Below are 57,671 nucleotides of genomic sequence, written 5' to 3'. Positions count from 1 at the left end.
CTAAGCAGTGACTGCCTTATACCTCAATTAAGAATAACTGCTATAAACTAATTTCAGAATAGCAAATGGTTCTACTGAAGTTCGTTTCAAGTTTGAAGTTCATTTATGCAGCCTGAATTGAAAGCGAGTTTCTTTCAATTCAGGAAATTTCACAACGGAGATAATCGTGGAATCATGGCACGGATTAATTGCCATAGCCGTTGTCGGATTCACAGCGGTATCGACAATGATAATGTTACAAATACTGCATGAAAAACGTCATATCAAAGGTGGAATTCTACCGCAAGGATTGCATAATGCGCATGAAGACATTGAACGCTTTGTGCATTCCGGCCATAAAAGATTAGCCATTAAACGCTATCGATAAATTTATGAAGTCAGATTGAAAGAAGCACTCACCCCGCCCGCCAGGTCAAATGGTCAAATCGCACAGAACTTTAATCAATAACGCGCTAAAATCCACGGTGCTTTTATGGATACTGTCGGTCATCAGACCAATCTTAAGGGGATATCATGCCTACCGGGAACAGAAGCATCAGAAATGTGATTTTTTCATTCGCTATTTTGTTCAGTACCAGCGCCTTCTCTGTTGTTACGGAATACACCTTGCCCGACGCACACACCGTCCCGACCGCCACTTTTATAACGGGCTCAACCGGACATATCCGAGTTCCGGTTTCAGTGCTTAGTGATGCAAAAGTTGCCAGCGCAGATGGTTTGGTATTTCGCTTCGCCGATGGATCAAACTTTTCAGTCCAGACACTAACGGACCGCAGCACCGGACACGCCGGGGTGAATATGCATACCTGGCCGGAATATCTGCTCGGATTAAAAACCAAAGGCCCCGAACCCGAAAGCTACGTGAAAGATCTAAAGTTATCCGGCGAACACATCATTAAAGATTCCATTGCCCCCACTGAAATCCGGCGCTTCTCTACTAAAAACGGCACCGGTTACTGGGCTGTCGGAAAGGAGAAATCCGCAATCGTTTTGACGAATACCGATATTACCGATCAGATTACGGTGATTTACACCAAGGATATGTCTGAATCTAAAATTCTGAACACGATTCTTAACGGAGTAAGCCTGTAATGTCATTATCAGCCGAAGAAAAAGACGATCTTATGGAAGTAATTGAAATCATTTATGGCTACGACTCCGAAATACAGAACTACAAAAACAGCTTTAACGATCAGACTGTTGATGCCGTGGAAGATGCATTTGCCGCATTGATTGAATGCAATAACAATATGAAGTCTCTGGTGGTAGATTTATTGGGTGGTGCCCGTTATCTGGTGAAGGGCTGGCTGAAGAAGATACTTGGTCAGGTCCGCAAAAGACTAGAGAATGAAAAGATTAAATTTAACGGATTAGCCTGCCGCAACGTAGTGTCGGGAAGCTGGAAATCAGCAATTATAATATCGACCTATTAAACAGAGCCGGAAACACCGACCCGCTGCAGCGCTTTCTTCTGTTCTTTCGCCCGCACCCTTTTACTCTTGGTACGCTTCAGATAAATCCAGATGCCGCTGTAAACAAAAAATACCGGCATCAGCGAAATCAACAACCACAGCCAGCGCACCAAAAGCCCGGCAAAGTTACCAATATGCAGCTGATAGCTGATCCCCAAAAACGATTCTGCGGCAGTGAGATCTTCCACACGCCTTACTTTTAATACTTCGGCAGTGACAGGATCAAGAGTAACAATTTCAGCGTTAAAGGCATCCTCAGGTTGGATGCGCACATTCACTGGCTGGCTATTCGATTTGGGCGCGTTTACTGATAGCAGCTTGCCGCCGCCCACCTCCTCTAACGCTACCTTAACGGCCTGATCAATATTGCGGATGCCTTCGTGCCCAGCTGCTTCAAGCGGTTCATGCTCACCTACTTCACTGAACGTAACAAAGCCGACAATACCCTTCACCGTGTTTTTCCAGTTGAAGCCAATGCCGGTAAACGCAATCAGGATCAGCACACCGGCTGCAGCCATAGCGGTGATGGAATGAAGACGTGACATAATTTTACGGTTACTGTCACGAAAAGAAATTTTAAGGCGGTCGATACGGCGTGGCGGGGTCATCCACATCCAGAACCCCATCAACGATTGCAGAATAAAAACAGATGCAAGCACCGACATCACATTGCGCGCCCAGGATCTGGCGTCTCCCTCCGGCACCAGCAACCACCGGTGTAGCTGCAAAACATAGCCGTATAAGGTCGTATTGTGTTGATAGTGTTTCAGCACTGTACCGCTAACGGGATCGACATTTGCCACCCCCTCTCCGTTGCCAAGCCAGATTTTCCAGGCATGTCCTTGCGCCTGATCCACAGCAATCACATTGACCGGAACCCCGGGCAACTGCTCTTCGAAATGATCCAACAAAGTTTCAAACGGTAATGGCACACCTGTCGTATCTGCGTACCACTCATCGGGCGCAACTTCTGCCTGAAGCTCTTCACCAAAAACAAGCAAGGCTCCGGTAATGCAGACCAAAACCAAAGGGACGGCCAAAGCCATCCCTATCCAGAGGTGAATTCTCAATAATTTACGAAACATTAAACTGGCCTAGATTACATGCTGTTTTTGTTTAGTTTAAAGAGAAAAGTCAACGCCCACCCAAAATACACGTCCAAGTTTACCTTCAGTATCGATAGCAGCACCTTCCAGAGTCGAGCTAAAGTCTTTCTCATCGGTAATGTTTTCTACCCGAATTCTGGCTGCGACATTATCCGACACCCACAATGCAGCCCCCAGATCGAAGCGATCGTAAGACTCGCGACGGGTTTCGGTAACACCACCTTCGTTGATCCGCTCAAATGGTTCGCCGTGAATGCCCGCTCCCCATACAGAGAATACGTCGGTCCAACGGTAGTCAAAGCGCAATGTAAGCTGATGATGTGCTACGTTCACGCCATTACTACCAAAAAAGATGTTGCCGTTCGCATCTGTGCCGTCTTCGCGGGTCGCTTTCACATCAAATACATGGTTGTATCCGGCGGATAAAGTTAATTTTTTGGTCAGCTTAGAAAGTGCTTCCAGTTCAACACCGGACTGCTCCACTTCTACGTTCATGATCGCACCATTTTCTCGTCTTGGTACATTCTCCTGAGTAATCGTATAGAGCGCAAGATCGACAAACCCCTTTGATAACCCTTGATTAACGCCAATTTCGTAACTGACTGATTCTACGATTTCGTCACCGGCACCCACCGGATTCAGAGCATCACTACCAAAATTACCGTATTTCTCATAGAACCGGTTATAACCGGTTGCAGCACTGGCACGCAATCGTGTTGACTCAGCTACAGAATAGGCTCCGCCCAGCTCCCAACTGAATACGCTATCATCCTGCAGGGTATCTTCCTGAGTTACGTCATTCAGAACGATGTCATTGTTAAACCAGGTGTTCCGTAATCCCAGGGTAACGATGGCATTCTCATTGAACGTCAGCGAGTTAGTGAACTTCAGCGCCGGATCGTTGAACGTATTGTCCCATTGTTTGTCGCGCAAAGTGTTTGTGATTTTATATTCGATCCCTGCGCTGCCGGAGTAACGAACTCCGCTGCTCAATTCGGTTACCATAAAATAATCGGCAAACAGCGTGTCGATTTTAGTACTACGGTCGCGGCCTCGGGCTTCCCACACGGTTCCGGTATCGGAATGCAGGTAACCGGCGCGAACGCTGGTGGTATCCGAGAGTGCATGATCCATGTTCACCGAGGCATAAGCCGTATCAGAATCGATATTATTTACGTCGCCGTTCCGATACATATCGGTATCGGATTTACTGAAGATTCCCAACACCTCGATACGGGTCGCATCCGAGGGATTAAATCCGACTTTACCCACGAAGCTGCCAATGGTTTGCTTATCCAGATTGGCCGGCTCGTCAGTCCCGTCGAAGTCACCGTAAAGCCCACTGCCTGCAACATAGTAATCGGATTTTTCCGTTCCGTTGGCCGCTTCCAGCTGTAATATCGATTCCCCTGCGGTGCTGAAATCCAGCGTACCGCCAAAGTGGTTTTTGAACCCGCGGCCTGACTTGATATTGGTCTGGAATACACCACCATCGGAACCGTTACCAAACTGAACGCCGCGGCCACCTTTGTGTACATCGATCTGATCAATGGCAATGGTCGGAATCCGGCTGCTTGAATAGCCGCCGCCTTCTTCGTCTGCAAATTTCACAGCCGGTAAGCCGTCAATGGAGGTGGAAGCCCCCCAATCGCCAAAAGTACGAATGCTGAGCGGCCCGCCAAAACGATCACTGCCGGGCGTGTTAATTAAGCCGGTGGTAGTAAAGCGCAGCGCATCCGCGGTATTCACTTCGTTCAGGTTTTGCAACAACCCACCGGAGGTGGCTGAAGACGAACGTGGATCAGTAAAGGCCTGTTCTGCATGGTGTCGGTTTTTTTGTGACGGGTGGATAGCATCCCCCTGAACGACAACGGGCTCTAGCTCGAATACTTCGGCGTGCGCGTAAGAACCCGTAAGAGAAAGCAAAACACACGAGGCCAGACGGGCACTGCTGATACTCAGCGTTGATGTTGATTTCAACCCAATAGGCGCAAGCGCACCCAACCGATTCCGGTTTTGCATAATAATCCCCGCGTAATTTGGTCTTTGAAATAAGTAGAATGGAGGTCAAATTACGCTCAAACAGTCGTTAATGCAAAATGTTATCGTTTAGATAGAGATTTATGTCTCAAAAAAGTCGTTTAGCCAGTCTTGATCATTCAACCCCGCAGCAGGAATGGATACAAATCAGTGCCGGAAAGGTTGTATTTTGCGTGCAGACTAAGGGGCTCAGACACGAAAAAGGCAAGAAATCACTCCGGCGCAGGTAAAATGATTTTCAATAACGCCACCAAATCCGCCCTCGCTCTTTCTCGCTTACCGGAACTGGCGGAATCAAATTGGCTCAGGCAGGAAAGGATTTTCTTCTGTTGTTCAACTTCAATCTGTTGCAACGCACCCTGGGGTTTGTCTTCCGAGTTTTCCGTAATGCGGTTGCCGTGGGCGTGGCTCGACACCTCCCGGAAAAACAGGATCGCCCGATCCAGTAACACCAGCGGAAACTGCGGATTACGATTAGGACCGACAATGACCCGGGTTCCACCGAGCGGCAAACGTTTCACCCGTACCCGCGCAAGTTCACTGCCTTTCAAAAACACACTCCCTCCCGCCATTAACGCACCCATTGCGGTAAAAAAACCATGGGACAGGCCGACGGTGGCAAGATCCAGGGTCGCACCTAGCCCTGCGCCCATTCCGGTGGCCGCGATGGTCAGTTGTTGTTTGCTCAGCCCCAACAGCTCCCAGGTTTTATCGGCAAACAGATCCTCCCGCAGAATATCCTGCTCAGCAAATTTCAGATCGTACACGTTATGCCGGTATCGTTTGCGTATATCCTCGAACAAGTCACGCTCGCGCCCGGAAATTTTGCGGTGGTATTCCTCCAATGCCTTTTCCTGGGCAATGTCTGCGTCGGCTTCGTCCTGATAGGATTGCGCCACTTTAAGCTGAGTGGCAAATTCAAGATAGTTGGTGATGTATTCCGCGACAATGGCCAGACGGTAATTCCAGTCTTTCTGAAACGCATCAATCGCAATATCAATCGGCTGCTCCCAATCCTGGTGAATGGCTTTGAGGGTTTGCAGCAAAGCCAGCCGCTCCTGAAAACGCGCCTGGTGGGCATTGAATTCACGAATCACATTAAAATGGCGGCGGAATGCTTGTTTCCATTCGGCAATATAGCTTTTATCATCCTCTTTAAAATTAATCACCGCCATCCGCGGTTTGTTGATCAGGCGCAGGATTTCCATTTCCGCTTGATCCACTTCCAATAAGGGCCTGGAGCAATCAACCACATAAATTAAAGCGGCACCCTGCAACAACGGCTGCATCAGTTCGCAATCATGATGGAACGCTTCCTGAGCAGAGAATTCCTGCAAAAATGCCTGCAATAAAACGTCATCGGTCACCCTGGCCGACTGCATCCATTGCAGAATTCTGACCGGATTTTGGAAACCGGGCGTATCCACCAACTCCAGTACAACTTCGCCGTTAATGGTGACCGGAAAATATTGACACTCCACGGTTTCACCGGGGTAGTCGTTAACCACCACCGAGTCGTCCTCGGTCAAAGTCGATAACACCGACGATTTGCCTTCATTGGGATGGCCGACAATGGCAATGAGTGGATGAGATCTCATGTACCCGTTCTGCCCACGTCGACGGCATCCGTGTGAACATACAGACTGGTTTCGGTCTGCTCGAGTTTTTTGCGCCAGACTTCGGTCAGACGATCGGTCATGGGGGCACTCCCAGTGGGTGTCGGCTTGCCTAACAATAGTAGATGTAAGCGCTGTTTGTTTTGCTGTAGCAGGTCCGCGCAATCCGTCAATGCCGCCAGTTTTTCCTCGATCGGGGGTTGCCAGCCTTCAATGACAAGAAACACATCCGCTTCACCCTGTGTGGCAGTAGCGCACGCACGCACGTCGGCAACGGTTTTGAAATGCCCTTGGAAACCACTGATTTGCTTCAGCCATTTATCCAGGTATTCATCCTGATAGCGGCTTTGGGATTCACGTAATACAAACACCTCTTGCGGTGTCCCGTTGGGCGCAGGGGTTTCTCTTAACGGTTTGTTGCTCTCCGGGCTATGCAGGCTAGGCCGTCCGGCACTGCGCAACTCGATCGATAACATCCGCCGCCACAACGACTGATAATGGTAGCCACTAAAATCCAACGACCCCAGCAACCTGGACTCCAGGATCACGGAAACCAACCAGGCTATTAACCGCGGCACTAACCCGTAGAGCACCACTGAAAGCGCCAGAAAGGGCCACCAGGACAACAGGTCGTAACTGTGTAGCGCCTCACCGGATTCACGCAACACGATACGCGAGCCGATGATCTGTTGCAGATCCGGATAGCCCACACCTTCCCCAAAAAGCCCGCTCCAGGGCAACGCTAGCGCGGAAACAATCGTGTGGATGGTTGCTGCAGAATCCGTCAGTGAACTCTGCCATCCGAACGCGCGATCGGTAAAGGCCAGCAGCGCGCCAAGACACAACAACGCGCCCACATTAAAAGCCATTCCTGCGTGTTGGAATAAGCGGAACACTCGGTTGCCGAAAAGCCCCCGGTGATGCTCCACCGCCTCCGCCAGCGCCCGTTTGCTGCTTTGCAAATCGTCTTTGTTTTCTGTAGCTAGCGCAATGTGGTGGCCAAATTTCCCCCATAGCGCTTGTAACAGCCAGGTTCCGAGGCGAATCGGAACCGCATACCAACCGGCAAACACGGCTGAGCCGGCAAAGGCAAGCAACAACGTGAGCAGTAAAAAAAACAGCATGACCAATTGCGGTAACACCACTACGCCCAGAAACAACGCCACATTGACCGGTACAGAGCCATCGTAATAGAGAGCAGCATAGGTAATCGACGCTCCACTGATCAGCCCGGTGAGCAGCATAATAAACACCGCCACCCCATACGACGCCGAGAACAGCTTCCCAGGATCCGGTTCGATGGGGTCTTGCGTCAGGCGCTGCTCAACCCAATAGGCGTAGGCCTCCCGGGGGCCGGATGGCCGTAAAGGTGCTTTCTGATAGAGAGTACGGTCACGCTCTTCGAGTGCGGTTTCCGGCTGCCCTTGATCACGCAGGCGGTAACCTTCGAATTGCATTATTTTGCTGAAAGTCCAGCGCAGGTCGGGATTATTTTTCACTTAAAAGCATCAATTCAGGAATCGTAAAAACTCAGATTAAGGGTTAGGCAAGAGTATACGGCAGAAGTATCCGGTGCAAGCCGCCCGCACGCAGGACACCGGCATAGTCAGAATGATATAGACTTTTCTTCAGTGCTCGACTAATTTGGTTCCGGTTATTTACCGGCAGGAGTCAGAGAAGATGACCTACACACGAGCGTCCAATAGCGTGCCACAGAAAACCCAACTAACTTGCCGCAGCCTGATACTCGGCGCTATGGCAATAACGATGCTGGGCTGTGCCAGTACGCCTACCATTCACACCCAAAGCGCCCCCGGTGTGGATATCTCCCGCTACAAAACCTTTGCTTATATTTCACCGTTGGGCACCGATAGCTCCGAATACGGTTCGCTGCTGTCCAATAAACTGAAAGCAGGCACCCGCGCCGCACTCACCGCAAAAGGGTTTACCTATGACGAAAAAAATCCGGATATGCTGGTGAATTTCACTGCTACGGTGAAGCAAAAGACCGATGTGGAATCCATACCCGGAGGCATGGGTTTCCGTGGCGGTATGTATGCGCCCTGGGGCGGGTACAACGACGTTTATGTGCGCCACTATGATGACGGTACATTATTGGTGGATCTGATCGACGCCAAGCAAAAACAAATGGTATGGCAAGGTACCGCCAAAGCCATCGTGCACAGCGACCCGAAAGACAACGAGATAAAAATCCAGCAAGCCATTACCGGAATGTTTGAAGAATTGCCCCCACAATCGGAATAATAACAACAGCAACGGCACCGAACTCGGGGGTTGTGTCGAGGCCTGAATGAAGATCCCTGTGTGACATTCAGTTGTGATCAACCCGGTCAATCACGTCGCCGGTTTTCTCTTCACAATCAAGACACAGCTGCAACGGGTCTGAAGCATCAATATCAAGCGGACCGCTAAAACGCAGGGTCTGCCCCACCGCGGGCACCGGCATGACTCGATACTCCCGGGTACCCCAGTCATATCGTTGCCAAATCATCTGCTCCACAGCGGCGTCATTATCAAAGCGGATTTTTATTGCGACCACCCGCCCCCCGTCGACCGCGCTGATTTCAACGTTCATATTACCGGCAGAAAAAGTTTGGCCCGGCCGGAAGTGCGCATCCGGAGCAACAAATAAACCTTGCAATGTCTGACTGGTATAAACCAGCGACATTGCCGGTTGCTTGCCTTTCAAATCCGCCAGCGCTTGCTTTGCAGTTATCGGCAGACCGACCGGACTGGTAATTTCAAATTCCTGTGCCGACACCCGTTTCAGATCAAACGTAATGAAACCCGGCGCCAGCATATTCAGGGCAGCGGGCGACACGCCACCCTCCAACTGCCACTCAAATGGCAAATAGAACAGTGTATTGGGTGTCGGAGGATTGACCACCACCAAAGATTTCTCACCCTGACTCTCTCGCAAACGCCCGGCAACGCTATCAAAATGCTGGTCATCAACGTACACAACGGGCACCAGACCGGAGGTGTATAGAACGTCCACCACCATGGGCACAAACAAATGCAGCCCCAGCACCAACGCTGCCAGACTCTTCACAAACACCGAAGAATAACCACGCAGTAACTGGAACACCCAAACCGCCAGCACCCAGAAAAATCCCACAGCAATAAACAAACCGGAGCGCGGTCCGACCGTCGTCAGGGCGGCGGCAGGAACCGCCGCCAATACCGAACCCAGCAACATAAACCGCACCTTAGGACTGCAACGGCACAGCGGTAAAATAGCCACCAGACAACACAGAACCAGCACCAGGCTACCCAGGGAAACCCAAACCTGCAGCAGAGGGGACAGGGTTGCAACCGCACTGTCCAACGTCAGTATCACCGATGCGTATCGTAGGGGCAGTGTCTGCAGCAATGACACCAAAAAATCGAACGGTGTACGCCCGGGATCAATGTATAAACTTATACCGCTGGCACCATAATCCAGAGAGCTATAAACACCCCGCCACAACAACACTAACGCGGCATAGGGCAGCATCCCGGTTACTACGGATCTAACACCGTTGCGCTCCACAATCACCAAATACGCCAGCACGTAACCACCGACAGCCACACTGCTCTCTGCACTGAGTAGCCCCAGAGCGAACAGCACCAACGACGCCGGCAAAGCCATCGGCCTGTGCTGCGTGCGCCACACAATAAATTGTTCCAGTGTGGCACAACCAAGCGCACCGGCAACGAACACATTGCGGGCGGAGATCCAGTTAAAATTCATCAGGTGACTGAAGTCGACCACCAACATCAAAGTCGCCAACACGGCTATGGAAGACTGGTTCGACAAACGCCAGAACAGGCGATAACCGCAATAGGCGAACAATAAAACGTATAACAGGGTATGGAAAATTTGGAACTGGGCGGATTCGGGCGCAATCTGGTAATCAACCCAATGGGTCAGGGCCGATACCGGTCGCCAGGGGTTCATCTGCGCTTCATCACCGGACCACCAGGGTAGATTGCCATACTGTTTGTATTCGTGCAGAGTGCCGGCGGCAGGAGAATAGAAATGAAAAGCGTCCATCACCCCCTGCCACACCGATTTATCCGGATCAACCTTGCTGAACCCCTTCTCATACAGCGCCGCATCACCGGTCACCATACTACGGATCATGTAATCGTCAGTGGAAAATACACCGGAGGAAAACGGCAAATGGGTAATCAGTGCGACCAATAAAACCACGGCCAGTCCCGCTCGATAGGACAGCGTAAGTCGTCTCAAGAATCCGGAAGTAATCCTGATACTTCCCTCACCGGAATGCATGGCGTTTCCTCTTTTTTCACAACCGCTTCCCACTTGAGTCGGGATGCCGGGAAACTGTGTTGAACACAGAATCGGTTTGTCTTTTTGAATAGATTACGCCACAAAAATGGCACATTCGTCCAATTTAAATTGGTCAGAAGAGTCACATGACAGACAACTAAAGGCGGGTAACGTTTTCAAGGCAAGCACATTAATAAGGTCATTAGAGTATGACGAATGCAAGATTCTGATTTCATTAATTAAATAGTCTAAAGCAGATTATGCGGATCTTCCGGCCATGCCGCATCACTGAGTAGGCCACTCGACTAAATCGGTATCAACATCAATCCCAATCCCCTCGACTTCTGGATATCATCAGCCATCCTAAAGATGCAGTGAACGAATCTGCATACGCAGCGTTCGTCCTGTCGCAAGACCCGACAACAACAAAAACAATAAAGGCCGCAACCATGAACGCAATCCAGAATACCACCCGCAATCCGTCCGCAGGTTATCAACGCCGACAGCTCGGCATTATCCAATCAGAAAATAAAACAAAAGGGGCTCGACGCTAGGAGCAGGCTATGGGAGCCCGCAGCGACCGTAGTGCAATGCGCCGGTGTTTTCTTACGAAATTTTTGACTTAGTCTTGGGTTGCCATCACCCATATCACCCAGGCGTGTACGTTTTGCTTGGGTTTTTTTTAAACCTGGATTAACGCTCCCCCATCACCGCGGTGATATAGGGTTCCGCCTCTGCTTTTACCCGCAAAAAAGCATCCCGCTTGGATTGACGATCCCAGTAAGACTGGATATTGGGCGATTCCGCAAAGGGCGCAAATGATTTTGCATAATACAAAACAGGGAGCGCTGAACAATCGGCCATGCTAAATGCATCGCCAGCCAAAAATTCCCGATCCTGCAACTGATCTTCCATAAACCGATACATGATGCCGATTTTTTCACTGGCTTTCTGCATCATTTCCAGGTTCTGTTGTTCTGTCGGTTTCCAGCTTTCGAATATCAGACTGACAACGGGGTCGTTCAGGTACAAATCACACATGCGATCCAGAAAACGCACTCGCCGGCTCAACTCGGGATCCTTCGGAATTAGGAATGGGCCACCGTCGGTGCTGGTATCAATGTATTCCAGAATAATGCTCGACTCCGGAATCATACGTCCATCTTCACGAATCAGGAGCGGTACCTTTCCGAACGGGTACAACTTGTGATATTCAGCGCGGGCGTCGGGATCAGTAAGGTCCACAAGGTGAGGTGTAAATTCCACTCCTCGCTCATACAAACCCAGCAACGTTTTTTGAGAGTATGTGGAAAGATAGGCGAAGTAGAGATCCATGGATTCGCTCCTGGTGATTTTCGGTTTTATACATAGTAGTCGTTATAACCAAATCCGGCGAATCAGGAGAATAAAAAAGCAGGGTGGTAAATCCGCCCTGCTTTTTCGCTTGCGTTTCGTTTAAGCCAACACTGAAAATCAGTTCGCTTGCAGCAACCCCTGCCAATCAATTTCCGGCGCGCCCAACGCGTAAAATTCCGGATTCAACACACTGTCTTCGCGGTTATAGGTCAGGGGTTTGAAATCCGTGGTTACCACACGACCACCGGCTTCCATAAGCACGGCCTGGGCGGCTGCGGTATCCCATTCACTGGTGGGAGCCAAGCGCGGATAAAAGTCGGCTTTACCTTCTGCAATCAGGCAAAATTTGAGCGAACTCCCCATGCTGGTCATGTCGGTTTTATAACCATCGGTCTCCAGTTGCTGCATCAGCTTTGTGAGTTTTTCGGCGCCATGACGACGGCTTCCCACTACCACCAATTCCTTGTTCTCCACAGCACGCACTGTGATTTTATTCCAGGTGCCTTTGTCCACCTTATAGGAACCCACACCTTTCGCGCCGACATAAGCCTGATCTTTTAACGGTACAGTCACCACGCCCAGCACCGGTTGGTTATCTTCTACCAAAGCGATATTCACGGTGAACTCGCCGGTACGGTTGATAAATTCTTTGGTGCCGTCCAGCGGATCAACCAGCCAGTAACGCTGCCACTGCTTCCGCTCACTAAATGGAATTGCTTCTGACTCCTCTGAAAAAACAGCGATGTCCGGTGTTAGGGCGCGCAGCTGATCCACGATAATGTGATGCGCGGCGTGATCTGCCTCTGTCACCGGACTGTCGTCTTTCTTGGTTTCAATTTCCACCGGACGATCACGATCATAAACCACCTTAATCGCATCACCTGCCGATTCGGCAATTTTTAACACTTGTTCTATTAATGTTTTGCTTACGAAATCACTCATGGATTACTTCCTTTTTCGATAAATATCTCGGGCCATATAAAGCGCCGCGAGCGCGCGGGCTTCAGTAAAATCATCCATTGCTAACAAACTCTCAATATCTTCCAGCGGGTGCTCCACTACTTCCAGCGGCTCGGGCTCATCGCCGGGCAATGTTTTCGGATACAGGTCCTGTGCCAACACGATGTGAATCATATGGCCCATATAGGCAGGCGACAATGACAGCGCCTTCAACTCCGTAAGGGAATGAGCACCGTAACCCGCCTCTTCCATTAACTCTCGATTAGCCGCTTCAAAAACCGCTTCACCCGGGTGATCCATTGCGCCTTTGGGCAACGTCAATTCATACCGACCGGTGCCGCAGCAATATTCGCGGATCAGAACGACATTGCCATTTTCTTTAACCGCTACGATCAACACCGCGGGTATAGAAGGCGTACGCAAACGTTCATACACCCGTTCCTCACCGTTGGAAAAGCGCAACGCTAGGCGCTCGACCCCGAACAGGCGGCTTTCTGCCACGATTTCACGGCTCAATATGATAGGATTATCCGGCATAATGGTTACTCGACATCGCATCTAAATTATTCAGTTCAATGATACTTTCGTTCAACGTAAACAGGATTGCACCTCATCCATGATCAATTGGGACAACATCGACACCGTATTACTGGATATGGACGGCACATTGCTGGATCTGTATTTCGATAACTATTTTTGGCTGCACTATCTGCCGCAACAGTACGCAGAAGCCAAGCATATTAGCCTTGATGAATCAAAAACCCAACTGTTCGCGCAATTTAGCCAGCACCGCGGCACGCTGAACTGGTATTGCCTGGATTTCTGGAGTGCCCATACCGGCCTGGACATCGTGGCACTAAAAAATCAGGTCAAACACCTGATTGGGCTGCGACCGAATGCCATTCAGTTTCTGGAAAAAGTCAGGCAATCCGGCCGCAAAGCCGTGCTGGTCACCAATGCGCACCGCGGCAGCCTGGATCTGAAGATGCAACAGATTCCGCTGCATACGCACTTCGACGGCATGTTCAGCTCCCACGACTTCGGCCTGCCCAAGGAGCACCCCAACTTCTGGTCCCGCTTGCACGAAGTGGTGCATTTCGACTATCCGCGCACCCTGTTAATAGACGATAGCCTGGCGGTTCTGCGTTCTGCCCGCAACGCCGGCATCGGGTATACATTGGGAGTACAGCAGCCGGATAGCCAGAACGGTTCCATGAACACCGAGGAATTTATCGGCTTGGACTGCTTCAGCTCGATCTTCCCGCCCGAAATATAATCTATTTCCTTTCTGCTCGCGGGAATTATGGACAAAAAACACCATCAAGTGGCTTCTGCGGCCAATGACTTATTCAATAAATAAAATGCCGCCCTATACTCTCCCTCGTACCGACATTGAGTCATCGCACAAATGTTTAACGCACTCTTAGTTACCCCTTTGAGGTGCCTTGATTCAGGCCGGTACAGCCAGCAATGGCAACACCACAGATAGCTATTTATCTTGGTTCGAGATTAAATTTGAGTTGTGTAGTCGATACTTGGGCGCCCCCTCTGGCGCCCCTTTTTTTGCCTGCTTTCCAGAGCATTGCCACCGTTTCCCGCCTTTCAAAGCATTCTCCCCTATCCGTTGCAGCACGTCTTTTCAAAACCCTTTATAATGCGGATTCCGGTCTCCAACGCTGTAATACTGATGAAGCAACCACACGATAACGATAGCAAAGTCCGTTTGGACAAATGGTTATGGGCTGCCCGCTTTTACAAGACCCGCACCATCGCCAAAGACATGATCGATGGTGGCAAAGTTCACTATGAGGGGCACCGGGTGAAAGCCAGCAAAGAGGTCGCCGTGGGCGCGCTCATCCGGCTGCGCCAGGGTATGGATGAAAAAGAAGTGGTGGTCACCCGTCTCAGCGATCGCCGGGGCAACGCCACACTGGCCGCCACACTCTATGACGAAACCGCCGCAAGCCTGGAGAAGCGCCGCTTAATGGCAGAACAACGCAAAGCACTGGGCGCATCCACCCCCCACACTGAAAACCGCCCCAACAAAAAACAGCGCAGGCAAATGCTTCAATTCAGACAGCAGCAGAGTGATTAGCATGAGTAATAATGATATCAGTCAACGATTTATCATCAATGACAGTGGCGTCAGGGGACAGTGGACACTGCTGGACAGCAGTTTTCAGACAGTAATCGCAAAGCACGACTATCCGCTGGAAATCCAGGCCATACTGGGCGAGATGATGGCGGCTGCCACGCTATTGACCGCCACCTTAAAATTCGAAGGCGCCATGACCATTCAGGCTCGCGGCACCGGCGTTGTCAGCCTGCTCACGGTGGAGTGCACCCATGACCACAAATTGCGGGCTATTGCGCGCTGGGATGGGGATACCACCGCGATGAGTTTTCGGGCCATGCTGGGCCAATCCACCCTGTCGATCACGATTACTCCCCTGAACGGTGAGCGCTATCAAGGTGTAGTGCCTCTGGATGGAAACAACCTGTCTCAGTGCCTCGAACATTACTTCCAGCATTCGGAACAACTCAAAACCCAGATCCAGTTATTCCACGGTAATAACCGCGCGGGCGGCTTGCTGCTTCAGGTGTTGCCCGCTCACTCCGGCGAAAAGCCGGACCCGGAAGCGCTAAAGGATGAATGGGACCGGGTCACCAGCCTGGCCAGAACCCTGACCGCAGAAGAGTTGCTGAATCTGGATTGCGCTACCATTTTGTACCGGCTGTTCCATGAAGAAACGGTACAGTTGTTTGCGTCTGAGCCGGTTGTATTTCAATGCACCTGCTCCCGCGAGCGCACTGTCAATGCACTTATACAGTTAGGTAAAGAAGAATTGGACAGCATTCTTGCAGAACAGGGAAAAGTCGACGTAACCTGTCAGTTTTGCAATGAACGCTATGTGTTCGACAGCGTCGATGTCGCCTTGTTTTTTCAGGATAGTGTCGTCGTACCCAAGCCCGAAAACTCCCCCTTAAATTAGTCAGTATGTTATTTAAAAACAGATGCTTAGCTTCCATTCGGGTTGACCGGCAATGTCGTCTGAACAGGGCATTTCCCAACAATTACAAAGAGGAACAAAACGACACAAAGTGCCGCTTTCCAGCCAGGGGTGGAAAGGCTTAGCGTTTTAGCATGAAATTTGCCATAATTCGCGGCTCAAATTCGGGCTGGCGTTAAGATTGAGCAGGGCCCAGGGGACAGAAACCAACCTCTCCCGTCCAAAAGATACATTCCTGGAGAGGCTTCACTGGTCTGTCATGGGTGCAGCCCAGTATTCTCCTGCTCTTGAGAAGCAACCGCCGCGGTCAAGCCGGCGGCAACGTTATCTCATAACGATAGCCATACAGCTTTCATTTCATAAGTTAGTAAAGTTCGGCCACAAGCCGATACAGTGAGGTCATAGGAAAAATGTCAAACGCCCCAGAGATTTATACTGATCCGAGCAGCACGTTTCTGATCGAACAAGCCATCAAACGTGGTGAAGGACAACTGGCTGCCAACGGTGCCTTTGTTGCCAACACCGGTGCCCGCACCGGCCGTTCTCCGATGGATCGTTACATCGTTGAAGAACCCGGCACCAGCGAACTGATTCACTGGGGTCCTGTTAACCGTCCTTTCCCGGCCGATAAATTTGACGCACTGTGGAGCCGGGTTGCAGAGCACGTTTCTCACGACGACCAGTTCATCTCCAACCTGCACGTCGGCGCCGATGCCGATCACTATATTGCCGTTAAGGTGACCACCCAGACCGCATGGCACAACCTGTTCGGTCGTTGCCTGTTCATCATTCCCGAAAAGTGGAATCCAAAAACCAAAGAGCCCTGGGAAATTCTGCACGCTCCCACATTCGAGTGTGATCCCGAGCGCGATGGCACCAACAGTGACGGCTGTGTCATCCTTAACTTCGCTGCACGTAAAGTGCTGATCGCCGGTATGCGTTACGCTGGTGAAATGAAGAAGGCCATGTTCTCTGTACAAAACTTCCTGCTACCAGAGAAATCCGTATTGCCTATGCACTGCTCCTCTAACGTGGGCGAGGACGGCGGCGTTGCCTTATTCTTCGGCCTGTCCGGCACTGGCAAGACCACATTGTCCGCTGACCCTGACCGTTATTTGATTGGTGACGACGAACACGGCTGGGCGAAGGGCGCCGTATTCAATCTGGAAGGCGGCTGCTACGCCAAATGTATCGACCTGAGCCAGAAAAACGAGCCGGTTATTTGGGACGCCATCCGCTTCGGAGCCGTTCTGGAAAACGTCGTAATGGACGACAACCGTATCCCGGATTACGAAGATTGTTCACTGACCCAGAACACCCGTGCCGCTTATCCGCTGGAAAACATCGAAAAGCGGGTGATCGAAAACAGCGCCGGTGAACCCAAGCACGTTATCTTCCTGACCTGCGACTTGAACGGCGTTATCCCTCCGGTTTCCCGCCTTAACAACCAAGCTGCTGCCTACCACTTCCTGAGTGGCTACACGGCACTGGTTGGTTCCACTGAAATGGGTTCCGATGCCGGCATCAAAACCACATTTTCGACCTGTTTCGGCGCCCCGTTCTTCCCGCGCCCTGCCGGCGAGTATGCCGAGCTGCTGATCAAACGCATTGAAGAGTTTGATTCTAAAGTGTACCTGGTGAATACCGGCTGGACCGGCGGCCCTTACGGTGAAGGCAAGCGTTTTGATATTCCCACCACCCGCGGCGTTATTACTGCCATTCTGAGCGGCGCGCTGGACAATATCGACACCCGTCATATCGATGTGCTGAATCTGGATGTGCCCGTTGACGTTCCCGGTGTTAACCCTGAGCTGCTGATCCCGCAGAATACCTGGGCCGATAAAGACGCTTATCATGAGCGTGCCAAACACCTGGCCGAGCTGTTCAACAAAAACTTCGAGAAATACAGCGAAGTTTCTGACGAGATCCGCAATGCGGGCCCCAAACTGGATTAATATCCGGCGTTGAAAAAATGAAGACCGTTGCGGGCCCGCCCGCAGCGGTTTTTTTTCGCATTTTCTTTTTATCAACAGATACCCTTTCTGTTCGGGATTTTACCCAGCCAATGACAAACGAATCCAACTCTACCAGTGTGACCCCGGTGTTCTCCTGCCCCTTCGGTGAATTCAAACTGCAAACCCGCCATTTCCATCCGAAATCACCTTTACAGGCCTGGAACGCCGCCGATGAGATGCTGCTGAAACATTGCGCCGACCAGACTGACGCACAACCCAGGGTTTTGTTGATAAACGATGCCGCAGGCGCACTGGCAACCTGCCTGCACCAATGGCAACCGCACAGCTGGAACGACAGTTATTGCAGCCGCCTGGCATTACTGCAAAACCTGCAGCGCAATGGACTGCCGTTTGATGAATCGACATGGATTGTGTCTACGGAACAGCCCCAGGGAAAGTACGATCTGGTTCTGATTAAAGTGCCTAAAACCTTGTCGTTACTGGAATACCAATTGTGCCGGTTACGACCGCACCTGCACGCCGATACACAAATTATCGGTGCCGCCATGGTCAAACACCTCAGCACTTCCATGATCCAATGTTTTGAACGCTTGATCGGCCCGACCCGAACCTCAAGGGCGGAGAAGAAGGCACGCCGGATACACGCCCGCTTCGATGCTGCGCTGAAGGGTGCGGCTCCCGAGCCGATCCAATACGGTATCGAAAACACCCCGCTTCAACTCATCAATTACGCCAGTGTATTCTCACAACAAAAGCTGGATATCGGCACCCGCATCCTGCTGGAAAACTTTCCTGCCAGTTGCAATGAAAGCCAAGGTCAGCAACACATTGTGGACTTGGGCTGCGGAAATGGCGCATTAGGCTGCTACGCTGCCTGGAAAAATCCGCAGGCACAGATCAGTATGGTGGATGAATCCTACCTGGCTCTGAAAAGCGCCCAACAATCCATTGCCGCCAGTGGCTTGAAGAATACCTTCAACCTGATCAATGCGGATGGCCTAAATCACTTACCGGCAACAGCAGACCTGATTCTGTGCAACCCCCCGTTTCATGCCGGCACCCATGTGGATGACAATATTGCCAACCGCATGTTCCGAGATGCACGCTCTCAACTGGCTCCGGGTGGTGAGTTCGTTGTGGTCGGCAACCGCCATCTGGATTACCATGACCACCTCAAACGCTATTTTGATCAGGTCACCTTGGTCGGCAGTAATAAAAAATTTGTGGTACTCAGTGCGCGTACCAAGGGGCATTAATGGTCAGTCTGCTTTTTGTGGGTTTTTTATTGGGGGTCCGCCACGCTTTAGAGGCAGATCATATTGCGACGGTCGCCTCACTGGTGAGCACCCACCCCTCCAGAAGCCAGATGATCCGTCAGGGTTTCGCCTGGGGTATTGGCCATAGCCTCACGCTGCTGCTAATCGGCTCAATCGTACTCTGGAGCGATCAGCTGATTCCGCAACAAGTCGCTTCCGGGCTGGAGATGGCTGTGGGCGCCATGATGATCGTGCTGGGAATCGACGTGTTACGCCGTGCCCGCAAATCCCGCGTCCACTTTCACACCCACAAACATCCGGATGGCATCGTCCATTTTCACGCGCACTCCCACGAGCAAACCGGCGCGGAAGAACCCGGTGCGCCGCCGTCTTTAACACTAACCGGCTCGATCCGGCCTGCCGCCGCCCATTCACAAAAACCCCATGATCACCTGCACCCGAAAAGCTGGCCGCTACGCGCCCTTTCCATGGGACTGCTGCACGGTATGGCCGGCTCCGCCGCCCTGGTGCTGCTATTTGTGGATCAGGTGGAATCCGCCGCCACCGGTGTTCTTTATATCCTGCTGTTCGGCGCCGGCTCCATTCTCGGTATGCTGGTATTTTCACTGATTATATCCATCCCGCTGAGCCTGACGTCAAAACACATGGGCCGTTTGCACCACGGACTGCAAATCGGAATCGGCGTCATCACCTCGGGGATTGGCCTGATGTTACTGACACACTCCTGAATCAACCAGTGGGGGTCATTCTGCAGACGGACCGTTCATCGAGACCAATACCGCCTTGCAAAGTCCACTAAAGACCCCCAACCCGGCACGGCACCCTAGATTGCGCTGGAATTACGAACAGGTTTGCACTATAAGGGAAATCCATTCGGATGCAGCAGTCCATAGGAGCGAATCATGAAATGGATTTTCAGGGGACTACTGGCCCTTGCTGGCTTGGTCATCGTACTGGTTGCGGGCTTTGTCGCCATTAATTGGCAAAGCGATATACCGCTGGAGGCATTAACCGATCGATGGGCACAGCCGCCTTCAGAATTCATTAACGTAGACGGGCAACATACCCACATCCGTGACGAAGGGCCACAAAACGACCCCGTGCCTCTGGTGCTGTTGCATGGGACATCCGCCAGCCTGCATACCTGGGACGGTTGGACCGCAGCCCTGAATGATCAGCATCGGGTGATCCGTTTTGACTTGCCCGGTTTCGGTCTTACCGGACCCAGAAAAGACAACAATTACACCAAAGAAGCCTATGTACGCTTTGTTATGTCGGTGCTCGATGCCAAGGGCGTGGACCGTTTTGTTCTGGCGGGAAATTCATTAGGCGGCAATATTGCCTGGACGACTGCAGCGGACTTTCCGGAACGGGTGCAGGCACTGATACTGGTGGACTCCGCCGGATATCCCTTTCAGGCCACCTCAGTCCCACTCGCATTCCGGATTTCACAAACACCGGTACTCAACCAGATAATGAAAAATGTATTACCGCGTTCAATCGTGAAATCGAGCGTAGAAAACGTTTACGGCGATCCGGCCCGGGTGACCCCCGAACTGGTTGATCGCTATTATGATCTGGCCGCCCGCGAAGGCAATCGCGCAGCGCTGCGAGCCCGCTTCGAACAATTGCACCCCGCCGACGACATCGACCGGATTCGCACTATCCAGCAACCGACTCTGGTGTTATGGGGAGCAAAAGACCAGCTTATTCCACCCCGTAACGCTGAACTTTTTGCCCGGGATTTACCGAACAACGAGGTGGTTATTTTTGACGATCTGGGGCACGTACCCCACGAGGAAGATGCTGTGCTTACCGTGGCCGCAGTCCAAGCGTTCTTGCACAAGCACGAGTCGCAGGTTTTCCGCAATAACGAATTACATACGGTGCGCTTCTAGCGCCATCTTCACAACGCGCTTGCCAATCAATTCCGCATGCCCCAGATAGCGCTGGTCTCCACTGGTGGAAAACTCAAATGAAAAGCGCTGCAATAACACCACCGTCCCACTGCGATTACGCGGGAAACGAAAGCCGTCCCGCATCACGCTGCCGTCCAGGAATTGCACCCCCATTTGATCGCAGTGCTCCTGAGCCATCAGCAATGCATGCTCCCGCGTGCCCATCAGATGCCACCAAAGCCCTAATGCTATAACGAAGAACAACAACCACCACAATATCGACATTAGTTTTCCATATTCGGCTTATCCGAAACCGGATTATTCAATTCCGCTTCGTCATCATTAAAGTCCAGCGCTTGCAACATCGGTTGCAGCCGGTCTTGATATCGTTTCCACTGACCGCCCCGATGTTGATCCAACGGTTGCCGCACTTGCAACGCGGATACGATGTTTACCGCTCGCGGGTTTTGATGGAACTGAAGACAATTTTCGCTCCATTCCAAACCCACAAATTCCAGCAACGACCTGGTAACTGACTCCTGGTCGGCCAATAGTTGCTCGTGCTCAACCACAAAAATCCGATCAGTTAATTGTTGCTGCCAAAACTGCATCAGTTTATTGGCCGCATTCCAGGTATCGGCTAGCTCCGTTTGCGAATAGGTAAATAATAAACCGTCACCGAATAATTGCCGGTAACAACTCCACAAAGTATCCATCGGATTACGGGTGCAATAAATAATTTTGGCTTGCGGCAGTGCCCGGCGAATCAAGCCGACGGCTTTGTAGTTTTGCAGATTTTTGTCCGTGAAAAATCCTTTCTGTTGCAGCGACTCTGTCTGCTCCAGGTAGAACGCCCCTATTTGTTGCCACTCCCCGTCCGTTAACTCACCTACCCACTCAGGAAACGCTTTGCGGATGCCTTTCTGCTTTAATAATCGCGCGGTGGCCAGCGGCAGCGCGTTCAGCTCATCTCCCGCCACAACACGATCATGGCTAGAAAGAATCTGTTCTACCAGGGTGGTACCGCTGCGGGGCAAACCACAAATAAATACCGGAGTGCATAACCCGGCCCCTGCCGATCGGTCTGTCGCTGCGGACATTCCTTGCGCCTGTGATGGTGCTTGCCAGATGGTGTTATTAAAACAGTCCGGAATCCGCCGCAGCTGGGCCATTTCGTGACCGTGATCGTACTGCGCTGTGCTGCGTTTCAGGTCTGCACCCGCGGCAATCTGATCAAACTGCTGGTCGAACTCAGCGCGAAACTCATAAGCGCGGGAAAGCGCATAATGCAGGCGGATCCTGTCGGCATCGGATAACCCGCTGCGTTCGAGCAACCCCAGCATCTCACCAATATCCTGATCCGAAGGCGAATGAAGCAAATCGGAGCGGTTCCAGTACGCCTCACCCGATTCGGGTTGAATCCGTATGCAGCGATTGAATGTTTCCAGCGCGGCCTGCAGCTCACCGGTTTCCTTCAATAAAATGCCCAAATGGTTTAACACTCCGGCGTTCGCCGGCTCCAGCTTGAGGGCTTTTTCAATCAAGGCGCGGGCTTCATCGTGCCGTTGATTAAAGCGCAATGCCGTTGATAGCGCGATGAGGGCAGGAACAAAACGCGGCTTATGGTTCAGACAGCGGGTCGCTACCCGGGCCAACGCCCCGAAATCCCCCATGCCATGACAGGCCTCAAACCAAACCAGCCAGGCATCCTCGAACCCGGGCACCTGATCGGTAATTTGCTGCATCATTACCGCCGTCACCGCCCACTGTTGCTGATGGCTTAATTGGCGGGCAAAGGCCACGGCCTCTGCGGCAGGCAGAATTTTAGCGCCGGGGCGGCCTGGCAAGGACACATGAACGGATTTACGGGCATTCTTATCGGCTTTTTTGGTTTTTTTCACGCGCTGTCACTACATGCTCAATTCGTTTATAGGGTTAACCATATCACGTATAGGCGCTCAGATGGATCTGCTCCACCACCGTATCCGGATGCCATAAGCTTCTAATTTTAATACTGTTTCCTGTAGAGCGACCGCAATAACGATGCCCGTCACCCCGCGGCCTGCCCAAATGCCGCGAAATTCGCTACAATTGCCCCGATTTTATCACCCCGTTTAAAACAACCGCCCTGGATTTACGATCCAGACTGCGAGGCACAAAATGACCCTTTCCCATACCGACACACCGGTGGTGGTGTGTGCGCTTTATAAATTCGTCACCCTGGATAACTTTGAAGCGCTGCGACAACCCTTGCTGGATGTCATGCTGGCCAATGATGTCAAAGGCACGCTGCTACTGGCAATCGAAGGCATCAACGGCACCGTTTCCGGCAGCCGCGCCGGTATCGATGCGGTGCTCAACCACTTACGCAGTGATCCGCGACTGGCACAGCTCGACAGCAAAGAATCATTCGACGACCAGCAGCCTTTCTACCGCACCAAAGTCAAACTGAAAAAAGAGATAGTGACCCTGGGTGTACCGGGTATCGACCCGCAACGGGTGGTGGGAACCTACGTGAAACCGGAACACTGGAACGACCTGATCAGCGACCCCGAGGTGCTGGTCATCGACACCCGCAACGACTACGAAGTGGAAATCGGCAGCTTTAAGGGTGCAGTTGATCCCCGCACCAAGAGCTTCCGGGAGTTTCCCCGATTTGTCAGTGACAACCTGAAACCGGAACAACACAAAAAAGTCGCCATGTTCTGTACCGGGGGTATTCGCTGCGAAAAATCCACCGCGTATCTGAAAGAGCAAGGCTTTGATCAGGTGTACCACCTGGAAGGGGGCATTCTGAAATACCTGGAAACCGTGCCACCGGAACAATCACTGTGGCAAGGTGAGTGCTTTGTTTTCGATAATCGCGTCACCGTGAATCACAATCTGGAAAAAGGCGAATACGACCAATGCCACGCCTGCCGCCGCCCCATCACCGAGCAGGAAAAAGAACACAAACATTATCAAGCCGGTGTCAGTTGCCATCGCTGCTATGAAGCACTGAGTACGGATCAAAAGCGCCGCTTCGCCCAGCGCGAAAAACAAATCCGTTTGGCCCGGCAACGGGGCGAACAGCACCTGGGCGGTGATCAGCGCTCGCTGACGCAACAACGAAGAGCCGAAAAGCGGGCGCATAAGAATGCGCAAAGGGATCAGGGTTAGCGCTCCGCAAGCAGAGGCCGTGTGTTCAACGCTGGCCTACCCTGGAAAGCGGGCTGGAACAGACGACGCCCGCCCGCTGTTAACGCAGGTGGGCCATTAGGGATTCCGGCGGAACCAGATCCCCCGTAACCGGGAACGTCACAATCGCTTCCAGCCCGCCGCCTTCCCTGTTCTGCAGCCGCACCCGTCCGTGATGCATATCCACTATGCGCTTAACAATCGCCAAACCCAGCCCGGAACCGGTGGTGGTCCTGCTCTGATCCCCCCGCGCGAACGGCTCGAACAAGTCGTGCATTTCTGTTTCTGTCAATCCGGCTCCGCGGTCTGCAACCCGAACGCATATCTCGCCGTCCTCCATACCACTGTGCACTTCCACATCGCCACCACCATGACGAATAGCGTTCCCAATCAGATTGGCAAACATGCGCTTTAAGGACAACCGTTTCAGGGAAATGCCCGGTAACGGCTGCAAGTCCGTGCGCACCGCCCGGTTTTCAGATTCGAATTGCGACACCACTTCACCAATCACTTCGTTCAAATCACCTACTTCGGTTTTCTCGTCGCTACCGTCACGCACGAACAAAATAAACTGATCCAGAATGGCGTTCATATCTTCAATATCCCGCACCATACCTTCTGTGAATTCGGACTCTCCCAATAATTCGGCCGTCAGACGCATGCGCGTCAACGGGGTGCGCAAATCATGAGAGATTCCGGCCAGCAGCAAGGCTCGCTCGCGGTCTACCCGTTGCAGATTTTCACTCATCTGCAAGAACGCCTGGTTGACCGCGTTTATTTCTCGGGTAGCGTTGGGTAACAAACGATCCTTGACCGGTTCCCCGCGGCCAATACGACGCGCGGCCGACTCCAGGTTTTTTAAAGGACGGTTTAACTGCCGCACAAAAAAACTGGCCACCAAAAACGCCAGCACCGGCGTACCGATCACCCAGGCCAGAAACGCCATCGCTTCGTAGCGCCCGAAATTTTCGAGCGGAAAGCGCACCCATAAGGTTCCCAGTTGCGGCGTGCTCACCCAAATACTGGGGTCCGGATCAAAGCCCAGGCGCACCTGCGCACCCGGGCCTAGACGCTTGCGCATGGGCGATACAAATATCTCACTGAACAAACCTTCGTATTCCGGGGGAAGTGACGCCGCATCGTAAGTAATATCAATACTGTGTTGCTGTTGCAGCCGCTGCAGAAATTCCACCTTACGTTCGCTATTAACCAAGAAACGAATGGTGTCCACTTCCAGCGCCACCAATTGCGCATTCTGTTTGATACCGGGCAGGTAAAGATAGGAAACGGCGAACCACAATATGGCAATCTGGCTGAGCAGAATCACCAGCCAAACCAGTAAGGTGGTGCGCCAAAAGGAGGATTTAGGAATAAACGTCATAAACTCGGTCTAGCTATACGGTCAGGTTACTTAGCAACGTAAGAATCAGCCTGCATTGCCGTCCGGAACAAACACATAACCGACCCCCCAAACGGTCTGGATATAACGGGAATTGGAGGGGTCGTCTTCGATCAGCCGACGCAGACGCGATACCTGAACGTCGATACTGCGTTCCATCGCACTCCACTCACGCCCGCGGGCCAGATTCATCAGCTTATCCCGGGTCAGGGGTTCTCGCGGATGCTGCACCAGCGCCTTCATAACGGCAAACTCCCCGGTTGTCAGGGCCACGGCTTCGCCATCTTTGGTTAAAGTGCGGGTGGATAAATCCAGACTGAACGGGCCGAATGTAACGATGGTTTCCTGTTGCGAAGGTGCCCCCGGCAACTCTTTCACCTGGCGACGCAGCACCGCTTTTACCCGGGCCAGCAGCTCTCTGGGGTTAAATGGTTTGGGCAGATAATCGTCAGCCCCGGCTTCCAGGCCATTAATACGATCCGCATCGTCGCCTTTCGCAGTCAGCATAATGATCGGTATCTGGTGGTCCTTTTCCCGCAGCCGGCTGCAAATCGACATGCCGTCTTCACCCGGTAGCATCAGATCCAGCACCATCAGGGAATAGATTTCCCGGGATAACGCACGATCCATCTGTTCACCGTCGGCAACGGCTTTCACCAGAAATCCCTGTTCTTCCAGATACCGCTGCAACAGGGCCCGTAGTCTTGAGTCGTCATCGACCACCAAAATTTTTTGTTGTTGTTCCTGCTCTCTGGAGGCTTCTACCATTTGCGGTGTCCTATCTTTACTCTAAGGTGGGTCGGGTAACCCGCTAAGCTAACGGGAACACGGCTCAATGTCATGTCTATATTTTGTTACAAGAATTGATACACTCACTCTCTCTCCGACACGCGGCCGATTGAATGAATGATTTGCATACCCCCCCCGCCAAGCGTTTCCGGCTGCCAATCCCCCTCATCATACTGGCAGCAGCCCTATTCATCATCCTGATGCTGTTTTTGCTGCGTCCGGAGCCTGCACTCAAACCCCAACACAGCATTCTGCCGTTGGTCCAGGGCATGCCCGCTGTCACCGAAACCCTACGCCCTTTAGTCACCCTCTATGGCCGAATCGAATCACCGCGGGTATCTGACCTATCCGCAGCGATCAATGCCTATGTTGATAAGGTGCTGATTGAAGAAGGCAACCAAGTCGAAAAAGGGCAAATTCTGGTGCAATTGGAAGACAGCGATGTGCGCCTGCTGTTTGAGCAACGTCAGGCGGAATTAAACGATATAGAAGCACAAATCCTCTCCGAAAAAGCCCGCTATCAAAATGATCTGAAATCATTAAACGTGGAAAAACAGCTGCTTGCACTGACCCAGAAATCCGCTGATCGCTACCAAAAACTGGTGCAAAGCAACCTCGGCTCGGACCTGAACCGGGATGAGGCTTTACAGCAAGCACAACGACAAACCCTAAGCCTGTATGCCCTGGAATATGCCGTTCAGGATCACCCCCAGCGATTAAAACGCTTGCAGGCCCAGCAAATGAAATCCAAAGCCCTGCGGGATCAGGCCGCACTGGATCTCTCTCGCACCCGCATTGTCGCCCCCTTTGAAGGCAGGGTAACGGCTGTCAATACCTCTCCGGGCAACCGCGTCCGACCGGGGGATGTCGTTGCCACTCTATATGACCTTTCGCGCCTGGAAGTACGCGCTCAAATTCCATCCCGCTATTTAAATCAGATCAAAGACGCGCTGACCGCCAATACTGAAATGGATGCCGTTCTGGCTTTAGGTGATGAACGAACCCCGTTACGTCTTGAACGACTTGCCGGCGCCATTGCTGCGGGCAAAGGCGGTGTCGACGGACTGTTCGCCATCCGCGAGTCGCAACAGCATCTGACCCTGGGCCGGGCCGGTGAGGTTTATTTGCATATGCCTCCCCTGCAACAGGTTATTGCCCTTCCTCCCACTGCAATTTATGGCCAGCAACGCATCTACACCATAAAAGACGGGGTTTTGCATACAGTGATGATCAAGCGTATGGGCGAAGTACGGCGGGAAGATGGCGAACGCTGGCAACTGGTACGGGCTGACATAGCCGATGACAGCCAGATCCTGATCACTCAATTGCCCAATGCGGTAGGCGGTCTCAAAGTTAAAGCGGAGACTCAATGAGCCAGCCTAAAGGCATTATCGCTACCTTCGCCAGCCACAAGGTCGCCGCCAATCTGCTGATGTTCCTGTTCATTTTGGCAGGGTTGTGGTCAATAAAAAAAATCAACACCCAGTTTTTTCCTGAGTTTGAACTGGAATACATCACCATCTCGGTGCCCTGGAGTGGAGCCAGCGCCGAAGATGTAGAACGCTCTGTAATTATTCCCATGGAGCAAGAACTCAAAACCCTGACCGAAGTAAAGAAAATGACCTCCCAGAGCAGTGCCGGAAGCGGATCGATCACGCTCGAACTGGAAGAAGGTGTGGATGTCGGCATGGTGCTGGACAAAGTCAAGCAACGGGTAGAATCCATCCGCAATCTACCGGAGCAGGCAGAACGTCCGGTGATCCAACAAGTAGAGAGCTTTCAGCCCATTGCCAATCTGATCATCACGGGATCGGAATCGCTGCCGGAACTGGCCCAACTGGCGCGCCAGTTCGAGCAGGAATTACTGGCGCGGGGTATCCGCAAAATCAACTTCGTCGGCCTGCCAGAGGAAGAAATTGCCATTCAGGTCGCCTCCGGTACATTGCACGAAACCGGTTTGTCCCTCGCCCAAATTGCCGACAGGTTGAACAACAACAGCACGGACCTGCCCGCCGGCACCGCGGCCAAAAATGACGTTTCCAAACAGATACGCAGCCTGAGCCAGCAACGCACGGTACAGGGTTTTGAACAAATGCCCCTGGCCACCGATAGCAACGGAGGTCTGTTGCGGGTCGGCGACATTGCCACCGTGGAACGCCGCCCAATGGAAGACGAACCCTATATTACCTGGCAGGGCAACCCGGCCATAGAACTGCTGATGATGCGCACCTCGGCCGAAGACACACTGACCACCGCCCGCATCTTCAACGATTGGGTTGCAGATGTGCGCCCGCGATTACCGGAAGGCATGGAGATGCATATTTACAATGCGCGCTGGAAGCAACTGGAAGAACGAATACAGCTGTTGCTTTCGAATGGCATCGGTGGCCTGGTATTGGTGATCGGCACGCTCTTTCTTTTTCTAAATGTCAGGGTCGCGTTTTGGGTTACGGTGGGTATTCCGGTGTCCTTTCTGGCGACGCTGGCTGTGCTTTATTTTATTGGCGGCACTATTAACATGATCAGCCTGTTCGCGTTGATTATGGCGCTGGGCATCATCGTTGATGATGCGATTGTGGTCGGAGAAGACACCCTAACCCACAAGGAAATGGGCGAATCCGCTGAACAGGCCTCCATTGGTGGTGCACGCAGAATGTTCGCTCCGGTACTGGCATCCTCCCTCACCACCATTGCGGCTTTCCTGCCGTTAGCCATGATTCACGGAGTGATGGGTAAGATCGCATTCGACCTGCCGGTGGTGATTATCTGCGTGATCATTGCCTCGGTTGTGGAGTGCTTCCTGATTCTGCCCGGGCACTTAAACCACAGCCTACGCAAACAAAAGGCGGAAAAACAAACCGGATTCAAAGCGGGTTTTGACCGTCAATTTGTTGCCTTCCGAGACCAGCGCCTGCGCCCGGCGGTGCATTCGGCGATCCGTAATCGCGCCAGCGTTGTATTATTCGGCTTCTCCGCCTTTGTGGTTGTATTGTGCCTGGTCCTATTTGGAACCATTAAATTCACATTCTTTCCGGCGGTGGATGGTGACGAAATACGTGCCAACGTTGAATTCCATCCCGGCACGCGCAAAAGCACCCTGAACGCCTTTCTGCTGGAGCTTGAAAACAGCCTGGATCAGACCCGCCGGCAAATCGAAAAAGAATCCGGTGAGGACATGCTGAATGCCTCCATCACCTACCACGGTCGCTCTTTTTTTGGAGAGCGGGGCCAGGAGGTATCGCGTGAATCCGGCGCGCTGATCGTTGATCTGGCGACCGGCGAACGCCCCCTGAGCAACGCAGAATTTATCCGCCGCTGGCGCGGCAATATTCATATCCCGCCGGGAGTGAATCGCTTTGCCATACTGCAGCGTGAAGTCGGCCCGCCGGGCAAACCCATTGCCATCCGCCTGAATGGCAATGATGTCGACGTATTGAAAGCCGCCAGCATCGAATTACAAGCAGCCTTGATGCGTTATCAGGGCGTGAGCAATATCGACGATGATCTGCCATGGGGCAAAGAACAACTGATCTATCGGTTAACACCGACCGGCCGTCGCCTGGGGCTGGATACCGCCACCATAGGTCAGCAATTACGCGCTGCTTTCGATGGCAACCTGGCGCAGATTTTCCACCAGGGTGATGAAGAAATAGAAGTGCGAGTAACGCTGCCGGATAGCGAACGGGACAGCACCCAGACTTTGGAACATTTCCCAGTGGCACTGCCAAATGGCGCGTCGGTCCCGTTGAGTGAAGTAGTGACATTCGAATCACGACAGGGTATCGACAAACTGAACCACACCAATGGCATCCTCAATGTCACCGTATCCGCCGATCTTGACGATAAGACGGCCAATGCCAATGAAATCTTCAGCGACCTCAATCAAAACCTGCTGCCGGATCTGCAACGGCGCTACGGTGTAACCCTGGGACTGGAAGGCAAAGCACAAGATCAACAAGAAACCCTGAACGACATGAAGCTGGGCATGATGATCGGATTGTCACTGATTTTTATTGTGCTGGCTTGGGTCTTTTCTTCTTATCTCTGGCCGCTTGCGGTGATGACGGCCATTCCCCTCGGGCTGACCGGTTCGGTCCTCGGCCACCTGATAATGGGAAAAGATTTATCCATGTTTTCGGTGATGGGCTTGTTTGGCCTGTCGGGCATCGTGGTCAACGACTCTATCGTTTTAATTACCTTTTTCAGTCAGTTACGCGAGCGGGGCATGGATGTACACGAGGCCATTGTAGAAGCGATATGCGCGCGCTTTCGCGCGGTGGTACTCACCTCCCTGACGACCGTTGCCGGGCTGTTACCCATTTTGTTCGAGACCTCGATCCAGGCGCAATTTCTGATACCTATGGCCATTTCCATTGTCTTTGGTTTGATCTACGGCACCTTTTTGATTCTGTTTTTTGTACCGGCACTGATCACCTATTTAGAATCCGCTAAGCGGCGGATTGCAGATTTTGGTGCCCATCAGGGCGACCGCCTTTCTGATCATAAAATCACCAAACCGTAAAATAATGGCGCATTTCCCAGGGCTTTTGGCCTATTGGCTACTAAAACGGCTAACACATTTAACGTTGGATTTTCGTAACGTTTTTGTACTAAATTACCATGGCTAATTGCTGCGGATTTTGAAACAATTGTCGTTCTAATTCATTTACCAACACCCTCTTTTTATTTGATTACCTGAAACTCCTTAGAGCGTGGAATCAAGGATACGATGCCTTCTTCAGATCAATCGTCATTTATCAAAGGCTATTCTGTGCGCAATGAACGCGCCAACCGAGATAAAGACGCTCTGCTAATCAGCATGCAGAGTCGCATTCTGTCGAGCCTGTCTGATCTGCTCACCCGGTTGTTCAATAAAATGGACGACGCCTTTTTTGATATGGCGCAGCACGCCACCAACAACAACGAACAAAGCCAATACTTCGACGCCATGCGCGAATTGCGACTGCATGCCCGTGATGTCGACAACCACCTGCGTAAAGAATTGGCCTATCAATTTGCCCTCCTGCATAAACGTCAAAAAGACTCCCAGCTGAATAAACGGGTTGATCTCGATTTAACCCTGGTAGACAAAGAGCGGGTAGAAGTCGATGTTGCCCTGGCCAATATTCGCAACAAAATTAAAACCCAGTATCCCGATCTGCTGTTGCATATCAGCCAACGCCTCAACCGCTATCTTGAGGTGGACTGGCTCGACGAATCCAATATCCCGCTAGGCACCCAAACCCTGGTTAATGCTTTCAGCAACGCGATCGACAAATTTGATATGCCGCTGAAAATCCGGCTTATGGTATTCAAATATTTCGAGCGTTTTTTGGTGGATCATCTGCGCACCATCTTAGTGGACACCAATAAAATGTTGGCGGATGTGGGTGCAGACCCACAAGTTAAACCTCCCCGCGCAAGACCGCACCATCGATCACATGCCAACGCATCCTCATCTGCAAGCGGACAGGATTCCCTTATTAAGTCTTCCGATGACCGAATTAACAAGCAGGGCAACCTGACAGAAGCCAGCTCCGGAACACACACGTTTGAACAAGTCAGTGCGCTACTAAGCCAGCGTTTTTCCAAAAGCCTGAACCATCGCTTATTTAAAGTGAAAGCTAACCAGCTCGGGCCTGAACTGAAGATGCCGGACCTGATGACCGTGCTGGCAAAATTACAGGAAGCTCAGGCCAGCTCGCTTCAAGATGAAGACACCGCCCACATCGGTGACGACTATCAGGACATGATCCTGCTACTGGAACACCAGCTAGCCATTAAAGTCCGGGAACGGGGTGTGCGCAAACTCAGCCAGGCTGACGACAACGTCATCAGCCTGGTCAGCATGATTTTCGAATTCGTATTGGACGACCACAATATACCGCCGGAAATTTCCCTGCTGCTGGGCCGGTTACAGATTCCGATTATAAAAATCGCATTGGCCGACCGCGGTTTTCTGAACGAGAACAATCACCCAGCCCGGCGCTTGCTTAAAAAGTTGTCCCAGGCAGCGATCGGCTGGGAGAAGGAATCGGTACTGCAACGTGATCTGCTGATGGAAGAAATCCGCAATGTCGTCAGCCGTGTATTGAATGAATACGAAGTCGGCAATATGGAGCTGTTTACATCCCTGGAAAAAAGCTTTTCGAAGTTCATGGAAGATGAAGAGCGCCGGGCAAGGGATGCTGAAAACCAGATCGTTCAAATTGCTCAGAACCAGTCCAGACAGGAAATGATTCGCAGTATGGTTAATCAACTGATAGTTGACCGACTGCAAGGCAAAATTCTGCACGCTGATGTTATTGAAATTATTGATGGCCCCTGGCGCGAAGCCATGCAGAACACGTTACTGCGATACGGAAGGGATTCGGAGCAGTGGAAAAGCACGCTAAGCACACTCGACGAGTTAATCTGGAGCATTCAACCTCAACACGCAACGGCCGAGCGTCCGCGCTGGATTAAACTGGTGCCTGAATTGTTGAAGCAAACGTGCACCGTACTGGAAAGCGTAAGCCACCCCAAAGCCGAAATAGATCAGTTTCTGGCGACGTTATGGGACATTCATAGCCAGCTTATGCAGTCCTCTGCCGCTACCCCCCTATCCAACAGCCGCACCATAGACAATACCGCCAGCGAACCCGGCAACGGTTTATCGGGTCAATCGGCGAACCCGCTGCGACACAAGATCAAATCCGCACAACGTAAAGCACTGCTGAATCCGGAATCCGACGAGATCACCGAAATACGACACGCCCTGCTGAACCTGCCACCCGGGCAGTGGGTTGAAGTCTATACCCTGGATGGAAAAATCCGCCGCTGTAAGCTGGCCTATCACGATCCGGGGTCAGACCGCTTTATTTTCGTATCGCGCCGCGGCAACAAAGTGTTGGAAACCAACATAGACAGCCTGATACAAATGGCGGAATCCGAAGATTTGCTGCTGCTTGAAGAGGTCTCCATGTGGGACCGTGCTATCAGCCAGGTGGTCGGCCACCTCAACGCCGAAGAACCCGTTTCTGAGAACGACCCTGCTTAAAATGGCCTGATTCGTCCCCGAAGGTTAACAGTCCCGAAGACTGGGTTTATAATCCCGCCTCTTATCCAGTCCGTATCCACGAGAAAGATTATAAAATGATCAATATCGCTGACATTATTGCCAAAGAACTTGGCGTCAAACCCTCTCAAGTGCAAGCTGCTGTTACCTTGCTTGACGAAGGTGCAACGGTTCCATTCATCGCCCGCTATCGCAAAGAAGTCACAGACGGGCTGGACGACACCCAATTACGGAATCTGGAAGAACGATTACGTTACTTGAGGGAGTTGGAGGAACGCCGCGAGACCATCCTAAAAAGTATCGCAGAGCAAGAAAAACTCACCCCTGAGCTGGAAAAGTCGATCAAGGAAGCCGACACCAAAACCCGCCTGGAAGACCTTTACCTGCCCTATAAACCCAAGCGTCGCACGAAAGGCCAGATCGCTCGGGAAGCCGGGCTTGATCCACTGGCTCAAGGCTTATTGCAAGATCCTGCGCTGGACCCGGAGCAACTCGCCGCGTCGTTTGTGGATGCCGAAAAAGGCATCGCTGACGCAAAAGCCGCATTGGATGGCGCCAAATACATCCTCATGGAGCAATTCAGCGAAAACGCCGAGCTGCTGGGCAGGCTGCGTCAATTTTTGTTTGAAAATGCCGTGTTGAGCGCCAAGCTCGTGGAAGGCAAAGAAAATGAAGGGGCCAAATTCAGCGATTACTTCGATCACAAAGAAGCATTAAAGAGCGCACCATCGCACCGGGCCCTGGCGATTTTCCGGGGCCGCAACGAAGGCATTTTGCAAGCCAGTATCGCCATCGTGCAGGAAGATACCAACGCCAGCCACCCCTGCGAAGATACGATTGCCCGCCATTTTGAATTACGCGACCAGGGCCGGGCGGCGGACAAATGGCTGCAGGAAGTCGTACGCTGGACCTGGCGTATCAAATTATTGCCCCACCTGGAGACCGAATTACTGGGTGAATTACGGGAGCGCGCCGAGGCCGAGGCCATCCGCGTATTCGCGCACAACCTGAAAGATCTGTTGATGGCAGCCCCAGCGGGCCCCCGCGCTACAATGGGGCTCGATCCCGGCCTGCGTACAGGAGTCAAAGTTGCGGTGGTTGATGCCACCGGTCAACTGCTGGATCACGGCACGATCTTCCCTCATGCGCCGCGCAACCAATGGGACCAATCGATCCAGATCGTTGCCGAACTGGTCAAAAAACACAATGTGGAATTGATCAGCATCGGCAACGGCACGGCTTCCCGCGAAACCGACAAGCTGGCCGCCGAAGTACTGAAAAAGCACCCCGAACTGAACGCACAGAAAGTCATGGTAAGTGAAGCGGGTGCCTCCGTTTACTCGGCATCGGAATTTGCCGCCCGCGAGTTCCCCAAACTGGACGTGACCTATCGCGGTGCCGTATCCATTGCACGCCGCCTGCAAGACCCGCTGGCTGAACTGGTAAAAATCGAACCCAAAGCCATCGGCGTCGGCCAGTATCAACACGACGTCAGTCAGGCCAAAATGGCGCTCAGTCTGGGGGCAGTAGTGGAAGACTGCGTAAACGCAGTGGGCGTGGATGTGAACACCGCGTCGGAGCCATTGCTGGCACGCATTTCCGGCCTCAACAAAACCATTGCCGGTAATATTGTCAGCTTCCGCAATCAGAATGGTGCCTTCGGCAGCCGGGATGACCTGAAGCAAGTGCCCCGCCTGGGTGACAAAACGTTCGAACAAGCCGCGGGCTTCCTGCGCATAATGAATGGCAAAAACCCGCTGGATCGATCCGCTGTTCACCCTGAAGCCTATCCACTGGTGGAGAAGATTGCCACTAAGCACAGTCGCAACATCACTCAGGTGATCGGCGATAGCGGGTTTCTGAAAGGCCTGTCCGCCAATGAATTTGTGGATGATCATTTCGGTTTGCCCACCGTGACCGACATCATCAGTGAGCTGGAAAAGCCCGGACGCGACCCGCGCCCTGAATTCAAAACCGCCGAATTCAAAGACGGCGTCGAAACCATGAATGACCTCAACCCCGGCATGATCCTGGAAGGGGTGGTAACCAACGTCACCAACTTTGGTGCCTTCGTCGATATCGGCGTCCATCAGGACGGACTGGTACACATTTCGGTGCTGTCGAAAAACTTTATTGCCGACCCGCGGGAAGTGGTCAAAGCCGGTGATATCGTTTCCGTTAAAGTGGTCGAGATCGATCTGCCCCGCAAACGCATCGCGCTCAGCATGCGCCTGGATGAAGCAGCCGGTGAGAAAATCGATGGCCAGAGACCTCCCAAGTCCAGAAAGGCCGGGCACAAAGGTAAAAAAGGTGGCGTGGTGGCGGCCAAAACCAAGAGCAAAGAAAAAGCGTTACCGGATGGAAAAACCGGAACCTTTGCCGACCTGTTCGCCAGTGCGAAGAAGCTGCGCAACTAACCACAACGCTTGCCCAACTGAAATGCCGGCCTGGTGATAAACGCCAAAACCACACGCGTTTATCACCGAACCGGCCGACTCCTCAGGCACTTTTCGCCATTTGCATTCGATGGTATATGCATCATAATGGCGAAAACCGCACAGGAATAATGCGTGAAAAACACTTTGATGCAGCGGCTTGAATCCATTCAGGCAGCCCAATTGCACAACAGCCTGAACCAAATGCAACGCGGCCTGGAAAAAGAAAGCCTCCGCGTTACTCCAACCGGAGAACTTGCGCAAACGATACACCCGACCGCTCTCGGCTCTGCGTTAACCCACCAATCCATTACCACCGACTATTCAGAAGCCCTGGTGGAATTCATCACGCCGGTATTTCAGGACAGCCGTCAGCCGCTGGATTTTCTGCACCAGTTACATCAATTCGCCTATCAGAATATTAATGACGAAATGCTGTGGGTGAACAGCATGCCCTGCCGGTTGGGCGATGAACTCAACATACCCATAGCACACTACGGCAACTCGAATGTGGGCCGGATGAAACACGTCTACCGGCATGGCTTGTGGCACCGGTATGGTCGCGCCATGCAGACCATTTCAGGTATTCATTACAACCTTTCATTTCCGGACACGTTCTGGAAACACTACCACCAATTGCAAAATAGCCCGCTGCCATTACAGGATTTTATTTCTGAACAGTACTTTGCGCTGATCCGCAATTTCCTCCGTAACGTGGGGTTGGTGGTGTACTTATACGGCGCCTCTCCCGCGGTGTGTAATTCGTTTTTACGGGGTCGTGACCATCAGCTGAAAACCTTCAGGCAACACACCAGTTACATGCCCTATGGCACATCGCTGCGCATGAGTGACCTGGGTTACCACAACGATGCACAATCCGGGCTGACTATTTCCTACGATTCACTGGAACAATATGTCTCTACGTTGCAGCACGCCATTCGCACACCCTACGCGCCCTATGAAAAAATCGGCATTTTGAAAAACGGGGAGTACCAGCAACTCACCACCAACATTCTGCAAATTGAAAACGAATTCTACAGCAGCATCCGGCCAAAGCGAGTCACTCAAAGCGGTGAACGTCCGACCTGCGCATTATCCAGTCGCGGAGTGGAATACATTGAGCTGCGTTGCGTTGATCTGGACCCGTTCAACCCATTGGGCATCAACCAATCGCAAATCATGTTTCTGGATGTCTTCGCTGCTTATTGCCTGTTGAACGACAGCCCGTCTCTGGATGCTGAAGAACAACAATGCAATATTGAAAACCTGCAATCCATTGTTTCCCAGGGACGCGATCCGGATCTGCAACTTTCCTCTAACTGCACCCGTGCACCTTTCCGGCAATGGGCACAAGAACACTTGGACAATATGCTGCAGGTAGCGCAGCTGTTTGACCAAGCCCACCAGCATAATCAGCACAGCCAGATCGTGAAGGAGCAAATGCAAAAACTGCAGGACCCTTCACGGACACCATCAGCCAGGGTAATGCGCGCCATTATAAATCAGGACCGTTCTTTCTATGACTTTGCCATGGAGTGTGCCTCAAACACGGCAAGGCATTTTAATGAACAACCCCTTTGTGCAACCAGGGCCGCGAGCCTGAAAGAAGAAGCACAACGATCATTGCTGGCACAGCGGCAACTGGAAGCCAATGACAGCGTTTCGTTCGAACAATACCTCAACCAGTTCTTCTCACAGGAAGCCTGCGACTAAATCGATTCGGAAATTTTTTTCAATGACTTAAGGTGACTTCCTAGAATTCACTGCTAGCCTTTGAGTTAGGTGCTTGCTGTACACCGGAATGTGGAAAAGGGGTATAAAAACCCTGAGTGTGGAATCAAAGCTTAATAAGAGGCACGGCTCCCATGAGCATCAGCGAAATCGATCAACAGAACTGGAATATTGATACCCTGAACAAAGCCTATCGCCAGGGCTATATGTTCGGTTTAAGCGGTGAACCGCAGCGTTCCTGCCCCTACCAATCGGAAGTAATAGCGGCGGCCTGGGAAGCGGGCTGGTCCGATGGTTGCAGTCAGGCCAACAGTATCGGTTTAAAGTACCCCGCTACCGCGTAAAAGCTGCCAAACGGCAGAACTTTATCAGCAATAGAGGATCGAAGGTCACTGCGATTGCCGGATTATGGTTATAATCGGCAGCTTTCATTCAACTGATAAGAATAATCAGCATGACCTTACCTTCCAATCGGCCAGTCAATGCCATCGGCGTTGTCGGTGCCATAGTCTCCATGTCTTTCGCTTACTTTTACCTGCAATCCCATCTGGGTTTAGAAGCCTGCCCTCTTTGCCTGATTGATCGCGGCCTGGTAATCGCCATCGGTGTTTCGTTCTTATTGGCATGGGTTCACAATCCCAAACAATGGGGTCAACGGATCTATAGCGGCGTGGCATTGCTATTCAGTGTGTTTGGCATTGCTGTCTGCTGGCGTCACTTATGGTTACAAAACCTGCCGAAAGATCAGGTTCCGGAATGCAGCCCCGGATTGGATTATATGCTGGAAACCTTTCCCATCGGAGAAACACTTCGCATTATATTTAATAGCGCCGGAGAGTGTGCAGATATCCAATGGAGCTTGATGGGCTTGTCGATTCCGGCTCAAACCCTGTTGGTTTTCATCGGGTTCAGCCTACTTTCCTTGCTTCAAATGCTACGAAAACAGCCTTAAACCAAGCTGTTTTGTGGTTTTTTCATCCTCAAAGATAGAACATGTTTTCATAAGAAATTTGTTTTCCATATCCTCTATGCTGCTTTTTCGGCCATTTTAGCCGGGAAGCCAAGAACTAAAAAATTGTCAATGCAATATAGCCATTTTTGTACGCTCACATTGTCTTGCCCCACCCCCCCATTTTGAATATTCTCGATAGACCGGGTTAGGAAATACAGCGCAACAAATCCGTTTCTCAACCGCCTGTTGCTCTTTCCCCGGAATACAATTTGATGCAAGCGCCTACGGGCAAACTTTAAAAAATGAAAGAAGCGGTCAATATCGCTTCGTTGTGCAAAAAGGTAACAGTGCATTTTCGCACTACCGACAAACAACCTATTCCATGCAAATGGGGAGGAACACCAAAATGCTGACCGAAGTACCAACTACCCAGTCCACACCCGCTGAGAACAAAATTGAAGAGTGGGGTACGGTGGATAAAGTTATTTCACGCTGGCTTCAGGAACGACAAGAATTAATTTTACTGTATTGCAAAGTCGATGGGTTAAAGCAATTCGCTACCAAAGATACCCCCATCAGCATACGCGTGCAGGCTCTGTGTGATGTTTTAATCGACTATGTATCTGCAGGGCATTTCGAGGTATACCAACACCTGATGCGCGAAGCAGAGCAATTCCAGGAAGACTATCAGAAAACCATCGACAGAATCCTGCCGCTAATCCAGCGCTCCACCGAGATTGCGCTCGACTTTAACGACCGCTACTCCACGGCAAACGATTGCGAAAGCAATCTCAGCCAATTAGCTAAAGACCTGAATCATTTGGGCATCAACATCGTAGAGCGCTTCGATCTGGAAGATCAGTTGATCGAATCCTTACACACCAGTCACAGCGAACTGGTTGCGTAACCACCTTACTGCTGATCAAACCAAACCACGTATTATGAAAAGAGCGCGTAGCGCTCTTTTTACGTTTTAAAACCGCCTGCTACACTGTTGATAAGCCTTTCATAGTTAACTGTAAATTCCTCAGTCAGGATCCAGTTTCATCCCATGCGCCTATTCGTAACGCTTGCATTGTCATTATTGCTTTCCGCCTGCACATCACCTGAGCGGGAATGGCAAACTACCAGCAACGGTGCCTACACCTCTTCGCTGAGCCCTGACGGCCAATACGCCTTAATAGGTTCAATGGAGCACGGTGGCAGTTTATGGCGGCTGCAGGATGGTGAGCGCCTGTACAACTGGAACCATGTCGGCGGAGAATATTCCACACTGGTTGCGTCGGCATTCTCCACCGACAGTAAATTCGCACTCACTGCAGAAAAAAAACGTTTTGTGCTTTGGGAGGTCGCCAGTGGCAAAGCGCGGGGCTTCTGGCCTGCCAATGGCGGCATACTGGCAATGGCCCTGTCCGATAAAGGCCAATACGCCATCATCGGACAAGAAAACTACACCGCTCTATATATCGACACCACAACCGGCTCCGTCATTAGCACCTTGACGCATTCCGGCGACATCAACACAGTCGCTATCAGCGCTGATGGGAAAACCGGCGTCACCGGATCGGAAGATGGCATCATGAAAGTCTGGGATCTGTCGCAGGCTAAGGTCACATTCGCCTACCAATTGGGTGACGATGTCAGCGCCGTAGCGATAAGCAACGACGGCAGTCTGGTATTCGCCAGCCTGTATTACGGCAAAGGAAAAATCTGGCTGACCCAAAGCGGCAAAGAAGTATCGGAAATCGGGCACCACCGCACCACCATCACTCGGGCTGCGTTCTCAACGGATAACACAACCCTGCTCACCGGTTTCACCGCCAGAAGACTCATGCTCTGGGATGTTGACAGCGGTAACGACTTGCAAAGCTGGCGTGCCGACGCGCCGCTGTTCTGGAGACCCTCCGGACTGGTCGTCACCGATGTGGCTTATGGTCATCAGAGCGGGACTTTTCTGAACGTGTTTTCCAATGGCCTGGTCAATCAGTGGAAAGCCCAATAGCGCATTATTGACTGAGTATCTGCCCCAGCGTCACCACACCGACGAACCCCACGGTGTAGGCCACCAACAAATATCCGGAAAATTTCAGATAGCTGCCAAACGTGAGCGCCTCAACTTTACTCATGGCCACCACACCGGCGGCAGATCCGATCACTAATAGCGAACCACCCACACCCACGCTGTATGTCAGCGTCAGCCATTCGGACAACGACATATCGATACCGGATTTGAGCAAAGCGGCGGTCAAGGGCACGTTATCAAACAAAGCAGAAACCAGGCCCACCACATAATTTGCTGCTAGTGTCGGCAGGTAATTATACAGTTTCGGGAAATAAGCCAGCACACCCAACTCCTTGAGCATGCCCACCAGCAACAACACGCCCAGAAAAAACAGCAAGGTATCAAATTCAATCCGCCGCACATAATCCAGTATGGGTTCGTCCTTATTCATGAACTGGACTACCATAAACATCAGTGACAAACCGAATAGAAAGGACAGAACCGGGGGTATGGAGAAGGCAATATTGGCCACTATCGTGCCCAATATGGTGAAGAAAAACATATAGGCAATCACTTTGTCGCCCCGAGTAATATTGAATTCCTGCTTCTGCAAAACCAGATCGTCCGTTAAAGGCCGCGACAACATCCAAGCCAATAACAAAACAGCGATCAAGGCCGGCAGGACCAGAAGCGCCAGATCCAGAATAGCGACTTTGCCTGCCAGGAAAATCATCAACGTGGTGACGTCACCGGTAATCAGAGCAGCCCCCCCGGCGTTTACCGAAAAGATAACCAAGACGATATAGCGCAGCAATTTTTCCGTAGGTAACTTCAGGCTCACCAACACCGTGATACAGACCAAGGTCGAAGTTATATTGTCTGCCATTGAGGAGAATATAAAAGCAAAAAGCCCGGTAAGCATCATCAGTTTACGCTCGCTAAGACGCTCCGGTAACAAGCGATTCACTAAACCATCAATAATCCCTTTACTGGAAAGATAAGCAACAAAAGTCATTGCCGCCATCAGAAATAACCAGAGTGTCGCGATATCCAGCAGGTTTTCATTGAGGGCATGGCTCACTTCTTCGTAGCTTGCGTGGTGAGGCGGGGCCATGAAATAAAGCATCCAAACCGTGGAGCCAAAAAACAGGGTGGTTTTTGCTTTGTCGATATGAACAATATCTTCTATGACGATGGAGATAAACCCCAAGGTCACCAACACCAATAATACTGCGGTCATGGGCGGTTCCTGGTCGGGATAAGATGGCACATTTGTGAATCGCGGGATGGCATGAATTTTAGACTAAGCAGCAAGCCGAATCGAGCACAACCTGCGGCTAACCGGCCTGGATTTAAGGCATTTTTGAAACAGCCGACAACTATTCGGCAGTATACGCTACCATTAATTGACGAACTTCCAGGGGGTTAGCTTGTGATTAAACAATCGTTTTTAACACAGATTTTGGCGCTTCTAACAACGCTAGTATTGAATGGCTGTGCCCATCATCCGAGTGGAGTCCCCACTGAATTGAATGGGCAGTCCCTGATTGTAATGGGCTATCGTGCGGACAAAGGTGTGCCCTATGAAGGAGGCATGCTCTACACCGGACACCGCATCGATACCCTGGATGATCAGTTAATCGAACCCGCGCCGATGGCAAAAGGCGATTTCAAGTTGGTTAAACCAGGAGAACATGTGCTGGAAGGTTATTGTTACTGGCAGCTACGAGGTGTATTTCACGATGTTGACGATCTGCAAGAGCGCGGCAAGTTGCATTTAACCACGCTCCCTAATCACACCTATACGATCCAGTCAGACATCGACGAATACAAAGTAAAATGTACATTATCCGCGTTTGTCTCGCCTCCCGGCCTGGAGCCGGGACACGCATTGCAAGAATCACCCCCATCTGATCAGTATCAAGAGTAATGCCAGCGTCATTCCAAGTGCCTAGCTGGCTCAATTTGGCGCAGAGGACAACATGTCAAACACATACTGGGGCAAATTGCGATTAATCTCATCCCGCGCGCGCTGTTTTAACAGATTCTGCTCGGTCGACGATACCTTGATCGGCCAGCGCTGTTTGTCCAGCACATTACTTCCGTCAAAGAAGATCAGCTCATAGGAACCCCGCAGCCAATACCAATTTTGCCGCGCTTCTACCGGAGCCGTATCCAGGGTGCCTTGCAACACAAGATTAGACTGCTGCGCAGTAGTAATGCCTAGATCAGAAATGGCTTTTTGTAATTCGGCTTTTACGGAAGGGTCATCCGCTTTTACGGCGATCTTCAACGTCGATAAACCGTCGCGGATCAACTTTTCAATCGCCGGTAAATCATAACGCCCGTCAACGCCTTGCCCGCTTGCCACCACCATTAGATTCTTATTGAGCTGATCCCGCTCCAGTTGCAGCCCATGCGCTTTTTTTAACGCCTTTAATGCAACCAACGGATTGCCCGCCTTGCTGGTTGCGTAATTGACCAGTTCGTTGATTTCCCGATCAGAGGTCGTGATGGATTTGCGAAAGCGATTCGCTGCAGGCTGTTTGGCCAGGATCGCCAGCGCATAAATCCTGGCATCCTCCTCCGACTCCCAGTATTCAACAACCTGAGCGCCGGACATCACCTGCTTGGCCTCGGTACTCACACTGCGTGTCACCTTTTGTTCATTACTCGAGACTTGCTGACCCCCTGTTGAACTTAGCTGCGCAGAGCTGAAATCCAAACTCGACTCGGCTACCGCCACTTCGAATATTTTGGATAAGTTACTCACAGCTCTGTCCGCCGCCAGTGGGCGATTATCCGCCGAGCCGATCGCAGCCAGATGCGTATGGGCCGGATATTCGGCGTCCGGCTTGTCAATCCATTCGGGTTGTTTCGGCGCGCTACTGCAGGCTGCCAACACACTCAACAGTACGAGCGCAACTGCCGCATTAAGGTGTATTCGAAGAGCCATTGAATTCTCCTTGTTCAGAGGGTGGTACCGAGGTCGGTGTCATAACTGGATAGGTAAAATAATCATCGTTAAGGCTGTTTGCCATGACTGCGGCCAGTTGCTTCGCAGCCAGGGTATCGGCGGCAGGCAGGGTCACCCCCAACTCCGGCAATTGTACCCGGGTGGCTGCAGATACCCGGATGCGGGCCACCTGAATGGACGCCGGCAACATATTCCAGCTGCGCAAATCAGCTTGCTCTGACGCAACCGATAGCACGTTCATCAAAATACCGGCCGCATCGCCTTTATCTTGTGCTTCCTGCACCATATTGTATTTGGCGACAGCCCTTAAGGTGGCCGCTGCCAGCATTTTAGCGCTATCGTTTTTGAGGTCTTCCCGGGCCCGGTCTTCCAGATTTTCTATGATGTCTGTTCGCTGCGTCTGGCCATTTGCAGCCAATGATATAAACCGGGCGCGATAATTAGATGGATTGTAACGGGGCATTACTACACTCACCATCGAGCGGGCACGATCACTGTAGACTGAAATACGGCTATCGGTTTTGGTGCTGACCACACCGTCCAGATAAAACAAAAGCCATTCCACTTCCCCCTTCGCCAACGGCGTTGCCGAGGCACCAAAACGGGCGCTGTATTCGCGGTAATCCTCATCACGCCCCTGACGCTTACCTAAATTCAGCAATGTCGTTTTCAACGCACCAGGGATCGGATCCTTGCGTTCATTGAGAATGTTATAGGCCCTGCGATAACTAATATACGCATCGTCGTATTCGCCGTTCATTTCATAGATCGCGCCGGCTACGTACTGCGCGCCGGCTAATTGTCCCTGATCTGTTTTACCGTCATCCAGACGCTGCATGGTGACATTCGCCTGCAGCATTTCCACCCGGGCTCCGTCTGCGTCCCCACTGAACAAATAATTCAACGACAGCAGCAGGTGCACCAAAACCTGATCGCTGGCAGAACCGGAGTACGCCCGCAATGCTTCATTCACGCTGACGGCTGCTAGATTCTCGGACACACTCGCTGCCTGTAACGACGTCATAATGGATTTAGCTTGCTCCAGATCCTGGCGACTGGCACCGAATTCACCGAGATAGAATTTCAGCATACCGCGATTCAACAGGTACTGCGCCCGGTCACGGTTGGAAGGGGATATTTGTTGCAGGTGATCCAGGGTTGCCTGCGGCCCGGCTCTGGTCAGATTGGTTGCGAGCTGGTTCACCTGCCACGAGGCGCACCCGGATTGAAAAATCAGGGCACCCAACAGGAGCAGTACCCTGATCACTATTTTTGGCGTCATAGAGTGACGGAAACTTAGTAACGAAGTTTGGAGTTTTTAACCAATTTTTTAATTTTCTTCTGACCCAGCCAGACTTTCCGGTTATCCGCCATACTGATCATAGTAAGATCGACCTGGTAATAGCGCACCTGCTGCTTGCCTTCCATATCGATAATTGTATTGATCTGGCCTTGCAACATAAAATCGGCACCCAACTCCTGCCCGGCCGCGTTACGGGTAGATTCCCGCGCATTCAAATCCTGATCAATGCGTTCATCTCGGATCTCACCACGCTCATCCCGAGAGGCCACAAAATCCACCTTGCCGGAATTCACTAACGCCCTTTCCATATCAGCGACAAAGGTTTTCACGTTAATATGTTCGTGGCTGAGATTGCGGACAGTGCCGACGATAACGGCCGGTCGCTTCCCTGTGCGACCGCTAAAATCTGAAATCCAAGGACGAGACAACGCATCCTGAATCATCTCTTCCGCCACCAGGCGGGAGTCGGTGTCGTTCCAGGCACCACTCAGATCAATAGTGGAATCCGATGAAACCCGCTCGACGGAGGTGCTACAAGCCCCCAAAAGCAATACAAACGCGCTTAGAATCCAATACTTCATTCTTCAGTATCCTTTATAAAGCGATCGAAATTCGCGGATGCGTTTTCTGAATAATAGGCTTTAAAGCTATCCGATAACTTCCCTGCGGTGCTGATCGCGTCATCCAATGCCTTCATATCCATTTCCGCGAATGAATAGACATTCCCGGTATTTTTATCTTTCCAACGACCCTTGATCTTGGCGCCGTTGAGTACCGTTTGAGTCGCACTATTAATACTGTTCTCGATGCTGTTAGAGGACGTATCCCCGGTGGCTGCGGTGTAATCCGACATGGTGGAATCGACGTAGGTGGAAACCACTTTAGCGACTTCGGCACGGGCGCGATTATCTGCGGTAGCCGTTTGCAGCGATTCGTCATTCATAGACGGCGCAGAAGCAACACCATAAATGAAACGCCCGTCTACACTATCAACCGACTGGGTGCCTTCATTCACCCAATCCGGAGCGCCCTTCACGCCCATATTACTTTCTATGGTCGGAGAGTTGCTGCTACAGGCACTCAGGCCCATTACAATCAATACCAGGGTAAAGCGATAAACGGGACGAAACATAGTGCTTTGCTCCTTATTCTATGTCGTTATTCTTGAATCCGTTTTTTGCCGAATCGACAGCTTACTGTAAAACAGAGGCATCTGCGAGTTGTTACATTAGACACCACCATGCTGTCATTTTAGCCAAAAAAATACCGACTTAAAGTCGGTATTTTTTAACATTCAGGCCAGACGACAAAGCGGCTTAGTCGACTTTTTCCACGCCCAATAGTTCAACATCAAACAACAATACCTGGTTGGGGCCGATTTTCGGACCCGCTCCACGATCGCCGTAAGCCAGGTCAGAAGGCACGAACAGCTTGCGTTTTTCGCCAACTTTCATCATCTGCAGCGCTTCTGTCCAACCTTTGATAACGCCGTCTACTGCAAATTCAATGGGCTCGCCACGCTCAACGGAACTGTCAAAAACGGTCCCGTCCGGCAATGTACCATGGTAGTGCACTTTCACTTTGTCGTTGGAGTCCGGTGTTTCGCCGTCACCTTCGGTGATGATTTCGTATTGCAACCCACTCTCAGTCACTTCTACACCGTCGCGCTCTTTGTTCTTAGCGAGAAATTCCTCGCCCTCTTTCTTGTTCTTATCCATGGCTTCGGACTGCGCTTTCTGCTGCTCCTCCATTTTGCGGGTTTGCAGCGCATTCATGGTAGCAACCATCTCTTCCGGGGTCATTTTGGGTTCTACGCCCTTAAAGCCGTCCTCAAACCCTTTGTAAAACGTTTTCAGATCCAGTTCCTGAAGATCTTTACCCATCCCTTCACCGAAACGGACGCCAATGGAATAACTGACTTTCTGATCTTCTGTTTGTAAGCTGACTTCCGTATCGGCCTTGGCCGCTTCCGCATCGACTTCATTCTTTGCTTCACCCTTACAAGCGACTAAAACGGCGCAGGCGGTGGCAACCAATATATAGTTCTTCATGATTTCTCCTGTCTTAAGCATATATCCGAATATCAACAAACAGACATTGATAAGCGATGATGGTTCATTACGATGTTGTTGTTCTGAATTTGAATCGGGCTTGATGGTAACAGAATCCCCCACTATCTGAACTATATCGAAGCAAAATTTTAGCTTGATTTGTGCGGGGGCTATCACAAGAAAGGTAGATATTGTTTAAACAACACGTATAATTGCAAGCGACCGCGTCACCAAAATCTCAGCTGAGGAACTCTGATTATGGCAGCAAAAAAAACCACGGCAAAAAGACCTGCCGTTAAAGTAAAAAAAGATCCGGTGGTTGAGCTGTCAACCCAGATCGAAAAACTGGAAATACAACTGGAAGCAGCCCGTAAAAAAGCGGTTGCCACCGCCGCGAAAACAGCAGTATCCGCTAAGAAAGCCGTTGATAAAGCCGCCGTAGCTGCAAAAAAAGCAGCCGGTAAAGCGAATGCCCCTGCCGCCGATTCCAGACTGGCAGATGCCAAAGCCAATTTGGCTTCCGCAAAAGCCGAAGAAGCCGCACTGAAAAAATCGATCGCCAATGCCAACAAAGTTAAACGCGCGGCGGCAGCGGTAGCGAAACAAATCCAGGCGGAAGAAAGAGCTGAAGCGAAGAAAGCCGCAATAAAGGCTAAAGCAGCAGCTAAGAAATTAGCTGATGCACGCAAAAAAGCCGCCATCAAAGCCAAGGCCGCTGCCAAGAAAGCCGCAGCCGCGAAAAAGACCGCAACCAAAAAAGCCGCCGTTAAAAAGGCGTCTGCCAAGACCGCAGCGAAAAAAGCCCCGGTGAAGAAGGCGGCAGCCAAAAAAGCGCCTGCCAAGAAAGCCGTTGCAAAGAAAACAGCAGCCAAAAAGGCAGCCCCTAAGAAGGCACCGGTAAAAAAAGCGGCGCCTGCCAAGAAAGCCGCAGCGAAAAAAGCGCCCGCCAAGAAAGTCGCAGCCGCAAAGAAAGCAGCACCGGCGAAAAAAGCCGCCGCCAAGAAACCGGCCGCCGTGAAATCCGTGACACCCAAAACAGAAAAGCCCGTAGCGAGCAAGCCCACTCCGGCACCGAAGCCTGCCCCCAAGCCTCCGGCACAAAAGGCGGATGCACCCAAACCGGCTGCAGCCCCCAAGCCCGAAGCGCCGAAACCCGTATCCCCCAAGCCCGTTGCCCCTAAGCCGGAAGCGCCGAAGCCTACCGAGCCAGAGACACCTAAAGTGGAAGAAAAGCCGTTCGAACTGAAGCCTGTTGATGCGCCAAGCGCACCGGACCGAAGCATTTTCGATCCGGAAAAAGACGCATAAAGCCCTGTAATCAACAGGAAAATGCGAAAAAGGGTTGCTCCTGTAGAAGGGCAACCCTTTTTTCATACCCGCTAATTCGCTATCCTGCCCTCCCTGTACTCACTGGCCGTAAGCAACCATCCATGATTCAACTGCAATCCGTCTCCCTTTTCAGGGGCAGCAAACGTCTAATTCAAGAAGCTGATTTCACAGCGTATCCCGGCTGGCATATCGCCCTGGTCGGTCAGAACGGCTGCGGCAAATCATCCCTCTTCGCCTTGCTGCAAGGACGCTTGGGTGCCGACTCCGGCGAAGTCAGAATTCCGGCTAATACCCGGATAGCGCACATGGCACAGGAAGTGGAAGCACTGGATCGCTCTGCCATCGACTATGTAATGGATGGTGATAAATTATTGCGGGAATATCAAAGCCGGTTAGCGCAAGCCGAGCAGCAAAACCAAGTGGATGACATTGCGCGCCTGCATCAACAACTGGATGATATTGATGCCTATACCGCAAATACCCGGGCGGCAAAATTACTCACTGGACTGGGCTTTCAGCAAGACCAGTTTGCCACGACCGTGAAATCATTCTCAGGAGGCTGGCGTGTTCGCCTGAATCTGGCTCAGACGCTGATGTGCCCCTCTGACATCCTACTGCTGGATGAGCCCACCAACCACCTGGATCTGGACGCCATTCTGTGGCTTGAGGACTGGCTCAAAAGCTATCCCGGCACATTGATTCTGATTTCACATGATCGTGAATTTATCGATGAGGTAACGCAACACATTCTGCATATCGAGCATCAGCAACTCAATTATTACAGTGGTAATTATTCCAGCTTTGAAGTCCAGCGCGGTGCTCGCCTGGCCAATCAACAGGCCGCATTCGAAAAACAACAGACTGAGATTGAGCACCTGCAAAAATTTATAATTCGCTTTAAAGCCAAAGCCAGCAAAGCCAAACAAGCACAAAGTCGGGTTAAAGCGCTGGAGCGCATGGAAAAAATTGCTCCGGCTCATGTGGATTCACCATTCCATTTTTCCATCCCCTCTCCGGAAAAGGTCTCAGACCCTCTATTGGATTTTGAAGACACCGAACTCGGCTACGCTTCAACCCCGATTCTGAATAAAGTGAATCTGCGTCTCTCACCCGAGTCCAGAATTGGACTCATCGGACCCAACGGTGCCGGTAAATCCACCCTCATAAAATCGCTGGCCGGTAATCTGGAACTGATAGCGGGGCACCAGAATAAGGGGGAGCATTGCAAGATCGGCTACTTCGCCCAACACCAGCTGGATCAGCTGGACGAAACAGCAACCCCCCTACTCACCATGCAGCGCATCGCCACCAAGGCCGACGAACAAACACTGAGAAATTACCTCGGCAGCTTCGGATTTCAGGGTGATGCCGTCAACGCCGGCATTGCGCGTTTCTCCGGTGGTGAAAAAGCCCGTTTGGCGCTAGCCATCATCATCTGGCACCGTCCCAGCCTGCTGCTGCTGGATGAGCCCACCAACCACCTGGATCTGGAGATGCGACTGGCACTCACCATGGCACTACAGGAATATGAAGGCGGCCTGGTGCTGGTGTCGCATGACCGCCATTTGTTACGCGCCACCACAGACGATTTGTACCTTGTCGCCGACCACCAGGTTAAGTTATTTAATGGCGACCTGGATGACTACGCTAAATGGTTACTGGAATTCCGCCAGTCATCTCAAGCGTCGGGCAACTCGACTGACACTGCATCGGCCCCCCTTTCCGATGTTAAACGGGACCGCAAAGCCGAGCGTCAAAAGGCGGCAGAAGCCCGTAAACAATTGCGGCCACTAAAAACTCAGCTACAAAAACTGGAAAAAAGGTTGGCGGAGCTGGAAAGTCGGAAAGCGGAACTGGAGCAAGCCCTGGCAGATCCGGACATTTATCAAGCCGACCAGAAGGATTCGCTGCACAGGCTTTTGAAACAGCAAGGCGTTATTGCAAGCGACCTGGATGAGACAGAGACAGCCTGGATGACTCTTTCAGAGACAATACAGGAACTGGAAGAACAGTAGCCGGATAGCGTCGCTAACTTATAAATCCGGTGCACTTTGCATATTGATGTTTCTGGTGGTGAATTCAAATAGGTCCACCCCAAACGACCCATCCATCAATACTTTACGGATCCTCAGCTGTCGTTCAGCGTCCAGATCACGTTGTCGTTTCAAATCCACAATTCGCTGCTGCATGGGATTTTTATTCGCATCCAACAGCAAAGCGACTTTGGGCAGCAAACGGTTGACCGGATCGACTGATATAACAACACCCACTTCACCGCTCATCATTTCCACCAGCGCACCGGGAGGATAGATTCCGATACACTCGATAAATTTCACCACCAGTTTGGGATCAAACTGGGTACCGCTGTTATCGTATAAAATCTTTAACGCTGCTGCTGATGTCGTACCGGCACTATAACAACGCTGGCTGGTGATCGCATCGTAGGCATCCACTATGGTGACCACCTTCGTATAAAACCCCAACGTATTGGCGTCTAATTGATCGGGATACCCTTGCCCATCTTGCCGTTCGTGGTGATGGTGGCAGGCGGCAATCACTTCCTCGGGCAAAGTCGTATCCTGCTGCAGAATTTCCCAGCCGAAGTTAACGTGCAGTTTAATATGCTCATATTCTTCTTTGGTCAGCTTGCCCGGCTTGTTCAGAATGGTCTGATCCACTTTCATTTTGCCAACGTCATGCAACATGCCGCACAGCCCCAATAGCTCCATGTGCTTGCGCCCCACACCCAGATGCCGCCCGAATGCAATTGCCAGCAACCCTACATTCAGGCAATGCTCTGCCGTATATTTATCTGCGTTCTTAATCCGGGTTAGCCACAACATAGCCGATGGGTTACGCTCGATGGAATCGACACACTCGCTGATATGTTCCCGGATGACCCGAGTATCCGGCAGCTTATCCACATACGCGGTATCCAGAATTTGCTCCACCTCGGTAAAACTGCACTGATAGCTGATGTGGGCTTTGGTGATCTCCTCTTCTACCTTCGCCTGTAGCGCGTAGTTCTCGGGGCATCGGTCAAGGTCAACCGGTGAGGTTCGGGCATCGGAACTGACATGGCGGGCTTTCAGCACATCGATATAAACGTATTCACAGATATTGCGCAGCGTTGCCAGATCGTCGGGATCTTCCAGGGGGAAACCCTGAAATAAAAACGGTGTATCAAGCCAAGGCCGGTCCAACGCAGACACATGCATTCCCAGCTCAAGTTCGTCAATGGGCACCTTAATGGTGTCACGATCATTAGGCGTATTCTGATTCATGGATTCGGGCAATTCGATCTACTACTTTGTCTTTTAACTTTAGAACAAGAATCCGAATTCCGCGCTGCTTTGAGTTGTTTTTAATTGTAGCTAATCGTATCTGGAAAAAAACAGCAGGACCTGAACATAGCCCTTTAATATCAAGATCTTACAAAGAATTAACAGGTTCAGCACTGTTCTGTTTTGTAACAAATGTAGCGCATTTTCCGTTTCGTCTCTATGCAACCATAGGGGGCTTATCCGCTGGCGAAATGGGCTTTGTTGCCGAGCACGTTGCCCCCTATCCTGCTCACATTCAGGGTAAGGGGCAACGTGCTCGGCAATCAAAGACGGATTGATCAGAAGTTGAAATAAAGAAACTCGGATTGCTTGGTGGTCATCATGGTCATGAGTGAAACAAAAAACACCACGCCGGTCGCCAACGCCATCACCCTACCTTTGGTGCCGTTTAAGACAGACCCGCTGATAATCCAGTCGGGGCCCTGAATAAGGTTGCTTTTTCGCAGCATATCCAGACTATTGGGCATGAAGAACGCCACAAATAAAAGCACGCCAATTAACGGCACACCGGAGCTAAACCAGTCCTTAGTTCTGATAATACTGGGATCGGGACTGATCACCACCCCAAGACTGTTCAGCAAGGAAATCAAATCATGCTTACCCATCTGGTTCAGCGTGACCTCCAAAGCCACCGGAAAGCTGACACCCTCAACCCCCAGCATCGCCGTTAGCATCACACCGGCGCCACTGAAGGTCTCTGCCCGGAAAAAGACCCAAGCCAACACCACCGCAATAAAGGTAATAAAAATCGAAACCGGACGGAAGCGGAAAACATTGCATACAGCCGGCAACTTTTTACTGGCGTTTTGCCACCCGTGATTACAGATCAGATAGAAACCGTGCAACCCACCCCAGATAATAAAATTCCAACCGGCCCCATGCCATAGACCACCAACCAGCATCGTAATCATGAGGTTGTTGTAGCGACTCAACGTGCCCTTGCGATTTCCCCCCAACGGAATATAAACATAGTCGCGCAGGAACTGAGAAAGGGTCATATGCCAGCGACGCCAAAATTCAATGATATTGATTGATTTATAGGGCGAATTGAAATTAACCGGCAAGCGAATCCCGAACATCATGCCGAGACCAATTGCCATATCAGAGTAACCCGAAAAATCGAAATAGAGCTGCAGGGAGTAGGCCAGCGCCCCGGCCCATGCTTCGACCGTAGTAACCGATTCGCCCCTATCGACGGCACTGAATATCGGTGTCGAGAAATCGGAAATACTGTCTGCCAAGAGTACTTTTTTTGCCAGCCCGATGCTGAAAATAAACAAGCCGACACTCAGGTTGTTGATGTCAAACCTAAACGTAGACTCTCGTTCAAATTGTGGCATTACAGAACTGTGGTGGACAATGGGCCCGGCGATCAACTGGGGGAAAAAAGTCACAAACAGGCAATAATAGGAAAAGCGGTGCTCTGTGGTGATCCCCCGATACGTGTCCACCAGATAGGCCACCTGCTGAAAGGTAAAAAACGAGATTCCCAATGGCAATATTAAATCCAGAAAACCAACGTTGGCTCCCGATAGCTGATTCAGGGTATCGATCAGAAAATCCGTATACTTAAAGTAGCCAATTAAGCCCAGATTGAGTACGACTCCCCCGATCATCGTCCACTTTGCCAATGCTTTGTGGCGGTCGGTTTGCCGCTGATTCAGGTTAAGGATCGTTTGTGACAGAAAGAAATTTACCAGAAGGGAAAAGATCAGCAGCAGCAAATAAACCGGCTTCCACCAACCATAAAAAACAAGAGAACTGAATACGAGAAAGCCGATAGCGAACTTAACCGGCGCGTATTTCTGTAAGGCAAAATACGCCACTAATACAAACGGCAGGAAAAAAGCAATGAACTCGATTGAATTAAACAGCATAAACCAGTACTACCACAGAAGAATCACGAAAACCCCGAATACATGTCAGCCAAACCGACACACCGCTGTCTTTAGCTCGAACGGTTTTTCCAGTACTTTCTCATCTTCTGTATATCACCGTCTTTCAATAACAACTCAGCCAATGCTTTCGATCTCTTTTCAACGCCTAGATTATTCAAATGATAGGCTGTGTCATAAAAGTATTTTTTCGGATACATGAAGTCCCGCGCGGCCCCCAGCACCGGAATATCTTTCTTTTCAAAGAAGTCTTCAAACTTATCCTCAAATTGGTTCAAGTGGCCATCTTCATACTCTTTGAAATAAATTGTATTGGGGTAAGTCGCCAAAAACTTAACTTCTTTTTTGTCCCGCAACACCTCAATTTGATCGGCCAGTGCAGTGAGCCCACGATCCATATTATCGACTTTATGACTGAAGTTATCAGGCCCTCTATTCTTTATAATCCGTTGCTTTAAAGCATCCGGCTTATCCACCCGGTTTACCGTTTGATCACCAAACTCGTTGATTTTTTCGATGGGATAAGCCCGCTCTACTTCCACATTCGGAACCAATGCGGCAGCCAGTATTTTATAGAAACCCTCCGGCCCCAGGGTGAAAATCTGGTTGAGCTGCTCCATTACTGGCTGCTCCAGAAAATAGCTTTCATCACGTTGCATAACATATTGTCGGGTGCCTTCGGACATTCTGGTTGGATAGTCGTAGTTCGTATATTCGAACGAGAATACAACCACATCACCGTCGCGGAGAAACTCTTTTATATTATGCATTTGATAGACGAGGTCGAAGCCGGCCCAAATGCCAAAATTGACCGTAGGTACGCCAACCAATTCATTGATGATATCCGCCCCCACGCCCATTAAAACGCCAGACCCACCCACAAATATAATTCTTGGCGATGGGGTCTCGGTCAGGATGTCTTTCTTGATAGAAAACGTTTCGTGCAGGCCAATAGAGCTGTCACCGGGTGTACCTATTAAAGTATAAATAACCGACATCCATACCACTGCGCCCAGCAACAATCCAGAAAGGAAAAATGTGAAAAACCTCATGAGACCAAATCCATTATTTATAGAAACGCACGTTCGGGTTTCCATAATAAAAACGAATAAACAGTGAACAAAGCAGCTGGCAGTGTGCCCTGGCGATGCCCCTTTCCAGTTTTAACCCGGCTGCAACTCGAAGAGATTTCCTTGAGTGGCAGAGATACTAATACACTCTTTTTCCGTAGACCTCCGACCAGGTAGCATTTTTCACTTAAGGTCCGTCAAAAGAGCTGAGCGTTATATCAGCTCTCCCGAAGGGGAACAAGGCGGTCTGACCAATATTCCGACGCGAGGCACCCAAAGTGCCGATCACCTCTGTTCATTGAGCCTAAAACCACTGGGCTTTCATGACCTTACGAGTCGATCAAATATCATCCAACATATTGAATTATGTAAAAACAAGACTGCCATCACATTTCGGATTACTGGTTTACTCAGGCCCGCTCCAACACAGCTGATACCAGCCGGCTAATTCCGCTGGACGCTTCTGATATTCGCCCTGCCAGCATATAAGCTGGCGTCGTAATCAAATTGTTTTGCTCATCTATGCATATTTCCTCCACTGCGCAGGCTTGGTGCTTTGCCCCCATCACGATGACGGCTTTGGCTGCATCATCGTCATCGCTGCCAAGCGTGCAGGTCACACCCGCACCGAATACCTTCGGCGCCAACACGGGCGCGATACACACCAGGCCAATGGGCTTCTTAAGACCCCGCATGGTTTGCAAGAACCCGAGTACCGCTTCATTGGTAGCCATCTCTGGTCCGGCAACAGCAAAGGTACTCAGGTTTTTTGCCACACCGAAGCCGCCCGGCACAATGACCGCATCGTAGTCAGCGGCATCCGCCCGAGCGACATCGATAATATTGCCGCGACATAATCGGGCAGACTCCACCAGGACATTTCTGGTTTCCTGCATTTCCTCACCTGTCATATGGTTCAGCACATGCATTTGATCAACATCAGGAGCCATACATTGAAACTCAACTCCAGCCTCATCCAGGCGCAGTTGCACCAGTGTCGCCTCATAAACCTCCGCGCCGTCAAAAACGCCACACCCTGATAAAATAATCGCTATTTTCTTAGCCATCGCTCATTCTCCTACTGATAAATGGAACCGGATTGTTTTGCTCGGATTGTACTGATCTGAATGGTTCGGGAATAATATAACGCGGGTCACGTGATGTTAATGCGGACCGGCAATGAATCAATGAGCCCACGCCGGTTGAATAGGCCTGGGCTCATCGTGACTCATTACCCGTTCAGGCGGGCGGTTACTTGTATCTCAATTTTCATGTTGTCATCCAGTAACCGGGCTTCAAACACCGTTGCCGCAGGACGCACCTCACCCAACCACTTCGCGAGTACCGGAAAGCAGGGTTCAAAGTCATCTCGATTCGGAACAATATAAGTCACACGCACCGCATTTTCGATTGAGCTACCGGCTTCCTGTAATGCCGCCTGAATATTTTTAAAACATTGATCAGCCTGCTCTTTCACGTCCTCACTGATACGACCTTCCTGGTAGTTATAACCGGTGGTTCCGGAAACAAACACATAGTCTCCATCCACGACTGCTCTGGAATACCCCATTTTGGACTCAAATTCAGACCCGCTTGAAATCAGCTTTCTATTCAAAACCTTTGCTCCCTATTGATTGTTAATGATGAATATAACCTGGTGATCCGGGAGCGGAATTTTACCGTTAATACGGAACTTAGGCAGTAAGATTTCGTGACCGGGCCTGGATTGCCGGTTAACGGCTAAAGTCCGTGGGTTGCTCTAGTTGATAGATGCACTCGGACAATCCATCGAGTTTGGACTGCAGTTCGTTTTGCGCGTCATACAGCCCGCGATTATAAAAGTAAGACCCGATTTCACGAGAGATAAAATCCAGCAAAAACTCGGCGTCAAATCCGCCAATTTCCTGCTTTAGTTCTGCATCAAAATAGTCTTTTAGTTTGTCGACCAACAGCTCTTTTTCGCTTTTTGAAAATTCAATCATGACTGCCCCTGCCAGCAACATTGATTTAATTAACTTGCCCCATAATTAATGCCGCCGCCAATGATGGTATCGCTCCACCCAGCGCAGCAACCATTCGGGTTTATGGTTCTTACGCCATTCACCCGCGGTATTTTTGTTGGCTTCATTCATCGTGGGATAAATATGAATAGTACCGAGTAATTTGTTTAACCCCAACCCGTGCTTCATTGCCAGCACATATTCGGCGATCAGCTCCCCCGCGTGTGCAGCAACAATGGTAACACCCAGAATTTTATCTTTACCGGGCTTGGTGAGCACTTTTACAAAGCCCTGGGTCTCGTCATCGGTAATCGCGCGATCCAGGCCTGACAAGGAGTAACGGGTTACTTCATAGGGAATATTACGCTCCTGTGCCTCCAGCTCGTTGAGCCCCACCCGAGCCACTTCAGGATCTGTAAAAGTGGCCCAGGGGATAACCGAGTAATCGGCTTTGAACTTCTTTAATGAACCAAATAGACCATTAACGGAGGCATACCATGCCTGATGGGACGCGGTGTGGGTGAACTGATAGGGCCCGGCCACATCGCCACAGGCCAATATATGAGGAAATTTAGGCGTGCGCAGATAATCATCGGTCTTGATCGTGCGATTGGGATTTAACTCGATACCGAGATCTTCCAAACCCAGCCCATCGACATTGGCGGTACGCCCCACCGCGACCAGAATTTCATCGCAGTTGACCACCACCCGCTTCCCATGATGCTCGCAGATCAGCACTTTATCCCGCGCATAGCGATCCACCCCCACCACCTTATGCTCCAACATCACCCTGATCCCCTGCTCGCGGAATTGTTGCAGCACCAACGCAGACACCTCCTCATCCTCACGCATCAACAGGCGTGGCAGCATTTCAATCTGCATCACCTCGACGCCGAGCCGTGAAAACGCCTGACTGAGTTCACAACCAATCGGCCCGCCGCCCATAATCGCAATGCTTTTTGGCTTTGCACGCAGATCCCACACTGTATCAGAGGTAACAAACCCGGTATTCGCCAGTCCCGGTATGGGCGGCAAGGCCGGCCGGGCACCGGTTGCGATTACGATACTACGAGCACTCAATATCTGGCCGTTTACTTCCACTTCCCATGGTGATATCAGCTTTGCATAACCGGTTATGCACTCCACCCCAA

At 51.2% G+C, this 57,671-nt stretch carries 48 protein-coding genes and 1 pseudogene (1 of these 49 only partly in view); 24 read left to right on the top strand and 25 right to left on the bottom strand.

Annotation, left to right across the window (positions count from 1 at the left end):
- Window positions 1-166: 166 nt before the first annotated feature.
- From FT643_RS18495 to FT643_RS18485, 3 genes are all read left to right on the top strand, one after another.
- A complete protein-coding gene (locus tag FT643_RS18495; protein ID WP_156872901.1) occupies window positions 167-367 on the top strand; it encodes a hypothetical protein in 201 nt (66 codons plus the stop codon).
- A 146-nt stretch (window positions 368-513) separates the two neighbouring features.
- The gene (locus tag FT643_RS18490) at window positions 514-1,092 is read left to right on the top strand and encodes a hypothetical protein (RefSeq protein WP_156872900.1); all 579 of its coding nucleotides are present in this window, start codon (window positions 514-516) and stop codon (window positions 1,090-1,092) included.
- Window positions 1,092-1,433, top strand: coding sequence for a hypothetical protein (locus tag FT643_RS18485; RefSeq protein ID WP_156872899.1), 342 nt, complete (start codon window positions 1,092-1,094; stop codon window positions 1,431-1,433). The genes FT643_RS18490 and FT643_RS18485 overlap by 1 nt, the downstream gene beginning before the upstream one ends.
- On the opposite strand, the gene FT643_RS18480 is transcribed toward FT643_RS18485, so the two are convergent.
- The 4 genes from FT643_RS18480 to FT643_RS18465 form a co-directional block, all read right to left on the bottom strand.
- Window positions 1,430-2,557, bottom strand: coding sequence for a PepSY-associated TM helix domain-containing protein (locus FT643_RS18480; RefSeq protein WP_156872898.1), 1,128 nt, complete (start codon window positions 2,555-2,557; stop codon window positions 1,430-1,432). The genes FT643_RS18485 and FT643_RS18480 overlap by 4 nt on opposite strands.
- Window positions 2,558-2,593: 36 nt before the next feature.
- On the bottom strand, window positions 2,594-4,600 hold the full coding sequence (locus tag FT643_RS18475) for a TonB-dependent receptor domain-containing protein (RefSeq protein ID WP_156872897.1): 2,007 nt from the start codon (window positions 4,598-4,600) through the stop codon (window positions 2,594-2,596).
- Between the two features lie 230 nt (window positions 4,601-4,830).
- Window positions 4,831-6,216 carry a GTPase/DUF3482 domain-containing protein gene (locus FT643_RS18470; protein ID WP_156872896.1) on the bottom strand — a complete coding sequence of 462 codons (1,386 nt, stop codon included), beginning with the start codon at window positions 6,214-6,216 and terminating at the stop codon, window positions 4,831-4,833.
- The gene (locus tag FT643_RS18465) at window positions 6,213-7,733 is read right to left on the bottom strand and encodes a DUF2868 domain-containing protein (protein WP_156872895.1); all 1,521 of its coding nucleotides are present in this window, start codon (window positions 7,731-7,733) and stop codon (window positions 6,213-6,215) included. The genes FT643_RS18470 and FT643_RS18465 overlap by 4 nt, the downstream gene beginning before the upstream one ends.
- Window positions 7,734-7,914: 181 nt before the next feature.
- On the opposite strand from FT643_RS18465, the gene FT643_RS18460 reads away from it, so the two are divergent.
- The gene (locus FT643_RS18460; protein WP_156872894.1) at window positions 7,915-8,499 is read left to right on the top strand and encodes a DUF4136 domain-containing protein; all 585 of its coding nucleotides are present in this window, start codon (window positions 7,915-7,917) and stop codon (window positions 8,497-8,499) included.
- 67 nt (window positions 8,500-8,566) lie between these two features.
- On the opposite strand, the gene FT643_RS18455 is transcribed toward FT643_RS18460, so the two are convergent.
- The 4 genes from FT643_RS18455 to nudE form a co-directional block, all read right to left on the bottom strand.
- Entirely contained in the window at window positions 8,567-10,489 is a 1,923-nt protein-coding gene (locus FT643_RS18455) for a hypothetical protein (protein WP_198043675.1), read from the bottom strand.
- Between the two features lie 735 nt (window positions 10,490-11,224).
- Complete coding sequence (locus tag FT643_RS18450; protein WP_156872892.1) at window positions 11,225-11,866, bottom strand: glutathione S-transferase family protein; 642 nt, start codon at window positions 11,864-11,866, stop codon at window positions 11,225-11,227.
- Window positions 11,867-12,004: 138 nt separating this feature from the next.
- Window positions 12,005-12,829, bottom strand: coding sequence for a 3'(2'),5'-bisphosphate nucleotidase CysQ (gene cysQ / locus FT643_RS18445; protein WP_156872891.1), 825 nt, complete (start codon window positions 12,827-12,829; stop codon window positions 12,005-12,007).
- A 3-nt stretch (window positions 12,830-12,832) separates the two neighbouring features.
- A complete protein-coding gene (gene nudE / locus FT643_RS18440) occupies window positions 12,833-13,384 on the bottom strand; it encodes an ADP compounds hydrolase NudE (protein WP_156872890.1) in 552 nt (183 codons plus the stop codon).
- Between the two features lie 79 nt (window positions 13,385-13,463).
- Between nudE and yrfG the strand changes: the two genes are divergently transcribed.
- From yrfG to FT643_RS18405, 7 genes and pseudogenes are all read left to right on the top strand, one after another.
- Window positions 13,464-14,123 carry a GMP/IMP nucleotidase gene (gene yrfG, locus FT643_RS18435; protein WP_156872889.1) on the top strand — a complete coding sequence of 220 codons (660 nt, stop codon included), beginning with the start codon at window positions 13,464-13,466 and terminating at the stop codon, window positions 14,121-14,123.
- Window positions 14,124-14,534: 411 nt separating this feature from the next.
- Window positions 14,535-14,942: a ribosome-associated heat shock protein Hsp15 gene (gene hslR, locus FT643_RS18430; RefSeq protein ID WP_156872888.1), complete on the top strand. Its 408-nt coding sequence runs from the start codon at window positions 14,535-14,537 to the stop codon at window positions 14,940-14,942.
- A gap of 1 nt (window position 14,943) precedes the next feature.
- Window positions 14,944-15,840 (top strand): Hsp33 family molecular chaperone HslO, encoded by an 897-nt coding sequence (gene hslO / locus FT643_RS18425; protein ID WP_156872887.1) that lies wholly within the window; start codon window positions 14,944-14,946, stop codon window positions 15,838-15,840.
- Between the two features lie 416 nt (window positions 15,841-16,256).
- Window positions 16,257-17,813 (top strand): annotated as a pseudogene (locus tag FT643_RS18420) (phosphoenolpyruvate carboxykinase); the annotation flags it as partial.
- A 110-nt stretch (window positions 17,814-17,923) separates the two neighbouring features.
- On the top strand, window positions 17,924-19,090 hold the full coding sequence (locus FT643_RS18415; protein WP_198043673.1) for a methyltransferase: 1,167 nt from the start codon (window positions 17,924-17,926) through the stop codon (window positions 19,088-19,090).
- Complete coding sequence (locus tag FT643_RS18410; RefSeq protein WP_156872884.1) at window positions 19,090-19,839, top strand: HoxN/HupN/NixA family nickel/cobalt transporter; 750 nt, start codon at window positions 19,090-19,092, stop codon at window positions 19,837-19,839. Before FT643_RS18415 ends, FT643_RS18410 begins: the two co-directional genes overlap by 1 nt.
- Window positions 19,840-20,013: 174 nt before the next feature.
- The gene (locus FT643_RS18405; RefSeq protein WP_156872883.1) at window positions 20,014-21,009 is read left to right on the top strand and encodes an alpha/beta fold hydrolase; all 996 of its coding nucleotides are present in this window, start codon (window positions 20,014-20,016) and stop codon (window positions 21,007-21,009) included.
- Here the strand turns inward: FT643_RS18405 and FT643_RS18400 are convergent.
- Window positions 20,989-21,294, bottom strand: a complete 306-nt coding sequence (locus FT643_RS18400) for a DUF3301 domain-containing protein (protein WP_156872882.1) — start codon at window positions 21,292-21,294, stop codon at window positions 20,989-20,991. The two genes, FT643_RS18405 and FT643_RS18400, sit on opposite strands and share 21 nt — an antisense overlap.
- Window positions 21,294-22,910: a sulfotransferase gene (locus FT643_RS18395; RefSeq protein ID WP_156872881.1), complete on the bottom strand. Its 1,617-nt coding sequence runs from the start codon at window positions 22,908-22,910 to the stop codon at window positions 21,294-21,296. The genes FT643_RS18400 and FT643_RS18395 overlap by 1 nt, the downstream gene beginning before the upstream one ends.
- Before the next feature lie 259 nt (window positions 22,911-23,169).
- On the opposite strand from FT643_RS18395, the gene trhO reads away from it, so the two are divergent.
- Window positions 23,170-24,168: an oxygen-dependent tRNA uridine(34) hydroxylase TrhO gene (trhO, locus tag FT643_RS18390; protein ID WP_156872880.1), complete on the top strand. Its 999-nt coding sequence runs from the start codon at window positions 23,170-23,172 to the stop codon at window positions 24,166-24,168.
- Between the two features lie 79 nt (window positions 24,169-24,247).
- Here the strand turns inward: trhO and FT643_RS18385 are convergent, their stop codons facing one another.
- Complete coding sequence (locus FT643_RS18385; protein WP_156872879.1) at window positions 24,248-25,567, bottom strand: ATP-binding protein; 1,320 nt, start codon at window positions 25,565-25,567, stop codon at window positions 24,248-24,250.
- Between the two features lie 45 nt (window positions 25,568-25,612).
- Window positions 25,613-26,353: an osmolarity response regulator transcription factor OmpR gene (ompR, locus tag FT643_RS18380; RefSeq protein ID WP_156872878.1), complete on the bottom strand. Its 741-nt coding sequence runs from the start codon at window positions 26,351-26,353 to the stop codon at window positions 25,613-25,615.
- 134 nt (window positions 26,354-26,487) lie between these two features.
- Between ompR and FT643_RS18375 the strand changes: the two genes are divergently transcribed.
- The 9 genes from FT643_RS18375 to FT643_RS18335 all read left to right on the top strand — a co-directional run bounded on the left by FT643_RS18375 (window position 26,488) and on the right by FT643_RS18335 (window position 40,551).
- Window positions 26,488-27,747, top strand: coding sequence for an efflux RND transporter periplasmic adaptor subunit (locus FT643_RS18375; protein ID WP_156872877.1), 1,260 nt, complete (start codon window positions 26,488-26,490; stop codon window positions 27,745-27,747).
- Window positions 27,744-30,896: an efflux RND transporter permease subunit gene (locus FT643_RS18370; RefSeq protein WP_156872876.1), complete on the top strand. Its 3,153-nt coding sequence runs from the start codon at window positions 27,744-27,746 to the stop codon at window positions 30,894-30,896. The genes FT643_RS18375 and FT643_RS18370 overlap by 4 nt, the downstream gene beginning before the upstream one ends.
- 207 nt (window positions 30,897-31,103) lie before the next feature.
- Window positions 31,104-33,413 carry a DUF1631 family protein gene (locus tag FT643_RS18365; RefSeq protein WP_156872875.1) on the top strand — a complete coding sequence of 770 codons (2,310 nt, stop codon included), beginning with the start codon at window positions 31,104-31,106 and terminating at the stop codon, window positions 33,411-33,413.
- Between the two features lie 95 nt (window positions 33,414-33,508).
- Window positions 33,509-35,848, top strand: coding sequence for a Tex family protein (locus FT643_RS18360; RefSeq protein WP_156872874.1), 2,340 nt, complete (start codon window positions 33,509-33,511; stop codon window positions 35,846-35,848).
- 153 nt (window positions 35,849-36,001) lie between these two features.
- A complete protein-coding gene (gshA, locus tag FT643_RS18355) occupies window positions 36,002-37,579 on the top strand; it encodes a glutamate--cysteine ligase (protein ID WP_317622065.1) in 1,578 nt (525 codons plus the stop codon).
- Window positions 37,580-37,731: 152 nt separating this feature from the next.
- Entirely contained in the window at window positions 37,732-37,941 is a 210-nt protein-coding gene (gene rmf, locus FT643_RS18350; RefSeq protein WP_156872873.1) for a ribosome modulation factor, read from the top strand.
- A 110-nt stretch (window positions 37,942-38,051) separates the two neighbouring features.
- Complete coding sequence (locus FT643_RS18345) at window positions 38,052-38,549, top strand: disulfide bond formation protein B (protein WP_156872872.1); 498 nt, start codon at window positions 38,052-38,054, stop codon at window positions 38,547-38,549.
- A gap of 406 nt (window positions 38,550-38,955) precedes the next feature.
- The gene (gene rsd, locus FT643_RS18340) at window positions 38,956-39,456 is read left to right on the top strand and encodes a sigma D regulator (protein ID WP_198043671.1); all 501 of its coding nucleotides are present in this window, start codon (window positions 38,956-38,958) and stop codon (window positions 39,454-39,456) included.
- A 144-nt stretch (window positions 39,457-39,600) separates the two neighbouring features.
- A complete protein-coding gene (locus FT643_RS18335) occupies window positions 39,601-40,551 on the top strand; it encodes a WD40 repeat domain-containing protein (RefSeq protein ID WP_156872870.1) in 951 nt (316 codons plus the stop codon).
- A 4-nt stretch (window positions 40,552-40,555) separates the two neighbouring features.
- Here the strand turns inward: FT643_RS18335 and nhaD are convergent, their stop codons facing one another.
- Complete coding sequence (nhaD, locus tag FT643_RS18330; protein WP_156872869.1) at window positions 40,556-41,791, bottom strand: sodium:proton antiporter NhaD; 1,236 nt, start codon at window positions 41,789-41,791, stop codon at window positions 40,556-40,558.
- Between the two features lie 192 nt (window positions 41,792-41,983).
- On the opposite strand from nhaD, the gene FT643_RS18325 reads away from it, so the two are divergent.
- Window positions 41,984-42,481, top strand: a complete 498-nt coding sequence (locus FT643_RS18325) for a hypothetical protein (protein WP_156872868.1) — start codon at window positions 41,984-41,986, stop codon at window positions 42,479-42,481.
- A 30-nt stretch (window positions 42,482-42,511) separates the two neighbouring features.
- Here FT643_RS18325 and FT643_RS18320 read toward each other — a convergent pair whose 3' ends face one another.
- The 5 genes from FT643_RS18320 to FT643_RS18300 form a co-directional block, all read right to left on the bottom strand.
- A complete protein-coding gene (locus FT643_RS18320) occupies window positions 42,512-43,507 on the bottom strand; it encodes an LPP20 family lipoprotein (RefSeq protein ID WP_156872867.1) in 996 nt (331 codons plus the stop codon).
- Window positions 43,485-44,810 (bottom strand): COG3014 family protein, encoded by a 1,326-nt coding sequence (locus tag FT643_RS18315; protein WP_156872866.1) that lies wholly within the window; start codon window positions 44,808-44,810, stop codon window positions 43,485-43,487. The genes FT643_RS18320 and FT643_RS18315 overlap by 23 nt, the downstream gene beginning before the upstream one ends.
- 14 nt (window positions 44,811-44,824) lie before the next feature.
- Window positions 44,825-45,412, bottom strand: coding sequence for a penicillin-binding protein activator LpoB (locus FT643_RS18310; RefSeq protein WP_156872865.1), 588 nt, complete (start codon window positions 45,410-45,412; stop codon window positions 44,825-44,827).
- Window positions 45,409-45,963 (bottom strand): LPP20 family lipoprotein, encoded by a 555-nt coding sequence (locus FT643_RS18305; protein WP_156872864.1) that lies wholly within the window; start codon window positions 45,961-45,963, stop codon window positions 45,409-45,411. Before FT643_RS18305 ends, FT643_RS18310 begins: the two co-directional genes overlap by 4 nt.
- 184 nt (window positions 45,964-46,147) lie before the next feature.
- On the bottom strand, window positions 46,148-46,882 hold the full coding sequence (locus FT643_RS18300; RefSeq protein ID WP_198043669.1) for an FKBP-type peptidyl-prolyl cis-trans isomerase: 735 nt from the start codon (window positions 46,880-46,882) through the stop codon (window positions 46,148-46,150).
- 258 nt (window positions 46,883-47,140) lie between these two features.
- Here FT643_RS18300 and FT643_RS18295 point away from each other — a divergent pair, with 258 nt between their 5' ends.
- Together FT643_RS18295 and FT643_RS18290 are read left to right on the top strand one after the other, a co-directional pair.
- On the top strand, window positions 47,141-48,190 hold the full coding sequence (locus FT643_RS18295) for a histidine kinase (protein WP_156872862.1): 1,050 nt from the start codon (window positions 47,141-47,143) through the stop codon (window positions 48,188-48,190).
- A gap of 122 nt (window positions 48,191-48,312) precedes the next feature.
- Window positions 48,313-50,226 (top strand): ATP-binding cassette domain-containing protein, encoded by a 1,914-nt coding sequence (locus FT643_RS18290; RefSeq protein ID WP_156872861.1) that lies wholly within the window; start codon window positions 48,313-48,315, stop codon window positions 50,224-50,226.
- A gap of 18 nt (window positions 50,227-50,244) precedes the next feature.
- On the opposite strand, the gene FT643_RS18285 is transcribed toward FT643_RS18290, so the two are convergent.
- The 7 genes from FT643_RS18285 to FT643_RS18255 all read right to left on the bottom strand — a co-directional run.
- On the bottom strand, window positions 50,245-51,495 hold the full coding sequence (locus FT643_RS18285) for an HD-GYP domain-containing protein (RefSeq protein WP_156872860.1): 1,251 nt from the start codon (window positions 51,493-51,495) through the stop codon (window positions 50,245-50,247).
- Between the two features lie 338 nt (window positions 51,496-51,833).
- Window positions 51,834-53,432 (bottom strand): MBOAT family O-acyltransferase, encoded by a 1,599-nt coding sequence (locus FT643_RS18280; RefSeq protein WP_156872859.1) that lies wholly within the window; start codon window positions 53,430-53,432, stop codon window positions 51,834-51,836.
- A 71-nt stretch (window positions 53,433-53,503) separates the two neighbouring features.
- Entirely contained in the window at window positions 53,504-54,502 is a 999-nt protein-coding gene (locus tag FT643_RS18275; protein WP_156872858.1) for a hypothetical protein, read from the bottom strand.
- 428 nt (window positions 54,503-54,930) lie between these two features.
- Complete coding sequence (gene elbB, locus FT643_RS18270; RefSeq protein WP_156872857.1) at window positions 54,931-55,587, bottom strand: isoprenoid biosynthesis glyoxalase ElbB; 657 nt, start codon at window positions 55,585-55,587, stop codon at window positions 54,931-54,933.
- 164 nt (window positions 55,588-55,751) lie between these two features.
- Entirely contained in the window at window positions 55,752-56,135 is a 384-nt protein-coding gene (locus tag FT643_RS18265) for a RidA family protein (protein WP_156872856.1), read from the bottom strand.
- A 118-nt stretch (window positions 56,136-56,253) separates the two neighbouring features.
- Window positions 56,254-56,502, bottom strand: a complete 249-nt coding sequence (locus FT643_RS18260) for a DUF2164 domain-containing protein (RefSeq protein ID WP_156872855.1) — start codon at window positions 56,500-56,502, stop codon at window positions 56,254-56,256.
- Between the two features lie 45 nt (window positions 56,503-56,547).
- A protein-coding gene (locus FT643_RS18255) for a dihydrolipoyl dehydrogenase family protein (protein WP_317622064.1) crosses the window boundary here: on the bottom strand, window positions 56,548-57,671 show its 3' portion. It continues 337 nt past the right edge of the window; 1,124 of the gene's 1,461 nt are visible here — the last part of the coding sequence; its start codon lies off the right edge, out of view; its stop codon occupies window positions 56,548-56,550.

Source organism: Ketobacter sp. MCCC 1A13808, assembly GCF_009746715.1.
Lineage (GTDB): Bacteria > Pseudomonadota > Gammaproteobacteria > Pseudomonadales > Ketobacteraceae > Ketobacter.
The sequence above is the reverse complement of the archived record's forward strand: the minus strand, read 5'-3'. Positions and strand labels throughout refer to the sequence as shown.

Coding starts and splice junctions, on each gene's coding strand:
- FT643_RS18490 (WP_156872900.1), top strand. CDS start 514: ATGCCTACCGGGAACAGAAGCATCAGAAATGTGATTTTTTCATTCGCT.
- FT643_RS18485 (WP_156872899.1), top strand. CDS start 1,092: ATGTCATTATCAGCCGAAGAAAAAGACGATCTTATGGAAGTAATTGAA.
- FT643_RS18480 (WP_156872898.1), bottom strand. CDS start 2,557: ATGTTTCGTAAATTATTGAGAATTCACCTCTGGATAGGGATGGCTTTG.
- FT643_RS18475 (WP_156872897.1), bottom strand. CDS start 4,600: ATGCAAAACCGGAATCGGTTGGGTGCGCTTGCGCCTATTGGGTTGAAA.
- FT643_RS18470 (WP_156872896.1), bottom strand. CDS start 6,216: ATGAGATCTCATCCACTCATTGCCATTGTCGGCCATCCCAATGAAGGC.
- FT643_RS18460 (WP_156872894.1), top strand. CDS start 7,915: ATGACCTACACACGAGCGTCCAATAGCGTGCCACAGAAAACCCAACTA.
- FT643_RS18450 (WP_156872892.1), bottom strand. CDS start 11,866: ATGGATCTCTACTTCGCCTATCTTTCCACATACTCTCAAAAAACGTTG.
- cysQ (WP_156872891.1), bottom strand. CDS start 12,829: ATGAGTGATTTCGTAAGCAAAACATTAATAGAACAAGTGTTAAAAATT.
- nudE (WP_156872890.1), bottom strand. CDS start 13,384: ATGCCGGATAATCCTATCATATTGAGCCGTGAAATCGTGGCAGAAAGC.
- yrfG (WP_156872889.1), top strand. CDS start 13,464: ATGATCAATTGGGACAACATCGACACCGTATTACTGGATATGGACGGC.
- hslR (WP_156872888.1), top strand. CDS start 14,535: ATGAAGCAACCACACGATAACGATAGCAAAGTCCGTTTGGACAAATGG.
- hslO (WP_156872887.1), top strand. CDS start 14,944: ATGAGTAATAATGATATCAGTCAACGATTTATCATCAATGACAGTGGC.
- FT643_RS18415 (WP_198043673.1), top strand. CDS start 17,924: ATGACAAACGAATCCAACTCTACCAGTGTGACCCCGGTGTTCTCCTGC.
- FT643_RS18410 (WP_156872884.1), top strand. CDS start 19,090: ATGGTCAGTCTGCTTTTTGTGGGTTTTTTATTGGGGGTCCGCCACGCT.
- FT643_RS18405 (WP_156872883.1), top strand. CDS start 20,014: ATGAAATGGATTTTCAGGGGACTACTGGCCCTTGCTGGCTTGGTCATC.
- FT643_RS18400 (WP_156872882.1), bottom strand. CDS start 21,294: ATGTCGATATTGTGGTGGTTGTTGTTCTTCGTTATAGCATTAGGGCTT.
- trhO (WP_156872880.1), top strand. CDS start 23,170: ATGACCCTTTCCCATACCGACACACCGGTGGTGGTGTGTGCGCTTTAT.
- FT643_RS18385 (WP_156872879.1), bottom strand. CDS start 25,567: ATGACGTTTATTCCTAAATCCTCCTTTTGGCGCACCACCTTACTGGTT.
- ompR (WP_156872878.1), bottom strand. CDS start 26,353: ATGGTAGAAGCCTCCAGAGAGCAGGAACAACAACAAAAAATTTTGGTG.
- FT643_RS18375 (WP_156872877.1), top strand. CDS start 26,488: ATGAATGATTTGCATACCCCCCCCGCCAAGCGTTTCCGGCTGCCAATC.
- FT643_RS18370 (WP_156872876.1), top strand. CDS start 27,744: ATGAGCCAGCCTAAAGGCATTATCGCTACCTTCGCCAGCCACAAGGTC.
- FT643_RS18365 (WP_156872875.1), top strand. CDS start 31,104: ATGCCTTCTTCAGATCAATCGTCATTTATCAAAGGCTATTCTGTGCGC.
- FT643_RS18360 (WP_156872874.1), top strand. CDS start 33,509: ATGATCAATATCGCTGACATTATTGCCAAAGAACTTGGCGTCAAACCC.
- rmf (WP_156872873.1), top strand. CDS start 37,732: ATGAGCATCAGCGAAATCGATCAACAGAACTGGAATATTGATACCCTG.
- FT643_RS18345 (WP_156872872.1), top strand. CDS start 38,052: ATGACCTTACCTTCCAATCGGCCAGTCAATGCCATCGGCGTTGTCGGT.
- rsd (WP_198043671.1), top strand. CDS start 38,956: ATGCTGACCGAAGTACCAACTACCCAGTCCACACCCGCTGAGAACAAA.
- FT643_RS18335 (WP_156872870.1), top strand. CDS start 39,601: ATGCGCCTATTCGTAACGCTTGCATTGTCATTATTGCTTTCCGCCTGC.
- nhaD (WP_156872869.1), bottom strand. CDS start 41,791: ATGACCGCAGTATTATTGGTGTTGGTGACCTTGGGGTTTATCTCCATC.
- FT643_RS18320 (WP_156872867.1), bottom strand. CDS start 43,507: ATGGCTCTTCGAATACACCTTAATGCGGCAGTTGCGCTCGTACTGTTG.
- FT643_RS18315 (WP_156872866.1), bottom strand. CDS start 44,810: ATGACGCCAAAAATAGTGATCAGGGTACTGCTCCTGTTGGGTGCCCTG.
- FT643_RS18310 (WP_156872865.1), bottom strand. CDS start 45,412: ATGAAGTATTGGATTCTAAGCGCGTTTGTATTGCTTTTGGGGGCTTGT.
- FT643_RS18305 (WP_156872864.1), bottom strand. CDS start 45,963: ATGTTTCGTCCCGTTTATCGCTTTACCCTGGTATTGATTGTAATGGGC.
- FT643_RS18300 (WP_198043669.1), bottom strand. CDS start 46,882: ATGAAGAACTATATATTGGTTGCCACCGCCTGCGCCGTTTTAGTCGCT.
- FT643_RS18295 (WP_156872862.1), top strand. CDS start 47,141: ATGGCAGCAAAAAAAACCACGGCAAAAAGACCTGCCGTTAAAGTAAAA.
- FT643_RS18290 (WP_156872861.1), top strand. CDS start 48,313: ATGATTCAACTGCAATCCGTCTCCCTTTTCAGGGGCAGCAAACGTCTA.
- FT643_RS18285 (WP_156872860.1), bottom strand. CDS start 51,495: ATGAATCAGAATACGCCTAATGATCGTGACACCATTAAGGTGCCCATT.
- FT643_RS18280 (WP_156872859.1), bottom strand. CDS start 53,432: ATGCTGTTTAATTCAATCGAGTTCATTGCTTTTTTCCTGCCGTTTGTA.
- FT643_RS18275 (WP_156872858.1), bottom strand. CDS start 54,502: ATGAGGTTTTTCACATTTTTCCTTTCTGGATTGTTGCTGGGCGCAGTG.
- elbB (WP_156872857.1), bottom strand. CDS start 55,587: ATGGCTAAGAAAATAGCGATTATTTTATCAGGGTGTGGCGTTTTTGAC.
- FT643_RS18260 (WP_156872855.1), bottom strand. CDS start 56,502: ATGATTGAATTTTCAAAAAGCGAAAAAGAGCTGTTGGTCGACAAACTA.